Source organism: Vampirovibrionales bacterium, assembly GCA_016712355.1.
Lineage (GTDB): Bacteria > Cyanobacteriota > Vampirovibrionia > Vampirovibrionales > Vampirovibrionaceae > JADJRF01.
This window is the reverse complement of the sequence record JADJRF010000007.1, coordinates 1-55,046: the sequence shown is the minus strand read 5'-3', so window position 1 is coordinate 55,046 and position 55,046 is coordinate 1. Positions and strand designations below refer to the sequence as shown.

73 protein-coding genes (1 of these 73 running past the window's edge) are annotated in these 55,046 nt (G+C 51.3%); 56 read left to right on the top strand and 17 right to left on the bottom strand.

Going from position 1 to position 55,046, the window contains the following annotated elements; all coding sequences use genetic code 11:
* The 12 genes from IPK79_13990 to IPK79_13935 all read left to right on the top strand — a co-directional run.
* A protein-coding gene (locus IPK79_13990) for a hypothetical protein (GenBank protein MBK8191545.1) crosses the window boundary here: on the top strand, positions 1–244 show its 3' end. It extends 287 nt beyond the left edge of the window; only the last 244 of its 531 coding nucleotides appear in the window; the start codon falls outside the window, past its left edge; the stop codon is at positions 242–244.
* Positions 245–247: 3 nt separating this feature from the next.
* Complete coding sequence (locus IPK79_13985) at positions 248–718, top strand: hypothetical protein (GenBank protein MBK8191544.1); 471 nt, start codon at positions 248–250, stop codon at positions 716–718.
* A 139-nt stretch (positions 719–857) separates the two neighbouring features.
* Positions 858–3,308 (top strand): phage tail tape measure protein, encoded by a 2,451-nt coding sequence (locus tag IPK79_13980; GenBank protein ID MBK8191543.1) that lies wholly within the window; start codon positions 858–860, stop codon positions 3,306–3,308.
* A complete protein-coding gene (locus IPK79_13975; protein MBK8191542.1) occupies positions 3,259–3,648 on the top strand; it encodes a hypothetical protein in 390 nt (129 codons plus the stop codon). Before IPK79_13980 ends, IPK79_13975 begins: the two co-directional genes overlap by 50 nt.
* Positions 3,649–3,993: 345 nt before the next feature.
* The gene (locus IPK79_13970; GenBank protein ID MBK8191541.1) at positions 3,994–4,443 is read left to right on the top strand and encodes a hypothetical protein; all 450 of its coding nucleotides are present in this window, start codon (positions 3,994–3,996) and stop codon (positions 4,441–4,443) included.
* Positions 4,444–4,445: 2 nt separating this feature from the next.
* Positions 4,446–6,218: a hypothetical protein gene (locus IPK79_13965; GenBank protein ID MBK8191540.1), complete on the top strand. Its 1,773-nt coding sequence runs from the start codon at positions 4,446–4,448 to the stop codon at positions 6,216–6,218.
* Positions 6,215–6,418: a hypothetical protein gene (locus tag IPK79_13960; GenBank protein MBK8191539.1), complete on the top strand. Its 204-nt coding sequence runs from the start codon at positions 6,215–6,217 to the stop codon at positions 6,416–6,418. Before IPK79_13965 ends, IPK79_13960 begins: the two co-directional genes overlap by 4 nt.
* Positions 6,419–6,603: 185 nt before the next feature.
* Positions 6,604–7,272, top strand: coding sequence for an SBBP repeat-containing protein (locus IPK79_13955; GenBank protein MBK8191538.1), 669 nt, complete (start codon positions 6,604–6,606; stop codon positions 7,270–7,272).
* 188 nt (positions 7,273–7,460) lie between these two features.
* The gene (locus tag IPK79_13950; protein MBK8191537.1) at positions 7,461–7,805 is read left to right on the top strand and encodes a hypothetical protein; all 345 of its coding nucleotides are present in this window, start codon (positions 7,461–7,463) and stop codon (positions 7,803–7,805) included.
* Positions 7,806–7,807: 2 nt separating this feature from the next.
* A complete protein-coding gene (locus tag IPK79_13945) occupies positions 7,808–7,969 on the top strand; it encodes a hypothetical protein (protein ID MBK8191536.1) in 162 nt (53 codons plus the stop codon).
* A complete protein-coding gene (locus IPK79_13940; protein ID MBK8191535.1) occupies positions 7,963–8,238 on the top strand; it encodes a hypothetical protein in 276 nt (91 codons plus the stop codon). Before IPK79_13945 ends, IPK79_13940 begins: the two co-directional genes overlap by 7 nt.
* On the top strand, positions 8,180–9,409 hold the full coding sequence (locus IPK79_13935) for a hypothetical protein (protein MBK8191534.1): 1,230 nt from the start codon (positions 8,180–8,182) through the stop codon (positions 9,407–9,409). The genes IPK79_13940 and IPK79_13935 overlap by 59 nt, the downstream gene beginning before the upstream one ends.
* Before the next feature lie 199 nt (positions 9,410–9,608).
* Here the strand turns inward: IPK79_13935 and IPK79_13930 are convergent, their stop codons facing one another.
* The 16 genes from IPK79_13930 to IPK79_13855 all read right to left on the bottom strand — a co-directional run bounded on the left by IPK79_13930 (position 9,609) and on the right by IPK79_13855 (position 16,290).
* Positions 9,609–9,902 carry a hypothetical protein gene (locus tag IPK79_13930; GenBank protein ID MBK8191533.1) on the bottom strand — a complete coding sequence of 98 codons (294 nt, stop codon included), beginning with the start codon at positions 9,900–9,902 and terminating at the stop codon, positions 9,609–9,611.
* Positions 9,903–9,905: 3 nt separating this feature from the next.
* Entirely contained in the window at positions 9,906–10,388 is a 483-nt protein-coding gene (gene dut, locus IPK79_13925) for a dUTP diphosphatase (protein MBK8191532.1), read from the bottom strand.
* A gap of 82 nt (positions 10,389–10,470) precedes the next feature.
* On the bottom strand, positions 10,471–10,737 hold the full coding sequence (locus IPK79_13920) for a hypothetical protein (GenBank protein ID MBK8191531.1): 267 nt from the start codon (positions 10,735–10,737) through the stop codon (positions 10,471–10,473).
* A 19-nt stretch (positions 10,738–10,756) separates the two neighbouring features.
* Entirely contained in the window at positions 10,757–11,131 is a 375-nt protein-coding gene (locus IPK79_13915; GenBank protein MBK8191530.1) for a hypothetical protein, read from the bottom strand.
* A gap of 46 nt (positions 11,132–11,177) precedes the next feature.
* Complete coding sequence (locus IPK79_13910) at positions 11,178–11,567, bottom strand: hypothetical protein (GenBank protein MBK8191529.1); 390 nt, start codon at positions 11,565–11,567, stop codon at positions 11,178–11,180.
* Entirely contained in the window at positions 11,564–11,773 is a 210-nt protein-coding gene (locus tag IPK79_13905; protein ID MBK8191528.1) for a hypothetical protein, read from the bottom strand. Before IPK79_13905 ends, IPK79_13910 begins: the two co-directional genes overlap by 4 nt.
* Positions 11,770–11,991 carry a DUF1653 domain-containing protein gene (locus tag IPK79_13900; protein MBK8191527.1) on the bottom strand — a complete coding sequence of 74 codons (222 nt, stop codon included), beginning with the start codon at positions 11,989–11,991 and terminating at the stop codon, positions 11,770–11,772. Before IPK79_13900 ends, IPK79_13905 begins: the two co-directional genes overlap by 4 nt.
* A 159-nt stretch (positions 11,992–12,150) precedes the next feature.
* Entirely contained in the window at positions 12,151–12,330 is a 180-nt protein-coding gene (locus IPK79_13895) for a hypothetical protein (protein MBK8191526.1), read from the bottom strand.
* Complete coding sequence (locus IPK79_13890; protein MBK8191525.1) at positions 12,327–12,551, bottom strand: hypothetical protein; 225 nt, start codon at positions 12,549–12,551, stop codon at positions 12,327–12,329. The genes IPK79_13895 and IPK79_13890 overlap by 4 nt, the downstream gene beginning before the upstream one ends.
* 10 nt (positions 12,552–12,561) lie before the next feature.
* Positions 12,562–12,924, bottom strand: a complete 363-nt coding sequence (locus IPK79_13885; protein MBK8191524.1) for a hypothetical protein — start codon at positions 12,922–12,924, stop codon at positions 12,562–12,564.
* A 12-nt stretch (positions 12,925–12,936) separates the two neighbouring features.
* Positions 12,937–13,347 (bottom strand): hypothetical protein, encoded by a 411-nt coding sequence (locus tag IPK79_13880; GenBank protein MBK8191523.1) that lies wholly within the window; start codon positions 13,345–13,347, stop codon positions 12,937–12,939.
* Positions 13,348–13,577: 230 nt separating this feature from the next.
* Entirely contained in the window at positions 13,578–14,360 is a 783-nt protein-coding gene (locus tag IPK79_13875; GenBank protein ID MBK8191522.1) for an AAA family ATPase, read from the bottom strand.
* A 5-nt stretch (positions 14,361–14,365) separates the two neighbouring features.
* A complete protein-coding gene (locus tag IPK79_13870; protein MBK8191521.1) occupies positions 14,366–15,367 on the bottom strand; it encodes an AAA family ATPase in 1,002 nt (333 codons plus the stop codon).
* Positions 15,364–15,543 carry a hypothetical protein gene (locus IPK79_13865; protein ID MBK8191520.1) on the bottom strand — a complete coding sequence of 60 codons (180 nt, stop codon included), beginning with the start codon at positions 15,541–15,543 and terminating at the stop codon, positions 15,364–15,366. The genes IPK79_13870 and IPK79_13865 overlap by 4 nt, the downstream gene beginning before the upstream one ends.
* A gap of 58 nt (positions 15,544–15,601) precedes the next feature.
* A complete protein-coding gene (locus tag IPK79_13860; GenBank protein MBK8191519.1) occupies positions 15,602–15,952 on the bottom strand; it encodes a hypothetical protein in 351 nt (116 codons plus the stop codon).
* Complete coding sequence (locus IPK79_13855; GenBank protein MBK8191518.1) at positions 15,949–16,290, bottom strand: hypothetical protein; 342 nt, start codon at positions 16,288–16,290, stop codon at positions 15,949–15,951. Before IPK79_13855 ends, IPK79_13860 begins: the two co-directional genes overlap by 4 nt.
* 166 nt (positions 16,291–16,456) lie before the next feature.
* Here IPK79_13855 and IPK79_13850 point away from each other — a divergent pair, with 166 nt between their 5' ends.
* The 6 genes from IPK79_13850 (at position 16,457) to IPK79_13825 (ending at position 21,048) form a co-directional block, all read left to right on the top strand.
* Positions 16,457–16,579, top strand: a complete 123-nt coding sequence (locus tag IPK79_13850; protein ID MBK8191517.1) for a hypothetical protein — start codon at positions 16,457–16,459, stop codon at positions 16,577–16,579.
* A gap of 512 nt (positions 16,580–17,091) precedes the next feature.
* Positions 17,092–18,525, top strand: a complete 1,434-nt coding sequence (locus IPK79_13845; GenBank protein MBK8191516.1) for a helicase — start codon at positions 17,092–17,094, stop codon at positions 18,523–18,525.
* A complete protein-coding gene (locus IPK79_13840) occupies positions 18,516–19,493 on the top strand; it encodes a site-specific DNA-methyltransferase (protein MBK8191515.1) in 978 nt (325 codons plus the stop codon). The genes IPK79_13845 and IPK79_13840 overlap by 10 nt, the downstream gene beginning before the upstream one ends.
* A 231-nt stretch (positions 19,494–19,724) precedes the next feature.
* Positions 19,725–20,420 carry a hypothetical protein gene (locus IPK79_13835; GenBank protein ID MBK8191514.1) on the top strand — a complete coding sequence of 232 codons (696 nt, stop codon included), beginning with the start codon at positions 19,725–19,727 and terminating at the stop codon, positions 20,418–20,420.
* 1 nt (position 20,421) lies between these two features.
* Complete coding sequence (locus IPK79_13830) at positions 20,422–20,706, top strand: hypothetical protein (GenBank protein MBK8191513.1); 285 nt, start codon at positions 20,422–20,424, stop codon at positions 20,704–20,706.
* A 24-nt stretch (positions 20,707–20,730) separates the two neighbouring features.
* Positions 20,731–21,048, top strand: a complete 318-nt coding sequence (locus IPK79_13825) for a hypothetical protein (GenBank protein MBK8191512.1) — start codon at positions 20,731–20,733, stop codon at positions 21,046–21,048.
* Positions 21,049–21,431: 383 nt separating this feature from the next.
* Here IPK79_13825 and IPK79_13820 read toward each other — a convergent pair whose 3' ends face one another.
* Complete coding sequence (locus IPK79_13820) at positions 21,432–21,791, bottom strand: hypothetical protein (GenBank protein MBK8191511.1); 360 nt, start codon at positions 21,789–21,791, stop codon at positions 21,432–21,434.
* Between IPK79_13820 and IPK79_13815 the strand changes: the two genes are divergently transcribed.
* The 38 genes from IPK79_13815 to IPK79_13630 all read left to right on the top strand — a co-directional run bounded on the left by IPK79_13815 (position 21,790) and on the right by IPK79_13630 (position 54,809).
* The gene (locus IPK79_13815) at positions 21,790–22,257 is read left to right on the top strand and encodes a hypothetical protein (GenBank protein MBK8191510.1); all 468 of its coding nucleotides are present in this window, start codon (positions 21,790–21,792) and stop codon (positions 22,255–22,257) included. The two genes, IPK79_13820 and IPK79_13815, sit on opposite strands and share 2 nt — an antisense overlap.
* Before the next feature lie 231 nt (positions 22,258–22,488).
* Entirely contained in the window at positions 22,489–23,172 is a 684-nt protein-coding gene (locus IPK79_13810) for a hypothetical protein (GenBank protein MBK8191509.1), read from the top strand.
* On the top strand, positions 23,172–24,386 hold the full coding sequence (locus IPK79_13805) for a replicative DNA helicase (GenBank protein MBK8191508.1): 1,215 nt from the start codon (positions 23,172–23,174) through the stop codon (positions 24,384–24,386). Before IPK79_13810 ends, IPK79_13805 begins: the two co-directional genes overlap by 1 nt.
* A 1,037-nt stretch (positions 24,387–25,423) precedes the next feature.
* The gene (locus IPK79_13800) at positions 25,424–25,621 is read left to right on the top strand and encodes a hypothetical protein (protein MBK8191507.1); all 198 of its coding nucleotides are present in this window, start codon (positions 25,424–25,426) and stop codon (positions 25,619–25,621) included.
* Positions 25,618–26,040 (top strand): hypothetical protein, encoded by a 423-nt coding sequence (locus IPK79_13795; protein ID MBK8191506.1) that lies wholly within the window; start codon positions 25,618–25,620, stop codon positions 26,038–26,040. The genes IPK79_13800 and IPK79_13795 overlap by 4 nt, the downstream gene beginning before the upstream one ends.
* Positions 26,024–26,272 carry a hypothetical protein gene (locus IPK79_13790; protein ID MBK8191505.1) on the top strand — a complete coding sequence of 83 codons (249 nt, stop codon included), beginning with the start codon at positions 26,024–26,026 and terminating at the stop codon, positions 26,270–26,272. Before IPK79_13795 ends, IPK79_13790 begins: the two co-directional genes overlap by 17 nt.
* Complete coding sequence (locus IPK79_13785) at positions 26,269–26,640, top strand: hypothetical protein (protein ID MBK8191504.1); 372 nt, start codon at positions 26,269–26,271, stop codon at positions 26,638–26,640. The genes IPK79_13790 and IPK79_13785 overlap by 4 nt, the downstream gene beginning before the upstream one ends.
* The gene (locus IPK79_13780; GenBank protein ID MBK8191503.1) at positions 26,627–27,004 is read left to right on the top strand and encodes a hypothetical protein; all 378 of its coding nucleotides are present in this window, start codon (positions 26,627–26,629) and stop codon (positions 27,002–27,004) included. The genes IPK79_13785 and IPK79_13780 overlap by 14 nt, the downstream gene beginning before the upstream one ends.
* Before the next feature lie 120 nt (positions 27,005–27,124).
* Positions 27,125–27,439: a DUF1064 domain-containing protein gene (locus IPK79_13775; GenBank protein MBK8191502.1), complete on the top strand. Its 315-nt coding sequence runs from the start codon at positions 27,125–27,127 to the stop codon at positions 27,437–27,439.
* 220 nt (positions 27,440–27,659) lie between these two features.
* Entirely contained in the window at positions 27,660–28,139 is a 480-nt protein-coding gene (locus IPK79_13770; protein ID MBK8191501.1) for a lysozyme, read from the top strand.
* Between the two features lie 123 nt (positions 28,140–28,262).
* Positions 28,263–28,493: a hypothetical protein gene (locus IPK79_13765; protein ID MBK8191500.1), complete on the top strand. Its 231-nt coding sequence runs from the start codon at positions 28,263–28,265 to the stop codon at positions 28,491–28,493.
* A gap of 92 nt (positions 28,494–28,585) precedes the next feature.
* On the top strand, positions 28,586–29,083 hold the full coding sequence (locus IPK79_13760; protein ID MBK8191499.1) for a hypothetical protein: 498 nt from the start codon (positions 28,586–28,588) through the stop codon (positions 29,081–29,083).
* Positions 29,080–29,499 (top strand): DUF1353 domain-containing protein, encoded by a 420-nt coding sequence (locus IPK79_13755; GenBank protein ID MBK8191498.1) that lies wholly within the window; start codon positions 29,080–29,082, stop codon positions 29,497–29,499. Before IPK79_13760 ends, IPK79_13755 begins: the two co-directional genes overlap by 4 nt.
* 151 nt (positions 29,500–29,650) lie before the next feature.
* Positions 29,651–30,124, top strand: coding sequence for a hypothetical protein (locus IPK79_13750; protein ID MBK8191497.1), 474 nt, complete (start codon positions 29,651–29,653; stop codon positions 30,122–30,124).
* 530 nt (positions 30,125–30,654) lie between these two features.
* A complete protein-coding gene (locus tag IPK79_13745; protein ID MBK8191496.1) occupies positions 30,655–32,964 on the top strand; it encodes a hypothetical protein in 2,310 nt (769 codons plus the stop codon).
* 10 nt (positions 32,965–32,974) lie between these two features.
* Positions 32,975–33,493, top strand: coding sequence for a hypothetical protein (locus IPK79_13740; GenBank protein MBK8191495.1), 519 nt, complete (start codon positions 32,975–32,977; stop codon positions 33,491–33,493).
* Between the two features lies 1 nt (position 33,494).
* Entirely contained in the window at positions 33,495–33,932 is a 438-nt protein-coding gene (locus IPK79_13735; GenBank protein ID MBK8191494.1) for a hypothetical protein, read from the top strand.
* An 11-nt stretch (positions 33,933–33,943) separates the two neighbouring features.
* Positions 33,944–34,303, top strand: coding sequence for a hypothetical protein (locus IPK79_13730; protein ID MBK8191493.1), 360 nt, complete (start codon positions 33,944–33,946; stop codon positions 34,301–34,303).
* Between the two features lie 530 nt (positions 34,304–34,833).
* On the top strand, positions 34,834–36,684 hold the full coding sequence (locus IPK79_13725; GenBank protein ID MBK8191492.1) for a phage terminase large subunit family protein: 1,851 nt from the start codon (positions 34,834–34,836) through the stop codon (positions 36,682–36,684).
* The gene (locus IPK79_13720) at positions 36,672–38,003 is read left to right on the top strand and encodes a hypothetical protein (GenBank protein MBK8191491.1); all 1,332 of its coding nucleotides are present in this window, start codon (positions 36,672–36,674) and stop codon (positions 38,001–38,003) included. The genes IPK79_13725 and IPK79_13720 overlap by 13 nt, the downstream gene beginning before the upstream one ends.
* 231 nt (positions 38,004–38,234) lie before the next feature.
* Complete coding sequence (locus tag IPK79_13715; protein ID MBK8191490.1) at positions 38,235–38,537, top strand: H-NS histone family protein; 303 nt, start codon at positions 38,235–38,237, stop codon at positions 38,535–38,537.
* A 3-nt stretch (positions 38,538–38,540) separates the two neighbouring features.
* Positions 38,541–39,002: an H-NS histone family protein gene (locus tag IPK79_13710; GenBank protein MBK8191489.1), complete on the top strand. Its 462-nt coding sequence runs from the start codon at positions 38,541–38,543 to the stop codon at positions 39,000–39,002.
* A 235-nt stretch (positions 39,003–39,237) separates the two neighbouring features.
* Complete coding sequence (locus IPK79_13705; GenBank protein ID MBK8191488.1) at positions 39,238–39,486, top strand: hypothetical protein; 249 nt, start codon at positions 39,238–39,240, stop codon at positions 39,484–39,486.
* The gene (locus tag IPK79_13700) at positions 39,474–40,970 is read left to right on the top strand and encodes a phage portal protein (protein MBK8191487.1); all 1,497 of its coding nucleotides are present in this window, start codon (positions 39,474–39,476) and stop codon (positions 40,968–40,970) included. The genes IPK79_13705 and IPK79_13700 overlap by 13 nt, the downstream gene beginning before the upstream one ends.
* On the top strand, positions 40,967–42,244 hold the full coding sequence (locus IPK79_13695) for an HK97 family phage prohead protease (protein MBK8191486.1): 1,278 nt from the start codon (positions 40,967–40,969) through the stop codon (positions 42,242–42,244). The genes IPK79_13700 and IPK79_13695 overlap by 4 nt, the downstream gene beginning before the upstream one ends.
* Entirely contained in the window at positions 42,216–43,001 is a 786-nt protein-coding gene (locus tag IPK79_13690; protein MBK8191485.1) for a hypothetical protein, read from the top strand. Before IPK79_13695 ends, IPK79_13690 begins: the two co-directional genes overlap by 29 nt.
* Positions 43,002–43,060: 59 nt before the next feature.
* A complete protein-coding gene (locus IPK79_13685) occupies positions 43,061–43,426 on the top strand; it encodes a DUF2190 family protein (protein ID MBK8191484.1) in 366 nt (121 codons plus the stop codon).
* A gap of 92 nt (positions 43,427–43,518) precedes the next feature.
* A complete protein-coding gene (locus tag IPK79_13680; GenBank protein MBK8191483.1) occupies positions 43,519–43,848 on the top strand; it encodes a hypothetical protein in 330 nt (109 codons plus the stop codon).
* Positions 43,841–44,488: a hypothetical protein gene (locus IPK79_13675; GenBank protein ID MBK8191482.1), complete on the top strand. Its 648-nt coding sequence runs from the start codon at positions 43,841–43,843 to the stop codon at positions 44,486–44,488. Before IPK79_13680 ends, IPK79_13675 begins: the two co-directional genes overlap by 8 nt.
* Positions 44,488–44,895, top strand: a complete 408-nt coding sequence (locus tag IPK79_13670) for a hypothetical protein (protein MBK8191481.1) — start codon at positions 44,488–44,490, stop codon at positions 44,893–44,895. Before IPK79_13675 ends, IPK79_13670 begins: the two co-directional genes overlap by 1 nt.
* Positions 44,896–44,907: 12 nt before the next feature.
* Complete coding sequence (locus IPK79_13665; protein ID MBK8191480.1) at positions 44,908–45,918, top strand: hypothetical protein; 1,011 nt, start codon at positions 44,908–44,910, stop codon at positions 45,916–45,918.
* 3 nt (positions 45,919–45,921) lie between these two features.
* Complete coding sequence (locus tag IPK79_13660; GenBank protein MBK8191479.1) at positions 45,922–46,392, top strand: hypothetical protein; 471 nt, start codon at positions 45,922–45,924, stop codon at positions 46,390–46,392.
* 139 nt (positions 46,393–46,531) lie between these two features.
* Positions 46,532–49,264 (top strand): phage tail tape measure protein, encoded by a 2,733-nt coding sequence (locus tag IPK79_13655; GenBank protein ID MBK8191478.1) that lies wholly within the window; start codon positions 46,532–46,534, stop codon positions 49,262–49,264.
* Positions 49,261–49,614: a hypothetical protein gene (locus IPK79_13650; protein MBK8191477.1), complete on the top strand. Its 354-nt coding sequence runs from the start codon at positions 49,261–49,263 to the stop codon at positions 49,612–49,614. Before IPK79_13655 ends, IPK79_13650 begins: the two co-directional genes overlap by 4 nt.
* Positions 49,611–50,060, top strand: coding sequence for a hypothetical protein (locus IPK79_13645; GenBank protein MBK8191476.1), 450 nt, complete (start codon positions 49,611–49,613; stop codon positions 50,058–50,060). Before IPK79_13650 ends, IPK79_13645 begins: the two co-directional genes overlap by 4 nt.
* A 239-nt stretch (positions 50,061–50,299) precedes the next feature.
* On the top strand, positions 50,300–51,415 hold the full coding sequence (locus IPK79_13640) for a hypothetical protein (protein MBK8191475.1): 1,116 nt from the start codon (positions 50,300–50,302) through the stop codon (positions 51,413–51,415).
* A 416-nt stretch (positions 51,416–51,831) separates the two neighbouring features.
* Positions 51,832–53,424 (top strand): SBBP repeat-containing protein, encoded by a 1,593-nt coding sequence (locus IPK79_13635; GenBank protein MBK8191474.1) that lies wholly within the window; start codon positions 51,832–51,834, stop codon positions 53,422–53,424.
* Positions 53,425–53,426: 2 nt separating this feature from the next.
* Positions 53,427–54,809 (top strand): CAP domain-containing protein, encoded by a 1,383-nt coding sequence (locus IPK79_13630; GenBank protein ID MBK8191473.1) that lies wholly within the window; start codon positions 53,427–53,429, stop codon positions 54,807–54,809.
* The last annotated feature ends 237 nt before the right edge of the window (positions 54,810–55,046 follow it).

The window sequence follows — 55,046 nt, the reverse complement described above, 5'->3', positions numbered from 1 at the left end:
GGTATCGTCCAGTTTGGGACAAGCCAGCTTTACCGCCGCGCTGACTGATGGGGTCACTGATGGGTTGTTGAGCAAAGTCGGGCAAAAGCTGATCTTCCGGTTTAAGCCGTCGCGTGCCGGTTCCGCGTATCAACTGACTCAAGGCGTTCTGGGCGTGGCGCGCACATTCGGCGTGAAAAGCTCCCCGCAGGGGTCTTTCACGGTATCGCCGGAACAGGCCAGCGTGGACTTCACGGGACTCTAAGATATGAGCTTCGACCTTGAGCGGTTCCGGTCTTGTGCATCGCAATTGTCGCCACGGACGGCGGCGGTTCCGGTGGATGATCTGGCGCATTGGTTCCCGGAAGACGCCAAGCCGGTCTGGACGGTGCGCGGATTGACGGGCGTGGAGATTGCCACCGCCAACGATGCACAGGGCCGTGCAAGGCTCTATGCGGCGACCGTTGAAGCCCTGGCCAGTGCGGCACACTCCGACCAAGCCGACGCGCTCAAGAAGCTCTTCGGGGCCGATGGGGAACCGCCTGAAGACCTGGCTAAACGGTTCGATCATCTGGTCTTCGGGAGCGTTGACCCGAAAATTGCCCGCGAGGATGCGATTCGGTTGTTTGCCCTGTATCCAGTTGTAGGTTATCAGCTCACTAATAAAATCCTTGAGCTTACCGGCCTTGGGCCAGACTTGGGAAAAGTGCCGCGCTCTACGGACTCCCCGATGTCGTAATGGCTTTGCAGCTTTGCGATATGAAGGGGCGATTTCTCTTTGAGTGTCGCCCTGATTTATTTTCGCAAGGGCAATTGACAACGGTAGAGTGCGAACTATGGGGTATGTATTATGAAGACAAGGCAAGAGCGACAAAATAATGGCTGACCTGCAAAGCGTTGTCGAGCTTATTTTTCGTGGAACTGATGAAGTTACTCAGACCGCTAATAAGGTCGGGAAGAGCTTACAAGACCTAAATAACTCTGTTGGAGATATTACAGAGCCATTCGCAAAGCTATCCGATAAGCTGGCTATTGTTCAGGCGGCGTTTATTGCGGTTGCCGGCGTTATTGGCGGACTCGCTTATAACGAATCCGTTAAGTTTCAGTCATCACTGCTTGATCTTCAAAAACAACTAGATGATAGCGAGGGAAAAGCAAGACAGTTCGCGGACGCAATTAACGAAGTTGCGCTCAAATATGGGCAGAACGCCAATCAAGTCGCAACGGCCACCGCTGATTTTAAAGCGGCTGGATTTTCAATCAGCGATAGCTTAACTCTTGTCCAATCAGCACTTGATTTGTCTATTGCTGGCGGAGTGAATTTCGATCAAGCCGTTAAAATCATCAATGGCTCTCTCGCTGGATTCCAGGTTGCCAACGAAGATGCAATTAGCGTATCAAAACGATTCTCAGATGTTATCAATAAAACGGCTGACCTTACCAAGTCTTCCTTTACTGAATTAGCACAAGGCTTCTCTGATCTGTCGCCGGTTGCTAAATTGGCCGGATTATCGTTTGAAGATACCGCCGCGCTACTTTCAAAAGTTATCGACGTTTTTGGTAGTGGGTCAGAAGCGGCAAACGCGCTAGGCTCGTCATTCGTTAATTTGCGCAATCCTACTGAAGCCATGGCGGCGCAAATGATTGATCTTGGCGTTAAGTTTGATTCCGCCGGGAAACCCATAGGAACTATTAAAGAGCTTCTCGATACGATTGTTCCAAACTTTATTAAACTCACTAACGAGCAACAATCATCGGCAGCGGCAACGCTCTTTGGTAAAGAGCAATACGATAAGATGATTCCAGTCTTAACTGCCTGGAATGACACCATGAAATTATCCGCCCAAATCACGAAAGAGGCGGGAGGGAGTATCGATAAGGAGGTAAATCTACGATTACAGTCTGCACAACAAATCATTGCGTCAACCAATGAGTCTTTCCGCCAATTACTGACCAGTCTTGGCGATAAGTTTGAAGTTAATACGACCGGCGTTATTTCATCGCTTGGCGCTCTTGCGATTGAATTCAAAAAGACCATCGAAGCGGGTTCTCTTGATCCGTTGTTTGAGTTATTGAATCCGCAACTGGCTGAGCTTGAAAATATCTTTCGGACTGTTGCAAGAAATCTTCCTGATGCTCTATCACAAGTTGATTTTCAGCCGCTTGTTAATTCTTTAAAAGCACTTGGCGAGCAAGGCAAGGCTGCGTTTGAAGCCTTGTTTGGCGATATTGACATTAGCACACCAGACAAACTAGCCGAGTCTATCCAGCGGGTTGTTGACGCAATATCAGGAATTGTTAGAATAACCGCTGGAGAACTAGGCGGGTTAAAACCATTTCTGGAAGGAATTAATAAACTAGCCACGGCATTTAAGGATGCAACGCCGGAAGCGCAAGGATTTATCGGGACCATTATCGGTTTTGGGTCTGGACTGAATACCGCAACTGGATTTTTAGATACCGCGCTTTTGTCGTTTATCGCATTCGGAAGCAAGGTCACACCAGAACTAGCGGCGCTCAAAGCGGAGGCGTTGCTAGCAGCGGCGGCTATCACAGGTCCAGCCGGTATAGCGGTTGCGCTTGGCGTTGCGGCGGGCGCTATTGCGCAATTCCTGATTCCTGCCGATAAGCTGGCGGATTGGTCATGGCCGGATTGGCTAGCCGGGTATGAGGGCGCGTCAGCCGGAACCGCCGCTGCCGACATTGCCGATGGGTTTGTTGCGCTAAAAAATCGGGTAGACGAATGGATTGGAACATCTAAAGAGCTTGAGAATAATGCCCCATCAACCATAAAAGTAACCAGTTTTGACGGCGCTATATCGGAAATCGCGCGATATGAACAAAGCATAAGAGACGCCGATAAAGAATATACCGATCTTGTTAACTTCCTCGCAAAGCCGGTCCCGGTTAGTTCATGGGATGGCATACTAGCGCAACTCAACAAGATTGACGAAAAGACAAAAGACGCCAATGATTCGACAAAAAAATATATCGGCACACTGGAAGGATTGCCGGAATTAAAACTTCCTGATAATGTCAACGTCTCTTTAGCATTTCAGGAAGCCGGCAAAGCGGCGGAAATCGCACGGCAATTGGCGGAGCAAGTTGGAAGCGGTACGGTAAAAGCCACTGGCGCTTTTGCTGCTGTCTCAACCTCCGCCGAAGATAACGCGAAGAAAGTAGAAAAGGCAACGAAAGAGGCCGATAGCTTCCGCATTAAAATGGAGGAAATAGCTAGTAACGAACGAATCAAGAATATTGATGCGTTTGTTAGTATTAATGTTGCTGAACTTAGAAGCGCAAACAAAACAAGTCGAGGCCGCATTTGATTCAATAAAAACCGCGATTAACAGGACTGGCGATTTAATAGGTTCTCTTTTCGGAAACCTGAATAACGCCGACACTTACACAAAGCTGCAAATCACAGAACAAATCGATCTTGAGAACAAGCGACGCGAAGCTGCACTGGAGCTGCAAAAGCAACTCACCCAAGCAACGATTGAAAAAATACAGGCTGAAACGCGAAGAATAGAGCGAGGCGACGCGCTGATTACTGTAGAGGCCGCTGGTTTAGAGCCTCACCTGGAAGCAATCTGGTTTCAAATTATGAAATACATTCGCGTGCGAGTTAATTCAGACGCCGAGCAATTCCTATTGGGGTCAATATGATTTCAATTACCGCGATAACGTATGATCCAGACGGCGTTATACTCATTCATAACGCGAGGGTCAATAATCCCTATTCAGCGAATCGCCGGGGAGCGTTGTTGATACTTTGGACGGCGCGGTATCTGTGTACGATACCGGTTTTCGGAATCTGATCAGACGCTCACGATTGATATCGTCAATCCGTCGCTGGATATTCTGCAAAAACTCAAATACCTCGTTAGCCATTACAGCCAGGTGACTCTCTCTTGCGAAGCTGGTATCTTCAAAGGTCATCCTTGCGACCGCCGTCAATAAGAATAAGCTCAATATCAGCGCTAGAGTCATCGCCAAAATGGACGGAACATCATGACTGCTGCAATGTACTGGTATGATCACGCTTGGAAACTGATTAGCACGGGCGGGCTTGATCTGGACACCTCGGAACTCCGTATTCGGCTAGTCACATCGGGCTATACATTCAATTCCGCGCACACGCAATGGGACAACGGCGCGAATGACAGCACTGACCCAAGCTATAATGAGTTGACTACTACGGGAGGTTATACGGTGGGCGGAAAGCAACTTACGACGCCCGTGGTCACGAATTCCAATATCAATTACGATAATTTAACCTGGACATCGCTCACCGCCACATTCAGACAAGTAATTTGCGTTGCAGTCGGAACATTCGGCGGCGTGACGAATCCGGTAGTTTGGAGAATGCTCCCAAACTCCGATGATACGGACGTGATCTCAGTCAGTACGGATTGGTCGATCAACTGGAACGCCACCAATAAGCTCTTCTATAAGCCCTAATCATGGCCAAGCCGCTATTAGCGATTGGCTGTGAGGGGGCCTTTAGTCTTGATTTTCCTCTCGGCCAGAAAATAGACTCATCCGGCAATCCCTACTTGAAAGGTAATCGAATCTATTTCGGGCGCAATACCTCAAACGTCTGGGGAATTGTGCTGGGCGATGATGGCAGTCAGTATTGCGCATCGGACCTCAAATATTATACCGATACCGAGAGCCTATCCGCGTATTCTGAATATGCGATGACTACGCGCAAGTTTAATCAAGACGGCGATTTGTTATGGTATGCGAATCACGGCGCGGCGTGTTTCGGTATTGCGATTGATGATTCCGAGAATATTTATGTCTATGGCGATGCTGTGAATTCGAGCGGCACTGTCAGAACGACGCCCGGCGCAACTGGCTATTACAATCTCAGAAAATACAATTCATCCGGTGCGTTGCAATGGTCAACCGATACCGGGTATTCATCGCCTCACCTCGATAATCCGTATCCTCGCCCGATAGTCTATCGTGGCGGTTATATTTATGTTGGCGGAACGGCATTCCCCTATACTGAAAACATCCTTGTTAAAATAGACGCATCGGACGGTAGTATCGTTTGGAGTGCCTGCAATGAGTTTAATTCGGCGATTCGCGGCATTGCTGTGGATTCATCCGGGAATGTGTTCATCGCTGGATTTTTCTGGAATACCGGAGTAGTACAGGCAGTTCGTAAATACAACGCCAGTGGTAGTTTTGTCGCTGGCGCAATAGGACCGGTCAACGATAGTAGCTATAACAGCCAAGGCACGGGGATTGTCGAACTATCGAGCGGACACTTTGCGGTCTCTATGACGCCCGTGAGCTTAAGCGGAACGTATTATGTCTTCTACGAATACGATTCCAGTCTAAACTTCATTACCAAGGATTCAGGATTCGGGAATTACACGCTTTCGGCAATTTCCATTGACTCGGATGATACGATTTATGGCGTTCGCGTGGTCCCATCTGGCGGAAGTTCCGGGCCGGCGACTCGCACGGTGTTTGGTATTGTGGGCTATGCGATTGATTGGCAAGCAACCACGTTTGGCACGAATACTTCAGACGTTGCGGGTAATGCGCTTGGCGCGTTGTGTCTATCGGTTCGAGAAGTCCAGACTCCGGCATTAAGACTGCCTATTCATCTAGGCACTCCGACCATATCAGGAATGGTCTATGTGAGTCCTCCAGGACTAGCGTTAGGATTGTCGCTAGGGATTCCGACGATTACTCGCTATTATGTTGGATTGCCGGTCCCTGTCATTCATCGTCTAGTCTTTGACGATGATGCGTCAATTTCCATTAAGCTGAAGTCCATACGGCTGCGTATCTCTGAAACAACCACATCGGCGACTTACGTTTGCGAGATACCGGATGCAGAGTCGCTCACCGCGATTCTGGATCAAATCGGTCATTCCATCACGATCTGGCGCGGCGTCCGATTTAATGACGGAATTGAACAGATCGATCCATGGATTGCAGTTGATTTGAGCGGCGCTTCGGTGGATCGTGGGGGCAAAAACGCCAGTATCACGCTCTACGGAGAATCAGCGACCGTTTATAATTACAATACCATCGCTATTAAGAACGCCGCTTATAGGAATGACAGAAACGGAGAACGGCGTATTCGTTGCGACGTGGATATTTATTTGCGTCCAAATGACATTGCTGATTTAGGAAACGGAGAAACGTTTACGGTCAACGAGATTACCATATTTATCGACAAATCATCGTCGATCATGGAGGTATCCGAATGACGAGTTACGTCTATACCGCCGGCATTGCCACCGCAACCAACATCAATATCCGGCGCTATAGCTTTGCTGGATCGTCGATTGATTCTATTTCACGTAGCGCCGCTATATACGGACTCTCCACAGACTCCATAAACAGCTTTTATACAGTGCTGGCGTCGGCACGGCATCTGGTGGTGATGGAGGACTTAGACAATACTTAAACGGCACATTGCAGTGGAACAAGGACCACGGAACCACTATTTATGCGGTCGCCGCGAATTCGACGGATGTTTGTATCGGTGGCGGGCGCGCAACTGGAATTGACAGCAAGACCACTCGGAAATATAACTCATCGGGTACGTTGTCTTGGTCTGCTGATCACGGCGATTATGTGTTTGCCGTGGCCATGGATTCGGCTGGAAATGTGTACACGGGCGGCAGCGTGTCCAGCAGCATTACGACACGAAAATATAATAGCTCAGGCACTCAACAGTGGACCGCGAATCACGGGGCCACCGTCAACGGCATTGCTGTTGATGATTCAGGAAATGTTTATACGTGCGGCGCATCGAATGGAAGCTATACGATGCGCAAATACAATAGCTCAGGCACTTTGCAATGGTCGGTTGACAATTTTGAAACAGACCGCGCTATTACGGTTGGCGCTGATGGATATATCTACGTTTGCGGGTTTGGGTATGTCAAGAAATACAATTCTAGCGGAACAGAAATAACAACGGGCGGATTCCCGATTACGTCTATTCTCGATGTTCGCGCCCTGCAACTCGATCAAGATGGTAATATTTACGTCGCTGGACCCGTCAATAGCAGCAAAACGTTATGGGTGTTTGATTCATCGGGTAGTCTGTCGTGGTCCGCGAATCATACGGAAAATTGCTATGCGCTGGCGCTACTGGAGCCGCCGCCAGCGGTCATTGTCGAGCCTCCAGGGCTGGCGCTGGAATACGGACTTGGCGTCCCAACAATTAAGGTCACGGTGCAAGCGCCAAGCCTCGCTCTAGGGCTTGCTCTAGGGATTCCTAGCACCACATCAAAGCCACTCGCTCCTATTTAAGTGCAACACCAGATTCCAATACCATCTATCGTCTCTATATAACCGGCGGCACACTGATCGAATATCCCTTTTCCATCATTCAATGCCAGCGCCGATTGGGGCAATCCACATGGATTGATGTTGTAATTCCGAATTCATCAACGGCAATGCTGGATGATCTATACGAGAGAAAAGCGAATGATGGGCGATTGGCGATTTACGTCGGTTTGCGCGATTCAAGCGGCGTCGAAACCATGGGCGAATTCCTTCAAGCGCTCATGTGGGATATTGATTCCGATAGGATGCCGAGAACGGGACAAATCAAAGTGCGCGGGAGGCTGATTCCAGTTTCATTCTATCCGCAATCCGTAACACTGACTGGCGTCTATCGAACTGGATTCGACAAAGAACTCAAGCATTTTGCGGAGTGTGATATTAATCCTAACCTGCATCCGAACGACACGGTATTTGATGGAACGCTATCATGGACCGTGGGTGCTATTGATTATGAGATTACGACAAGACGCGCATGGATGAAGGTAGAAGAGGCGTAGTCATGGGAAAAGCGATTATCTTGTCTGAAACCGGCGGCGGACTCTATAAGATTCGCCCACTCTATGACACCGCAAAATATGATCAAGAGCTTTCAAAACTACAAGAGCAAGAATCCGCTTATGCCGCGCTTCTCTTAAAACCATCAACACGCTTAACTTGCTGAAAGATGATTCGGCGATTGCGGAAGCGGCTTATAACGCCGTGATCGAGCAGTGGCAAAACGACCTTATTTCGAAAGAAAACAGCACCGCGCCATCGTTGACGCCAGACCCGGAAAATGACCCGGAAACCGGGCTTCCATGGGTTGACCCGGATCGTGCGCAAGAAGCGCCGCTTCTTGACCTGATCAATGCCTACCGCGCAGATCATTCTCTTGACCCGCTCACCCGGCGATTCCGACCTGGGCGGCGTGTGCCGGGTCCACCTCAATAACCAAGCCGCGACGGGCGAGACCGGGCACATCGGCTACAACGACTCGACACCCGCCGAGCGGGTGCTGTACGTGGGCTACAGCGCCCTTAGCGTCGAAGAGCTACTCAAGTACGGGACCACTAGCCCTAGTGCCACACTGGCCGGCTGGAAGCGCACAACGGCCTATGTGAACGCCCTGCTGTCATCCACCGCCACGGCGGCGGGCGTCGCCTACAAGTACGCGCCGAAAAATCCCGCAACCCATCTCTGGTGCGTACTGATCGTCCAGCCTGACCCGGACCCGCCGCCGGTGACGACCTATACGTTTCCGCCCGATCCGGCCAAGAAAGCCGGGGAGGAGGAACAAGCCAAGCTGGACAAGATCGAAGCGCCGCATACCGACCCGGACGTGCCGAACGGGTTGCAAGACGTGGTTAAAAAGTACGCGGAAGCGAAGTTGAAGGAACAGGCCGCGCAGAAAGACTATGAGAAGCTGATGGCGGAAAAGATTGCCGGGGTCGCCAGGATCACGGAAATCACGGCGCGTAAGGCGGCCTTGGCGGCGCTTAGCATCGATTGCTGGTGCGCGACCTACACCCTGGGGTTGGCGGTCGGTAAAGAAGTCGCCACGATGGAGGTGCCAGGCTTCTACATCGATGCGTACCAGCAGACATCCGCCACGATTGACGCCGGAACCACATCAGAGCGAGTGGTCATTTACGATGAGCGCTCGCTCAACATCGCGCCCGCTGGAAGCAATTTCGCGCCACACGGCAAGCTGCGGCTGACGGACTCGATCAGCCCGCCCGCCGTGTTCTACCATCTCGCGCTGGAGCCGGGTAAATATAAGTGGAAGCCCTATTGTCGCTACGGAGTGATTACGGCGCTGAATACCAACGCCGGCACATGCTCAGTGACGCTTAATGCTGCTGAATGCCGCAAGCTGCAATCCGAGAAAGATGCTTTTGACTTGAATTCTGCGAACACGCTGACCAACGTCTTGATCGTCTACCCGCCTTGCAACATTGCGGCGTTTGAAATCGGCGATGAGGTGCTTGTCAAGTTCACCGGATTCGACCGGACTAAGCCGACTGTAGTCGGGTTTCGCAGGCTTCCGAGAGATTGCAAAAGCGTTTTTCTTGGGCGCAGTTCGTGTAGACGCGCTCGCCACGGTCAAGGGCGGGCGCGGTAAGGCGATTGAGGAATTGTTGCGCTAAAGATCAGGATCGTTATCCCACGCCCACTTATCGGCGTCTTCCATCGTATCAAACGGGCCTGCCCATTCGCAGATGGGTAGGCTGTTACTCCATTTTCACCATCCCAAAATGCCGCGCCAGGAAATAATCCTTCTTCCCAGCGGTGCAACTCCGCGTACCATCCAGCGTTTTTGCTCATCGCTTGTCATTCTCGATATGCGATTGTTTGTGTTGATCGCACCCCTTGTATTGGTAAGAATCCAAGCTCATCGCTAGCCGGATCGACATCGCAGCGGTTTGAATCGCTTCCATGCGAACATCCTCCGCAGTTGTCTTATGCGGCTCGTATACAAGTTGAAGCATGGCCTTGTTGAGTTCTCCGTATTCTTCGCCAAGAACGGCTAGAGCATGGAGCGGATCGGTAGGCCATGTTGGAAATTTATTTATTGCTCTTTCAAGCTCTGCTTTTACTTCTTCTATCAATTGCATGTCTTATTCTCCACTCGACCCAAACCCCAACTCACCGCGCTCGCTGACCACGAACTGATCGACGATTTTGAATTGTGCCCGCACCACCGGTGCGATAATCAGTTGGGCGATACGATCTCCGACATTGATCTTGAATTGATCGTCGCTTCTATTCCAGCACGAGACCAGCAGTTCGCCCTGATAATCGCTATCGATCAGTCCGACCAAGTTTCCAGGCACGATGCCGTTCTTATGGCCGAGTCCGGAACGCGGCAGAATGTACGCAGCTAGCCCTGGATTGCTGATGTAGATTGACAGGCCGGTTTTGATAAGCCTTGTTTCATTTGGCCAAATAGTTATCGGCTCATCAATCATCGCCCGCAAATCAAGTCCAGCCGATCCGGGCGTTGCATAGGTCGGCAGCGGGAATTCAGTGCCAAGTCGCGAGTCTAGAATTCGAGTTTGGATTTCGTGGTAGTAAAGTGAATTGACATCCTCCCCGGCCATATGATTTGTCCACTTATGAAATCCAATCCTTCTCCCCTTTATTTCTCTTCCAGAATAATCAATATGTTTACCAAAATGCCAATTATGCCTTGTGCAAAGCATATCCTTTGATCCTTTTTCGACCTCGCAAATCACTGCAGTTGGGAAGATAAGGCTGTGTTTCATGATTTAGAATTAGTAGCCATTCCCTGAAATACCGTTTAAACACATCGGCAATCACTTTAGCCATTTCTTTAGCGCGCTCTTCGCTGAGTCCAGTACGTTCCTGTATTTCATACCATGTCAGTTCCGCTTCGCAAAGATCAACGATGATGGATTCAAGCATGTGTTCGCGTGTCGTGTCTGCCATTGTCAAATGGTCCTAATCTTCAATAAAGGTTAATCCTGTACGATTTATCCTTAATCATTCCCATCACAGCAAATATGCACTGAATATCACTTTTTCTAATTAGGCGATCAGCGCAAACTCCAACGGCGCGATAACCATGAAAGCTAAGAATTAACATTTCATTCTTTGTAAACCAACGTTTTAATTGAGGAACAGACAAACATCCGCATCCCAAACTTTCCCCATGAAGCCTTTCCTTTACCGGATCAAAGTCAGGAAATTCCTGAAAATAAGGAATCAAATTAGAATGATCCGGTCTATCTATGACCCATTGGTGAGAGAATCCAGGCTTCCACGGCCCGCGCCCTGAACTGTCTTGAACTCTGTATATAATCATGTTTTCATCCCATCCCAATATCTCGCCATCTTGGCAAGAATCATAGATATAGAAGGCATATCAGCTAGTTCCTCACTGAGTGCTTTGCAGACGAAAGCAGCATCAGCCGTTGAAAAGTCAGGCGTATATCGAATTTTCCGCGCAATGCTTTAATTTCGTCTTCTAGACTTGGAGTTGATTCTTTATCTGAATCGACGACCGTTGGCTGATTAGCTTCCCGATCTTCGATTTCCAGGCTTAGCAATATCGATTTTCCAGCATCGGTAATCGTCCATTGATATTCGTCATCATTTTCACAAAATCCATACGCTTCAAGCCGGCTTAGCGCATGAGCGGCCTGAGTACCATCGATTCCTCCAGATTGCGCAATCTCAAGTCGTTTAGCTGGACGGCCTAGTTTTGCAAGACCTTCCAGAGTTTTGCGTTGTTTTGGTGTTAGGCTTTTGATGTTCATTTAAAATTAGGCAAGAAATCAGGCAATATTATCTCCAACTGATTTTCATTGAAAATATGCAGCAACCCAGGAGGATTGTCGAATCGAAATACATACCGAGCCGACCCATCATCAGCGAGAAATGCGGCCTTTATTTCTCCGTCCGCTTGATAGCTTCCGCCGATCTTGCGAACGCGGTCTCCTGTCACGAATTTAAACCAGCTCATTTCTTAGCCTCGTAGCATGGGCATTTGTATATGGTCATACTGCCATGCCATCTAGAAAGCGGCCTTGACCATACCTCTTTTGTCTTCATGTTGAAGTAAATTACCATAATTGGATAATCATCTTCTCGTGTTGCTGACTCATTAGCAATGGCGAGTACAACATAATGATTTCCATTTTTATGAATCCATTCGCTTCCAATTTCAGGAATATCAATCATTTTTTCACCAATTCATCAAAATAATCGCTACAGACAACACCGCAGCACCAGCTACTAGCAGTATCGCTTTTATCCAATCAACGCTGATTCGTGGCCGCGTCGCTTTAATAGCAACAGGACTCATGCGCGCCCTAACTACCGGCCATATTGTTGTCATGATTATTCCCTCATCTCCGCATCGTTGATTTCCCACTCTTCATCGTCTTGCAGCAATAGTCCTTCTTGCGCATCGATGACGAAATAATCATCACATTCCGAGAAATGATCAGCGACTTGACGACTATTGGTTCCAAGAACAGTTCCTTCCGTCAAGTCGGTAATATAGTAACGAAATTTCATGGCATTGCTCCAACCGATGCATCGTCGAAATTGTTAATGTGCCCATAACGAGGCGCTTGTCGATATTCGATCAGTTCGCCGTCATGCTTGAGTTCAAGCGATTCATGCTTTTTCAATAGCGCTGCGGATTTATTTAATCGCATCCGCGCCATGGATTCACATGTGGTTTCCAGCAATATCGCTGGTTGCTTGTTTGGAAAGTGCTTGATGAGTTCGTACATGATTGTTCTCCTATGCGCTGCGCTCAATATGCCTCAGCAAGTGCTTGTCAATGACATCATAAAGATGCAGATTGTCAGGCCAATCATTGTCGCCGTGATCTTGGCATATCTCCCTGAGCAATGCGACTACTGCCGTTCTTTCTTCTGGCCATTTCTCTTGCTGTTGTGGCTGATCAACAAACCGGATATTGCCCGGAAACACCATGTCAACTTTCCCGTCGATAATCCGCTCGACAATCGCAACAGTCACCGAGTTGTTCTCGTCGCATCCATCGTTTCCAAACTGATGAAACCACGCCTCGTATAGATCGATTCGTTCGAGTCGCTTGTGCTCATTGCACCATTTTTCTTCTGAAACCATGACTTTTCGCATTTTAGTCTCCACTCAAGCCATTTCCGCTGACAATTCTGAGTCAGAACATTCGGCCGTCAAAATAACAACACGCGCCGCTTTCGCCTGTTTCGCAATCGCGTCCCGATTCTGCGGGTCCAGTCCCTCCCAAGCTTCTTGGGGGATGACCAGCAGGCCACCGGTGCCCACCGCTTGAATGGCGATGTCCAAGGCGATCCGCCACCGTTCGCCGGCTGACAGGTCTGAATAGAAGGTGGCACCACGCTTCGTATCTGTGACCAGCCGCCCATCCACCACCCGCAGCGGGCAAGCCGGAATCTCGGCGACGATCTCCGACAAGACTTCATCGGTCTGCTTGGCCTTCTCCCGCAACTCCTTTGCCTCTTCGGCGTACTCTTGGGCGCTGAGCTTCAAGGCGTCCGCGCGGTCCCGCTGTTGCATCATGACTTGCTGTCGAGCCGCCTTTGCTTGCGATGCCTTGGCGGCCTCAAGTTCAGCGGCGGCGGCGGCGAGTGCATCGGCGGAGGGCGGATCAACATGAGATTCCTGAATCTGCCGTTCCAGTTCGGAGCGGAGTTTGGCTTGCTCAGACTTGGAGTCGTAATGAGCGCCAGCAATGCGTAAGTCTTCCGCGCTTTGCTTATATTGCGCGAGGGCTTCTTCATATTCAGTCTTCAGTTGCAGCGCGCGCCTTTCTTTTGTGCGGTCTCGACTTCAAGTCGCGCCGCTTCTTGCAGCGCCTTATCAACATTGACATCCGGCAACTCAGCCAGCCGCTCCCGCGCCGCCTCGATCCGAGCCTTGGCCGCTTCCGACAACTCGGACTGCTTTTGCAGTGCGTCAACCGCCCGAATTGCCGCCGTGACCCGTTCTTGTGCAGCCGCCGGATCGATGGGCGTATCCAAGTCACCAGTCAGCGATTCGAGGATAGCCGTCGCAGCCGCTTCATCCTTCGCCGATAACTTCTCGTACTCATTCGCGCCGATGTTGAGCCGCTTGCGCAGTTCCGCCATGGCGGCAACTGGATCGTCCAGGCTCAAATCTTTGGTGAGATTCTCTGGAAACCCGTGCAGGTCGCCCTCGCTGATGTCAGCTTTCGAGAGTCCCACCAGCGCTTTGATGCGCTTGGCGTCGGCGCGCTCTGGGTCTACGAATCCTGGGTCTACGAGGTCCGCGATAGAGAGACGCCCCTCCAGGGTCTCGACCTGGAGTTCCCCTTGCCGCCGCACCGACCGTCCTACGGTCATCATGACGCCGGGGACGCTGACCATGCCGCTCTTCGCCATATCTTTAAGCGGTGGCTTCCCCTTGCCCGTGGTCGCGGCGCTGACGGCCTCCAGGGCGTGACTCTTGCCGCTGCCATTGCGCCCGGTGAGCACCACCACGCCGCCCGCTTCCGGGACCTGGATCGTGACCGATGCAATGGGGCCGATATTCTTGATTTCGATGTTTTTCATGGCATCTACTCCACGTCCTGCACCGGGCCGAGAGCGGCCTCGAATTCATCGGAATTTTGAGATTCCGTCTGTTGCTTTACTGCCCTATTCTTGGCGATGACGATAGCGCGTTCGGAACATGCGGCTTTGACGGAGATGTAAACCGGGGTTTCTTTTGTCCACCCGTAGTCTTGCGCAGTATCCACAAGCCATTTCTTCATCTTTCCTTCGTCATCGAACGAATCGATATCGGCCTGGAAGTCTTTCGCTTGCACGGGCGGTGGCGGTTCGATGGGAACCTGCTCTGGTACTGGACGTGCTGGTGGCGCAACCTTGCCGGATTCAAGCCATGCCTTTAATTCCGCGCCATGCTTGACGCCGATGACATCATGCCGTCCGTCCCAAATCCTCGTGCGATCCTTGCTAGTTGTGGCGATATGCTTTTCCACCGACAAGTCCCACACCAGGGTAAACTCGTACTCCATCCCTTCCCGCTGAATCGGTGCTAGGCCGATCTTGACCGGGGTCTTTTTACCCTTTTCGTTTTCCTGAAGTTCGTATGCGGTCTTGCTTCGCATGGTCAGAATGACATGGCAGGGCGCGGCTAGAATGGCATCCACGAGCGCGTTGTGCTCTGGGGTCACGTCTCGCCACGCGGTATAGCTGTTGCCGCCACGTCCTGCTTGGGTTGCCTTGTCGTGCATTTCCAGCACACCACCCTCGCCAGCCCAGGCATGGCTCAGGCTATCAATCACAAGCACGTCATAACTGCGCGAGGCTTCGGCGATCAGTTCACGATAGCGGCGCGGATTGAACGGGGGTGCTAGTTCAGCGACATCGAAATCGGTCACATCGCTATACAGGCTGGCGCTCCCGCGCTCGGTATCGATGACCGCGATTTTCCCGCTATCTCCGGCGAGGCCACGCGCAAGCAACAGCGCCGAGTAGGTCTTGCCGCTCCCACTGGTTCCACAGAGTGCCGCCCGCAGCTTCGCGGTCTTGCGTTCAGCCTTGGAAAACTTGCTCATGACTTCACCTCCCAAGGCTGGCTTGGCGGAATCGCGCCACGTTCTTCCATCACATCCACCACGAGTTCCGCCAGCGCCTTAAGCGTCAAGGCGTCCAGTGCTGGCTGGCTGTAACCACGCACCGGATGGCGCGGGTTGCGCCGTGGCGCGTGGATGCGTATAATCTTCGTCTGCATATCGTCTTTCCTCATTGTTGGTTTCAGCCGCTAGGAGCTACAACTCCTAGCGGTTTTTTCATGCGCCGAATTCTTTGTGGATGTCCGACGACACGATGTCCCTCATAATCGGCGCAATGGTGTTAGCCAGAACTTGTGCTGCCCGCGCCATTTTCTTCTTTTCTTCTTCGTCTTGTGCGTTGCGCGTCTGCCACAACTTGAATAAATAGCAGTGGAATTTCTCGCTCAAGATTCCGGAATCATCGATGGCTGATAGCACGTCGCCCATAAATTCTTGGGCGTCTTCGCTGTGCCCGCTGGATTGCTCAAGTTCGCGAATCCGTTCAGCGATAGCCTGCTTAATCTCCGCATCGCGCGCGCTCTCGCGCTCGAACTCCCAATCGTGCATATTCGCCGGCGACGTGCTCATAGTCCGAACCACCAAATCAGGGCGAAGATCGATACGGCGGCGGCGATGAATATAACGCCGTTTCTGATCATGGCTCGGGCAAATCGGCGACGATCCGCGAGTTGAATGGCTTGATCCTGCAAACGGCGCAATGCGAGATTTCTCTCTATCTTGGCGACAATCATTTCCGCCGCGATCCGCTGGCGTGCCGTGCGATCCTCAAAAATTGTGTTCATGTCGTTCTCCTTAAAAATCCCGCCGGTGGGAGTCGAATCCAGCACCGGCGGGAACCACCAAAGGAAGAATGGCCAGACGACCTGTCGTTGCTGATGTCCAGGGCGGCGGGTTGGATGAATCATATAGCTATTGCTGCACACATGCAAGAGCAATTGCTGTAATTTTTTGGTTGACCTTTTTTGCAGCTATTGCTAGCATAGCGACATGAACCTCGAACAATTTTTCGATAAGCACGGGACCGCACGAGTCGAGGATGTCGCTCGCGCGGCTGGGACGAACCTCGCGTACTTGCGTCAATGTAAGTACGGCACTCGTCGCATGAGCGCCGATCTGGCGGTCAAGATGGAAGCAGCCAGCGGGCGAGAGATGACCGCGCCGGAGCTTCGTCCAGACCTTCCGTGGAGTAAGTGACGGAAAGTTCTAATTCCCCCGAATTCGGGGGAATTAGAATGCCCACACCAAACAGCCGCGTCCAAGCACGGGGTCAATTTTCCCCGTCGCCCACGCTCACCGGCTGGGGCCGCTGGACTGATGCCGATGTCCAGGCTGTCGCATAAGCAGCGAAGAATCGGATAGGGGATTCATGGTCCCTCCCGTACCCGGCGGGTAATCCGGGCACTCATACACAACTGGACGCTCAAATGAACCTTGCAAAATTGAAGAAAATGACACTACAAGACGCTGAGAACGAGTTAAGCAAGCGCGTGTATGCCGCTACTCAGCTTATCGAAGAGCTTGAATACACGAAATCATCAAAAGATTGAAAAGAATTACAGGGAACGGGCACCACCTCCGCCAAGTCATTGCAGAATTCGCGGTCAAGCTGCTGCGTGAAAGATGGGAAGAGTGATGCAAGAAAAAAAGCCCGCGCCGGTGTGTAGACCGGGCGGGCCAGTTAAGCCAATCTATCAGGAGATTAGCCAATGAGTGATTATAGCGAAAGGCCAAGCATACAACATCCTATTTTTATGGATGTGCCTGGTCTCGGCGAGGACATGACCTACAATGAATTTCTTAGCAGGAAATCGCAAATCGGCTATGAGTTCGGGTTCGATCCTGTCTGGATGCCGGATTTCTTGTATGACTTCCAATCAACGCTAGTTGAGTGGGCACTACGGAAAGGTCGGGGCGGAATATTCGCTGATTGCGGCCTTGGGAAAACCCCAATGGAATTTGTTTGGGCTGAAAACGTGGCCCGCAAGACGGGTAAAAAGGTCTTGATATTGACCGCGCTGGCGGTGTCTTTCCAAATGCTTCAAGAGGCCGAGAAGTTCGGTATCGAACTGAAAGCGTCCAGTGACGGGACCGCGCATCGGCTGACCGTGACGAACTATGAAAAGCTCAGCAAGTTCGATCCATCCGACTTCTCCGGATGTATCTGTGATGAATCCAGCATCCTCAAATCATTTGATGGCACACGGCGCGGGGAGATTACCGCATTCATGCGCAAAATCCCCTACCGCCTGCTAGCAACCGCCACCGCCGCGCCGAATGATTTTACAGAACTAGGAACATCATCCGAAGCCTTGGGATTTTTGGGTTACATGGATATGTTGAATCGGTTTTTCAAGAATGACTTGAATAACTCGGCAACCGGAAGAATGCACGGAGAGGTTATTAAATGGCGGCTGAAAGGCCATGCGGAGAACTCTTTTTGGCGATGGGTTTGTAGCTGGTCTAGGTCAATTCGGAAACCATCAGACCTTGGATTTGATGACCGCGCTTTTATCTTGCCTGAATTGATCGAACGGCAACATCTTGTGAAAGCAAGTAAGCCTAGACAAGACATGCTGTTTGAGCTTCCGGCAATCGGGTTGAAAGAGCAACGGGAAGAGCGGAATAGGACAGTCAATGAGCGTTGCCATCAAGTCGCTGATCTTGTGAAAAATACCGGAGAACCCGCAATTATCTGGTGCAACTTGAACGAAGAGGGAAACTACCTGGAAAAGATTATTCCAGATGCGATTCAAGTTTCAGGCAAGGATAACGACGACAAAAAAGAGAATAAGCTAATATCCTTTGCGAAAGGCAATGAAAGAGTTCTCATTACTAAGCCAAAGATTGGCGCATGGGGATTAAACTTCCAGCATTGCTCTCATGTAGTGACTTTTCCGACACATTCCTACGAACAGCATTATCAACTCATTCGTCGTTGCTATCGATTCGGGCAAAAAAAGTCGGTGAAGGTTGATATTGTATTGACAGAAGGAGATAAGGAGGTTATAAAAAACTTGTCGGCGAAGTCAAGCAAGGCAGATCGGATGTTTCAATCGCTTGTCGCTGAAATGAATAACGCCCTGACTATAGAAAAGCAGGGAGACTACACCCTATCGTTAAAGGCTCCGCAATGGCTATAAAAGACCAAACCATTAACGACAAGTACGCCATTTACAACGGCGATTGCATCGATGTGATGGCGGATATTCCTGATAATCGCATTCACTTGTCGGTATATTCTCCACCGTTCGGCGGGCTCTATCACTACAGCAGCAACGACAAAGACCTGTCTAATAATGATGATTACGCGGAATTCTTCAAGCACTATGAATTCGTTGTGAAAGGTCTCCATCGAATCACAATGCCTGGAAGAATTACCGCAGTGCATTGCATGGATGTTCCGACCGGAAATAGCGGGACCGATGCCTTGATTGATTTTACCGGAGATATTATCCGACTGCATATCAAAAACGGATGGGAATATATCGCTCGCTATTCGATCTGGAAAGAGCCACTCGCGGTTCGCAATCGAACCATGCAAAAGAACTTGGCGCACAAGACTATCGTCGATGATTCATCTAGGTGCAGCGTGGCCAGCGCAGATTACCTAATCTGTTTCAGAAAGAAAGGAAATAATCCGGTCCCCATAGAACACCCTCAAGGGTTATTCGATTATGCGGGAGATCGTAAAATTCCACATGAACTGATGCAGTATCGCGGCTGGAGTGGCAAGCAAACCGAAAACCGCTATAGCCATTGGATATGGCGGCAATATGCCAGCGCGTTTTGGGATGATATTCGAACTGACCGCGTGTTGCCATATCGAGAAGCGCGCGATAGTGAAGACGAAAAGCATGTTCACCCTTTGCAACTGGATGTCATTGACCGGGTATTGACGCTATGGAGTAATCCAGGCGAGCGGGTCTTTACCCCGTTTATGGGCGTCGGGTCTGAAGTCTATTGCGCCGTAATGGCCAATCGGCTTGGCATGGGCGCTGAACTAAAGCCCAGCTATTACCGGCAAGCGGTCAAGAATCTAAGGACAGCCGAACAAGGGCGATGGATCGAAGAGACGAACGAAGAACTATTATTCGCTGATGCCGAATAATCATCAAGACGACCTGGAAGCGGTATACCTCCGAACGATACCGCGCTATAACCTGCTCAGCACTGCCATCATGTGTATTGCTGAGCATGATGTTTTCACGCACTTAAAGTCTGAAGGCTTGTTGTTAAAGTACAAGCAACAGCCTTATTACCAGAGTGGATACTGGTACTCTGTGCATTACCGTGATTACCAGTTGATGCTTGATTTAACCGGAAACTTGGACGCGCCGTTATGACTACTTCTGAAATCATCATAGACTATCTACGCGACAATCCTAATTGCAACAGAGGAAATATAGAGAAATCATGCGGGATAAGCACATATCCAGTTAGATATGCGCTTTATGAGTTAATAAAGATTGGAGTTATAGGAAAATATCAATACGCTAATAACGATTGGCGTTATTTTATTATAGATGAATCGCTGTATAAAAAGAAAAATCCAATTACTGTTAATGAACAAATAGCGATTCTTTCTGCTGAAAAATTTGATCAATTTATTCATGAAGTGACTCCAATTATTTCTAATAATCCTGGTAAATCGTCGCTATTTTATGCGGAAGCTCTTGGAAAGAATTTGCAATCCACGGTTAGGCGGCTAAGATGCATGGAAAACAAGGATATGTTATTTTCAGATACGAGATGGAGACCAGCACCAATCAGTAATAAAGCGACTTTATGGTGGATAAAAGGCCAAGAGCCTACAGACCTTGATAACATTGATGTTAGTGGAGAACCTCTTAGGAATATTAAAGTAGAAAAATGTACTAAAACTCTATATAGAAAAGTACAAAAAAACGAGCAATTTATACGAGAGATTCTCTCATTAAGAGAGAAAAAACTAATGGAAAGATTGCAATCCGAGAATCGTCCAATGCCCATTCCGTCTTACGCGGAATTCTTTAAACGACAAGAAGGTAGGAAATAAAATGGCTGAGTATTACACGAATGAAAGCGCCGCTCACCTCCTTCTCTCCATGACAAGGATTGTCGAGAAGCCGGAAGACTGTGAAGGATTGCGGAAATGTTTGAATAAAGCGGTTGAAAATGTGGCGCTAGAAAGAGACAAAGAAATTGAGAAGCTGAAAAGATACCAATCAAAGCTAATAAAAAGAGTTCTATATTTAAGCCAATTGTGCTTACATATAATTGAAGAAGATTTGTCTAAAAAAGACGTTCTTTATAGCGTATTTTGCCCAACTCCAGATGAGTGAAAACAATGCTTGAACATTACACCCATGAATCATCCGCCGCGCTACTTCTTGAAGTCACTGGAATTCAAGAGACGCCAGAAAAATTGTAGCGGATTAGCGGCCTGTTTGAATGCAGCTATCGCAAAGATACAGGAAAGCTATACGCCTGGAGATAAGAGAATCGAGGCAGGGGATTACGTTGAAATTGAATTGGGTGGAGGTTATTGCGTCGATGGAATTATCGATCATGTCCCAAATAAGAGTAGCGATTATTGGATTATCATAGAAGATGATGGATGCTATCGCTATTTTTATAATCCTCCATCTATTAAGTTGGTTAGGAAAGGAGAAAATAAACAATGAAGCCTAGAGCGGAATATTGGGATTAATACGGCAATGCTGCTAGCATGTGCGCACCGGGGAGGCTGTTGACGCAGCCAGCCCGGCACGTCTTGCCAATATCCCTAACCAGATAGGAATTTGACCAATGTTATATTATAACATATCTGATTTTCCTGCTTCCAGTTTTTTAACGTGGGAGCGCCATCAATGAAAATTCTTGTTGCTTGTGAATTCACCGCGACCGTGCGTGATGCCTTCCTTTCTGCGTAGGTCATGACGCATGGTCATGTGACTATTCTCGATGCGAAGGGGACCAAAGTGGCATATTCAGGGCGACGTTCTAGCCATCCTAGAAGACGGCTGGGACATGATGATTGCTCACCCTCCTTGCACTCACCTTGCATCTAGCGGCGCGCGATGGTTTGAGAGCAAGGTGAAAGAACAGGGCGAGGCCCTGGAATTCGTTCGACTGCTACTTTCCGCACCAATCCCTCGAATTGCTCTTGAAAACCCGGTCGGCATAATATCCAGCCGTATCCGGAAGCCTGACCAGATAATCCAGCCATGGCAATATGGGCACGGAGAAACAAAGGCAACATGCCTTTGGCTAAAAGGACTTCCGAAGCTGAAGCCATCGAAAGTGGTAGCTGGTCGAGAAAATAAAATATGGAAAATGCCGCAATCGTCCGAACGATGGAAGAATAGAAGCCGGACATACAAAGGAATTGCAGATGCCATGGCGGCGCAATGGGGAGGCCAATCATGAATCCGCCTATCAATGCTCGCGTTGTGGTGCTGGTTCAGAAACAATCCTCAAGCCTCATTCTCAGAATTTCAAGACGCCTTCAATCGCGCAATGCGAATTGGTGGGCAGTCATGAATGCTAAGACTAGCAATGTCGTGAAACTCGAAGATCGGCGATTCTGGAAAGAGGTCAACGAGCGGCTGGCGCTCAATGCGCTCATCATGGAATCAGCCGCGCATGATAAGCGGCTTACAAAGATTGATCTCGTCGCCTTGATAACCCTCCTAAACAACCGTCAATTCTCAAACATGATCCGCTCTCTTCCGGGGAGATGGCCTGAAAAATCCATTCAGCGGCTCGTCAATTGCGGTTATCTCGTGGATTGTGGAATCGTCCCTAATCATGCAATCCCTGAGCTTGCGCCGTATTTACACGCATTTGAACTCTCGGAAAGAGAAGCTAACCGCGAGTGGTGGATGGAATGAATTCTGATATTAGGCTTTCAGTAAGTTTTTGGGATCATTGGAAAACAGTAGTTCTTAAAGAAGATTTAGGGTATCAGGGAGTTGAATCATTACAGCGATTATGGTGTTTTTCAGCAATCAACAAGCCAACCGGGAAGCTCGTCGGCATGAACTCCAGGGCTATAGAAATCGCTGCAAGATGGACCGGGGCACCGGGGGCGCTGACCACAAAGCTCGGTCGAGCTGGCATTTTTGGACTCTCAGAACGGCGTCTACGAACTTCATGACTGGGAAGAGCACAACGGATACGTGGTTCATGCTCCAGACCGATCAGACAAGGCAAGAAAAGCCGCAAGTGCAAGATGGGAAAGGAAAAACGACATAGAGCCTCCGCCAAGAAATGCTACGAGCAATGCTACGAGCAATGCTACGAGCATTCCTAAGAGCAATGCTAAAAGCAATGCCCCTTCTCCTGCTCCTGCTCCTGCTCCTGCTCCTGCTCCTGCTCCTGCTCCTGCTCCTGCTCCTGATCTTGGAAGATTGGAGGAGGAGGTGGTAACTGTCGCGCGCGACGGTTCCGCCACCGCCACCGCCGTTCTCATGGTTGACGAACCGCTGACGTTCTCGCCATCAGACATTCAAGCCGTCGAACGAATGCGGGAAATCTGGAACCGTAAATGCCCTAGCCATGGATTGCATCGGCTTGCTGAATTGCGACATTGGCCAGACAATCGGATCGAAGCGGCCAAGAATTTTCTATTCAAAAAAATCGACGGTGATTTGGATCGATGGGAAAGGCTAATCGATCATGTTTTGAAAGATTCGCTCATGACCGGTGGCGTACCGGCAAAAAAAGGCTATGCTCATCCATGGGCAGCATCATTTGACTGGCTACTCGAACAAGCCAATATCCTGAAAGTCATGGAGGGGCGCTGATGGAAAATCAACCGCTGGCCAGTATTGAAGCAGAAATCTCAGTTATTGGCGGAATCTTGGTTTCCCCGATTGCGTTCTCCGAAGTCTCGGCAATCGTTTCCGCTGTCGATTTCTCGAATGAACTGCATCGGCGGATTTTCTCGGCAATGACCGCCATGGATTCGGCGGGACAGCCGATTGACGTTCTCACGATTGCGGAATGGCTGGAAGCGCGCAGGGCATTGCAAGATGGCGATTGGGCCTATATCGGGACTGCCGCAAGAGATACCCCAAGCGCCGCGAACGTGCTGGCCTATGCGAGAATCGTTCGAGATAGGGCGCGTCGGCGTGAATTGATTCAGCTTGGAACTGATTTGCAGCAATGGTCCATGCGGGATGACGCCGAAACCGCGCTTGCAAAACTAAAATCCGCCACTGAATCCATTGCGGATGGGGCAGGAACGGAATCTGGATTAGTGCCGCTCAAGACTTTGCTTCCGGATGTTGTCAATGACATCGATCAACGATTCGAGGGCATCGCGCCGAAAGGCTCCCCGACCGGCCTTGCTGACCTTGATTCAAAAACAGGCGGATTGAAACCTGGAAAGCTATATCTGGTCGCTGGCCGTCCGGCAATGGGTAAAAGCGTACTCGGATTGCAGATTGCAGCGCGCGTTGTTGATGATGGCGGCAAAGCGGCTTATTTTACCGCCGAGATGCCGAACGCTGAACAAGTTGAACGGCTGGTGGCTAATACCGGAAATATCGATCTTGGCGCGTTGCAAACCGGGAAACTGGACGATGAGCACTGGGCGCGATTAACATCTGCGGTTTCGCAATTGTCATCCGCTAAACTTTGGTTCGACGAAACCGGCTCCCCGCTGCTTCCCGATATTCTCTCGAAAGCGCGGCGGCTGAAACGGCGTGAGGGGAATATCGATCTGGTGGTGGTCGATCATGCTGGACTGGTGGAGGCCGGCGGCGAGAATCGCCAGAACGCGCAATCGACCGTCGCCCGGGCGCTGAAAGGTCTGGCGAAGGAATTATCATGTCCAGTTATCGCGCTGGTGCAACTCTCTCGGAAACTCGAAGAACGAACAGACAAGCGCCCGATGCTTTCCGATTTGCGGGACTCTGGAGAGTGGGAACAATCCGCTGATGTGGTCGCCATGCTATACCGGGATGAGATTTACAGCCCCGATTCAGCCCGGACAAGGGTTTCGCTGAATTGCTGATTCGTAAACATCGCGGCGGCGTTTTGGGAATTATCCCATTTCGATTCCTTGGACAATACTCCCGCTTTGAATCCATGGCTGGCGGGTTGCCGTCATGGGATTTGCCGGCACCAACGAAAAGAAACAATCGAGGAATTGATCTTTAGCCATGAACTACGCATTCCAGAATTACCAACCACTACAGCCAGACAAGCGATTCAAGTACGGCGACAAGGTTCTTTTCATGCCACCGCCCGCCGCTTACTCGAAACAATGCAAGCAAGCGCGCTGTGTCGGAAAGAAAGGCTTTGTTGCGAGAATGCAATCTGAGGAATACGGGTTAGTGGTTTTCCAGGATTGCCCGTGTCTTTTAAATCTGAGATACTGCGAGAAGCAATGATGGTCAAACTCAATTCGGTAAGCCATCGGCATGGATTAGGAACTGCGTTTACCCAGCGCCGTGATCCAATCTTGGTTTGTCCGAATTGCAAGCGAGCCGTCATGTCTTTTATAGATATAATTGATGGAAAGCCATTTAGCATTTACCGATGCAAAGAACACGGCGATGTAGTGGAGATTTGGAGTGAGGTGGTTAATGAATACTAAAGAATGCTCTAAATCGGTATTATCAACTGATTATTATTTGTGCGATGTTTGCGGAAATACTACTTTTAAGACTTTGAGTTGAGCTATGGGATGAGCGATTCAGTTAATATCAACCCAGATCTATAGCACCCATGGCCAGACGGCGACGTTGGAGGCATGGCGGTTATCTGCAAGGATTGCGCGAAAACGCATCGAATCGAAATCGTGACCATCGAGCCGGAGAGGTGATCCATGCCCGGCCACCGCAAGCGCCCGCCGCGCCGCTCCAACCGGCTCCCGAAGAACCTGTACGCCGTCTTGGACGGAGACCTATCCAGCCTACGGGCCACGGTTGGCGATTTAAGCCGCCAAATCGGCTCAGGAAGCCACGCTACGAAGGAGGCCGCTAGGGGTGCCAAGGGTACGTCAGGAAAACGCCTAGAATCGCAAAATTTACCGTTTGAGGGGAAGCCATGAAGCCAGCAACTTTTTCGGTCGGTGACCGGGCGCGCAAAGTCGGGGGCAGCTATCAGGCAACCGGAACCATCCTCGCCGTGTTTATCACTCGAAACGGCGAACAGCGGTTCGTGTTCGACTTCGATGAGCCGCCTGGCTTGTTGCATATCTTCGGGCCGGCACAGATTGAGCCGATTGAGGAAACGTCGAAATGAGCGCCCGCTTTAAACTAACCGAACAGGATATTCAGGGCCAGATCATCGACTACCTGAGAATTGAACAAGCGCGGGGGCGAGTCGTATGGTTTGAGCGATCCAACGGCGGCGGCATGAAAAACCCGTCGGGGCGGGTGCTGCGGTTCTACTTTCTCTATTTGCGGGGCAAGATTCCGCGCAGCAAAGGCAAAGCGGATTTAAGCGGGATGCTAATGGGTGGCCAGTTCTTTGCTTTGGAGGTGAAACGGCACAATGAAAAACCCACCAAAGAGCAGCTTGAATATCTCGCAGCGGTTCGGGATGGCGGCGGTATCGCGGCGGTCGTGCGCAGTTTTAGCGACGCGAAGAATGTTTTATTCGCGGATGGGATTAAAGCCGTTCTGGCTGAAGAGGAAATGAATCATGAGCGGGAAATATAGTTTGCACACGAACTCGTTGATCGTTAAACCGGTGGGCCAACCGATTTATTGCGAAGAAGCTACCACTGTTTCAATCGAGGACGAGGGCGGCGGGTTATTTGTCGATCTTTCCCAACATCACGACGATGGCCGGAGTCGGATAAGCGTGGGTTATGAAGAATGGCCGCTGATCGTTGCCGCCGTCAATGCCATGTTTGATGAGATTGCGAAAATGGAGGATGAGGATAAATGAAACCTGAAATGCTGGCGGCTGCACACTGGGGTTATGTCGAAAGCGTCCTGCAACTGCACGGCGAACAACTGGACGTGATCGAAAAATGCGGTGAGCACTACAAAGCCGCATTCGTCCACGGATTCAAGCATGGCATCGAGTCTCTATCCGAGAACAGCGCCGATAAAGGGTCAAAAATCGCGGTGACGCGCATCTACGGCGCCAGGGGTGCGGATGTCTTCGCGGAAGGGATGCTCAGTCTCCACGGCGATCTGATTCGGATCGAGGGGAGCCGAGACTTGGAAATGACGGCACCCGAAGCGGCGCGGATCGGGCAAGAGTTGATCAGGCTGGCGAGGATTGGTGGATGGATCGATGACGAATACTGAATACATGCGGGCACGTTTGACGGCTGGAATTCACGCTGATCATCATGGAACCAAGCGGGAATCGCTAGAATCCTTGCGTTGTTCGGAATGGTCGATAGAATTTGAGCGACTCATGCGTAATCGGCTGCTGGTTGGGCGATTCAGGTATGCCAGCATGGCCGATCCGAATAGGCCGCAATACAATCGCATTGAATCAGCAAGCAAGCGATTGCGCGAATATCAAGATATTGGCAACCTTGAATTACTGGTTGATGTAGCCAATCTTTGCTTACTGGAATTCGTTCATGGCGATCATCCATCCAAGCATTTCAACGCAAAGGATGATGGGGAACACGTTGCATCTGTGGATTGGAGCGCGGCTTGATGTACACATGGCCTAAAGTGAGGAGGATTAGAATCAATGCCGGCTAAATCCCCCTTTCGCCTCACTCCGGCCAATCCGCCAGCGCAACCCAAGAAACCCGATACTCTCGCCCTGGGACGCATGAAAGCCGGGGTCCGCAACGCCACGGAAGCGGAATATGAAAAGCTCCTAGAAACCCGCCGTTGCTTGGGCGAGGTGCTTTGGTATCGCTTCGAGGGAATCACGCTCAGAATCGCCAAGGGCGTGAGCTACACGCCGGATTTCGTGGTGATGCTGGCCAGCGGAGAAATCGAACTGCATGAAGTCAAAGGCTACTGGCGAGACGATGCCCGCGCCAAGACCCGCGTCGCCGCTGAACAGTTCCCATTTCGGATTATTGCCATCACTAGACCCTCTCGAAAGAAAGGAGCGGGATGGGTGTTCGAGGACATATGAGCGCGCCGCCCAACCGGCTGCTGACCTGTGTAATACACATAAAATGATCGAAATAGGTGTATGATGACAACAATAAGTGAGATTCTGATGATCAAGCGGTGCTGTTTTTGCGGTATATTCGTTCCTCGTGAGCGGTGGACAGTTAAGGGCGATCCTGGAAACCCACAACCGCTTTGTGAGAAATGCTATAAGGAGGCCGCTCTTGATAGAGACTGACACGATGACCCCATCCCAAGCCGCCCTGGACCTGCTCCACGAATTCGAGCAGGGACCGCAAGGCGGCATGGCCTCGGTGCCGTACTGTGACTTTGCCGGGCATCCCACGATTGGTTGGGGCCATCGAATCCTGCCTAGAGAGCGATTCTCGAAGCCGCTGACGGTGGCTCAATCCGATGATCTGCTACGTAGCGACCTGGAACGGTTCGCCGCCGCCGTCAACTCATTGGTGACAGCGCCTATCACTCAATCGATGTTCGATGCCCTGGTGTGCTTTGCTTTCAATGTCGGGCTAGGCGCGCTCAAAGGCTCCACTCTCCTACGCCTGCTGAACCAACATTGGTACGCCGCCGCCGCACAGCAGTTCGAGCGATGGGACAAGGCCACGGACCAAAAGACCGGAAAAAAAGTATCACTAGCCGGCCTGAAGCGCCGCCGGCTGGCGGAACGTCGCTTGTTCGAGCGCGATGGATTCCAGCCATGAGGTACTATCTCTACATGCTCTTAGCCATGGCCGACGCGCGATACCAATCCGCCTATTGGGAACAAGTGGCGGTTTCCGAGTGGTGGCTTTCGGTTGTTGATCAAATTATCAAGAGGTAACAACATGTCTGATTTTGTCGATAGCAAAAGTGATGATCGTACCGTCAACAACGTCATGCGCCATGCCTACCGGGTGCTGAGTGATGACGAAAAGAACCTGATGCAGGCAATCAAAGATAAGGGGCTTGAATTGCATGAGCTGATTGAGAGCATCGGTCAATCCCGTGAACTCTCTCTTGCCAAGACGAAAACGGAAGAGGCGGTCATGTGGGCCGTTAAGCACCTGACAAAATGAAAGACGCTATTCTCTTTGCAATCACGATGACACTGATTTTCTCGCCATGGACTGTCCCTGTTTGCGATCATTGGCCGATTGTTGGGGGCGCCATGAAAGCATTAATTCTAGCTGCTTGCGCCGTTTCGGCTCCTTGCCTTGCCGATGACGGCGTTCCGTGGGTGACTCCGCATGTCGTGGATACCGGGGTTTCAATGGCGGTATTGCAGTCCGTACCTGGAGCGGTTGAACTGAACCCGCTGGGCTTCCCAGGCGTTTTGGTCGCTAAGGTCGCACTGGAAGGCATCGCGTTGGGCTATCGAGACGCTGGCGATGTCGAGACGTGCAAAGCCGTCGCTGGCGGTGCCCGTTGGGGCGGATGGATCGGCACCGGTGCGACTCTGGGAGGGCTAGCTGCTGGCCCTGTCGGGCTTGCTATTGGCGGTCTTGGCGCTGGGTTGCTGTCTTGGCAGTGGTCGCAAGAGTCCGCGCAGTGGACGTGCTCACAGCCGCCTCCGCTTGTGGATAGCGCGCCATATAGTTATTCTGGAGCGGAGTGCATTGGATGGAATAACGCTCGCCCTGATTTCTGCAACGAGATGCCGAAATGATCGACAAAAATCGGTTTCCAGATGAATTAATGACGGTTTATGTTTCTCCGAGATACCGAAGGCTGACTGCGGATTTCCGGTTTATTGACCCAGTGGAAGGAATCATCCGCTGCAAAAAATGGCTGGAAATCGACGGCGCTAGCTTCGGTCGAGCATTCTCGGTTCTGTTCGGCGATCAGCACGACTACGATGTGCCGGCAACTCCACATGATCAGCTCTATGAGGATAACCGCGTTGCTGGGAAATATCTGACTCGCCAGCAGTGTGACAAGGTTTTCTATCGGGCGATGCAGTACGCGGGATTCTCTAAAGCGCTTGCCTGGACTTTTTATTCCGGAGTCCGCCTTGGCGGCTGGTGGCCCTGGTGGCGGAATCGCCGACGCGATGCGAAAAAGCGGAAGGAGCGCGCAAAATGAGAACCCTATTGCTGGCCACATGCGGTTTATTCGCCGGGTGTATGGGCTTCCAACCGCTCGTAGATCAAGTTACGGATCAAACCGTGGCGGTTGAGCACGCGAAGTATCAAACCGCTGAGCTGATCATGTGCCGGGCGATCAGCATTGGTGAATGGATGCGATCCGTTGGGCCGTATCTAGAAAAAGTGCAAGGCTGGCGGGCGTTGTGTGTCGGGTCGAGTTTGCCAGACGTGCCGGGAATCCCGTGATGGAAGGCGATGACCGCGCAATCCATGAGCTGATCATTTCAAATCGTGAAATGACGAATCTCATACGTATTCATGACGCTGATATAGCGGCACTCAAGGCAAGAGTCGAGTACAACGCAAAACAAAGCGAAAAGCTGGAATCCATGGTACATCAAATTGGTGATGACGTTTCAGCGGTAAGAAACGACGTAACAAGCAAAGTCAATGAAATGCAGATTGCCGTTTTGAATCACATTCAAAACGATGAAATTGCACAAAACAGGATATTGAAAACAATTATTGTTGCCGCGTTTGTTAATGGAATGGCGGTTATATTATGGCTAATGAATTCTTGGGTTGCATCTGGGATGCCATGGCCCATATTCCCATGGCTTTAGATGGGTGATGAAATGAAAAGCATTGTTGCTATTGTTTTGATGTTGGCGGCTTCTGCTGCTTTTGCTGATACCTACCAACTCACGGTAGGATGGACTACGCCAACTTGGAATCCCAGTGACACGCCCAGCTACTCGGCAAAATATCGAGTCAACGGCGGTGCGGAGACCGTTTCCCCAAGCCTTACTTCGCCAAGCTGGACAACGACTGTAACCGCTACTCCAGGTAATCCAGTAGAGGTTGCAGCTCAGAATGTGAATGGCGCGCTAGTGTCGGCCTGGTCTGGATGGGTCACAGCGACCGCTGGTTACGCGCCGACTACTCCCACGACGCCGGCAGGCATGACGATCAACCTGATCCGCACCGGCCCGTAAGATGCCTTTTCCAAGATGGTCTCCCGATCAAGAGCGCCAACTCATGAGGCTTTGGAAAACAAGGTTGAATATCGAGGTTGCCGCCTTGGTCGGGAAATCCTTAGATGCTTGCGAGAAAAAGGCAAAAAGGCTGTATAAGTCTAATAAAGGATTTCGTGATGCTGCGAATCAAAGACAAGGCTCGTATTTGGACTTGCTTGCTGACCGCCGTTCTGACTTTATGCGCGAGTGTCGCGGACGCCCGGAATATCACGTTCGCGTGGGATTCAAGCCAGAACTGGACAGCCGGAACGACGGTTGAGCTTGAAGCAAATGGAGTCAGCGCAAATGGCATCACAGGCACTCAATATGTTCTCGATGTTCCCGTTCAGCCGGGCGAGGTCATTAGCGCACGGGCAAGGGCTATTCCGCCAACCGGTTATCAATGCGGAGACCCGCTTGAAATATGTCCACCATCGCCGTGGTCTGAATCGCTTGTACAGACAGTTCCACCAGACCCTACTGGATTATGGTCCACAAAAGAACCTATCGGTGGAGGTGGGGTAATGGCTGCGCCAACGTTTGTCTCTCAATATGCTACGGCATTCAATAGCACTACTACACCGAAAACCGCAATGAGTGCTGTAGCGATCAATTCTAATGATGTGCTAGTCTCGGTAGCGTCATCCGCAAACTCCTATAAAACGCTATCGATCACAGAAAACGGTGCCGCTTCCGCGACGCTACAAAGATCTAGCGTAGTAGTCGACTACTCTCCCGCTTATGGGTGGACATATGTTGCTCCGTCCGCTGAGACCATTACAATTTCATTCTCTTCTTCAGGCGGATCAGGCGAATATTTCGGCGGAAACATTGTGCGGTTTTCTGGATCAGATGGAGTTGGCGCGAGCAACGTTGCGACTGGAGCGAGCGGAAATCCGTCTGTTTCTCTCACGACAACGCAGGCCAATTCGGCGATTGTCGTGATCGTCTCAGACTGGAATGCGGTTTCAGGAACTCAGACGTTCACGAATAATTTTAGCGGCACCCCAACCGCGCTTACAGACTATCCCGGAGACGGTGCGCAATACGGCGTCGCTATCGCATATTTTCCAGACGCCGGCGCGGTGGGATCAAAAACGGTTGGCATGTCCGCGCCAACTGGGCAAAAGTGGACAATCATCGCGATTGAGGTGAAAGGAAGTACCTCAACAACCGTAACAGCGACAACCGGAATCGATGCGCTTGTTCAAAAAACTGGAATAACCGCAACATCTAGCTTGGGTGCATTGCTGCAAAAGTCGTTTAGCGGGACCGTGAGCATTGACTCAATTATTTCCGCAATTAAAACAGGCAGCATCTCAATAGACGCGCTGCTTAATGCAACTAATAAATCCGCCACTGTTTCAGTGGATGGATTGTTGCAGGCCGTAAGAACCGGCGCGGTTTCTATTGACGCGGCGATTGCCATTATCGTTGCGGCCACTTCTGGCGTTGATGCTCTGTTGCAAAGTTCGTTTAGCGCAACGTCTGGACTAGACGCAATTGTCAGTGGGAGTTCAACGGTTACTGCATCGCTTGATGGATTGCTGCAATCTGGAAAATCGACAACGGCGCTAATCGACGCGCTGTTACAAACCGGTTATCTATCACAGACCGGCATTGACGCGATTATCTCCAAGACGTTTAGTGCGACTGCATCACTCGATGCGCTCTTGCAGTCCGGCGCTATTACGTCCACTAGCCTAGACGCGATCATCAGCGGTGGCAGTTCGGCGTCGGTAGTGCTGGACGCGCTCTTGCAGTCCGGCGTGGTGAGTACAGCTTCTATCGATGCCTTGATACAAAAGCCGGCGTCCGTCACTGCCTCGATGGACGCTTTCATCCAGGGTAGTGCGTCCGCCGTTGCAGCGCTGGATGGGCTGTTACAGGGCGCTAAAACCGGCACACTGTCACTAGACGCGATCATCGTGAGTGCCGGGGAAGCGCTGGCCACAACGGCGCTGGACGGGCTGTTGCAGGCGCTCAAGACCGGCACGCTATCGCTGGATGCCCTGGTAGCGGTACCGGTCGCTGGGGCAACGGCTAGCTTGGACGCACTGCTGTCTGTGACCGGCGTGAGCACTGTCAATCTTGGCGCTTTGTTGCAATCCGCGAAAACGGGTATCATTTCCATCGATGGATTAGTGCAGTCCGCGAAAACCGCACCAGTGTCGATTGATGGATTGGTTCAATCGGCGAAAACTGGCACGGTTTCACTAGATTCGATAGTTGGAATTATTGGAAGCGCGGCTATTTCACTGGATGGGATTTTACAGAAAAGCAGGGCTAGCGGCGTATTTCTCGATGCGATCATCGGATTGATTTCGTCGATTATCATGCCTACCGGGCGCGTCATTAGCATTACACCAACTGATCGATATATTGTGATTAGCGAAACAGACAGATTCATTGTCATACCGAATTCAGATCGATCCGTTTTAAATTGAGGATATACCGATGGCCGCAACGATTCAGATTCACGAATTGACTACCGACGCTGACACGGGCGTTAACAAAACTTCAGGCACGGTGCGATTCAAGGCCGTTGCTTCTACGAGTTCGACGGCGGTGGATGCGAATGATCCGCTGGTGGTGCCCGGCGCTGGAACGAATTACAGCTATGTAAAAAAGCTACGCGCTTATATGGACGCGCCGCCGAATACGAATATCAGCAATATGCGTTGGTATTCGGACGGTAGCAGCGGGTTCGGGACCGGCGTCGCGTGTACGGCTAAGAACTTGGGAACCACCTTTGGAACGCACTACAATACGGCGATGAGCGGTGGCTCCAGTCTATTCGGCTATACATCCGGCTCTCCGCTGGATGGAGACGGAACGGATACGGGGCCATTCGTCCCGGCGGACGATAACACGTATGTAGGGGACATCATCGAGTTGCAGATTAGCGTGGCGTCTACCGCTACCAACGGCGCGCTGACTGCTGAGACGCTCACTCTGGCGTTTGATGAAGTGTAGGATGATCCTCCTACAAGACCGCTATGGTTTCGAGGCAGAAATGCCGGACGGAACCCTCATGACATCCGGCGGCGACATAGCCGGTGCGGTGAGAGTTTCCTTGATTCCGCAAATTCCACTATTGCCAAGGCATGATATTCTCGGACAAGTCTTTATCCGGCGATTCATGCGGGCGTTCAAGCGGTCGGTGGTTGGAGGATTCGACAAGCAGGCTTACTTCGCTGAGATCGAGCGACAAATCAGCGATAGCAGAATCGCGGCAAGATCGGCACGGGATGAAAAAGGTATTGTGCTGGCCACTGAAAAGGCCGAACCTGAAAAGCCGGTGAAAGGTGATGAATACATGCAAGTGGTCTGCATGGAATCTTGCCGGCTCTATGTCCGTCACTCGGACGGCGCAAGCCTGATTACTCCACCAGATTTTGAGCTGTATCTCTAGGAAATCACGCCATGGCTTATACGCACGATGGGAAAAAGCCGGTCAATTCTAAGAACGATCCTATTGACCCAGACGGTACAGACTGGCAATTCTTTCACTATGACGATTGGTTGCGTACCGGGGAAACCATTATTGCGCATACCGCGTCTATTGTGGGTGGAACCATCGTGACCGATTCAACCTACCTTGGAACGATGGTTGACGATACGGGAACTAGCTATGATCAGACCTATGGCGTGGAATATAGTGTTGCGGAAGGGGCAACATCCGTGATCTTGACGCATCGCGTATCCACTTCCACCACGGGCGCGGTTGATCTGGGACGGACTGATATTGATCGATCCGTGATTATTCCCGTTAGAACGCTTTGAGCGATGATGAAAGGTACTCCGCAGATATAGAAATGGCAGGTATCGCGGAGCCCGAAATTTCTGTAGCGACAGCACAACAAAACGGACCTTTTAGATGATAGTCAACAAGCGACAGCTTGCGGATATTCTCGGAACCACTGAAGAAACGCTGACTCAGTGGGCAAAACAGGGTATGCCGATCCTGCTTAAAAGACTGGGCAGGGAGGGCAATCAATACGAGACGGCGGCTGTTATTTCTTGGCTGGATGCTCGCCAAAAATCAGATGAACCCCCTACCGACTACGATACGGAGCGGACGCGAAAGGTAAAGCTGGAGGCCGATATTCTTGCCTTGGAGAAAGCACAACTCGAAGGCCACTTAATCCCCTCCGAGAAGGTAGAAGCATCTTGGATTGGAATGATTTCGGCTTTCCGGGCTAAGATGATTGCGATCCCCTACAAATACGCGCCACTGGTGGCCGGAAAGTCGTTTATTGAGGTCGAAACGCTACTCACAGACGCAATCCATACCGCGCTAGAAGAACTCTACCATGACAATGACATGGGAAATTGCCTTAAATCGGACCTCGAAATCGGCGCTCAAAGCGATCAAACCGCCACCGAAACTGACGGTCAGCGAGTGGGCGAATCAATATCTCCAACTGAGTGCTGAGGATAGCGCCGAACCGGGACAGTTCTCCACGGATCGCGCCCCATACCAAAAAGGCATTATGGACGCGGTATCCGAGAGAGGAATCCATACCGTCGTCGTCAAAAGCAGCGCGCAAATCGGGAAAACTGCGATTCTGAAAGCGATTATCGGCTTTCATGTCGATCAAGACCCCGCGCCTATTCTCATGCTCCAACCTACGGAGCACATGGCAGAGGCGTTCTCGAAAGACCGCCTTGCGCCGATGATTCGGGACACGCCGGCACTCAAGGACAAGATAGCCGATCCACGCTCTCGCGATTCTGGTAACTCAATCCTGCACAAACGCTTTGCCGGCGGGCACCTAACCCTTGCCGGGTCTAATTCTCCCGCTGGCCTTGCCAGCCGCCCGATCCGCATTGTGTTGTGCGACGAAGTAGACCGCTATCCAGCGTCCGCCGGCAGTGAAGGTGACCCGGTGAATCTGTCGATCAAGAGAACGGCAACGTTCTGGAATCGTCGCATTGTCTTGACTTCAACCCCGACCATTAAAGGCGCGTCTCGTATTGACATGGCGTATGAGAATAGCGACCAACGCCATTTTTACGTGCCTTGCCCGCATTGCGGAACCTTCCATATCTTTAAATGGGAGAACTGCCGCTGGCCTCCCGGTGAGCCTGATCGAGCGATCATGGTGTGCCCGGAATGCGCTGTCGAAATCGAGGAAAGTCACAAGCCGCGAATGCTGGCAATGGGAGAATGGCGAGCTGAAATGCCTTTTAACGGCGTCGCCGGGTTCCATATCAACGAACTCTATAGCCCATGGCGAAAATGGGCCGATATTGCTAGAGAGTTTCTATTTGCAAAGCAAGACCCGCAATTGCTCAAGACTTGGGTCAATACCAGCTTGGGAGAATCGTGGGAGGAAGACGCTGAAAAGGCCGACCCTGACTCACTGATGGGGCGTCGCGAGCATTACGGCAAGGATCAAATACCAGAAAGAATCCTGTATTTGACTGCTGGCGTGGACGTGCAAGGGGACCGACTGGAGGCTGAGATTGTCGGGTGGCGAGCATCATCACGTGATGAAGCGCCAGAATCGTGGGGCATTGAATATCGGGTATTCCATGGCGATCCAGCCAAAAATGAAGTATGGAATGACCTCGATGAATTCTTGCTAGGCATCTACCAGACCGAAACGGGCCGAAGACTGCGCGTCATGGCTGGTTGTGTGGATTCTGGCGGGCATCATACCGCACAGGTCTACGCATTTTGCGGCGCACGGATTGGTCGGCATATCTACCCAACAAAGGGAATGCCTGGAGCGAAGCCAATCTGGACGCCAAAAGCCGCAAAGAGTAAAAAATACAATGCGAATGTTTGGCATGTTGGCGCTGATTCAGGAAAAGACGCATGGTATGCACGGCTCAAGATTAAGGAGACCGGTCCAGGCTATTGCCATTTTCCGCTAGATTATGATAAACATTACTTTGAAATGCTAACCTCAGAACAGGTTAGAACGAAATACATTAAGGGCAGGCCAGTTCGAGAGTGGTTTCTGCCCGCAAACCGCAGAAATGAGGCGCTGGATATTCGCGTCTTGGCGCTGGCGGCTTTACTCGCAAGGCCGATTGACTGGGCCGCAATCAATCATTCACGGCCTATTCATTCCGCGCCCGCTCCAAAAGCCACAATCCGCACTGGCAACAGTTCATTCATCCGACGACAAACAGGAACTCCATGGATAAGATAAAATGGCAACATCCGACCGGAAACACTCCTAAAACCGTTGCGCTGGTTGCGCTAGGGCAGTCCCGCGACGTTTATGCGGGCGCATGGCTTCAGAACGATCTATCGGAAGCCGTCACAACCTGTGATGAGATTTGGACGCTGAATCGTGGCGTCAATGTTTTTAACCACGATCTTTTGTTCGTGATGGACCATATTCAAGGAGAAGCGGATAAGTTTCCCCGTTATGGCGCTTCGCTGTGGAAGCACAACAAGCCGATTATTACGAGCGACAACTCAGACGGCTGGCCCAATCACGTATATCGGTATCCGTTGAATGAGATTTGGGATTGGTTGAGAAAGAATATCCAGCCGCAACACTCGAACTGGTGGCACAACTCGCTAGCGTATATCGTGGTCTACGCGGCTTTCATCGGCGTAAAAGAGTTGCGAGTCTTCGGCGCAGATTATGCCGACCACAAAAACGGCGCGGTCGAAGATGGCCACGTCAACGTGGCCTACTGGGTAGGCGTGATGGAGCGCGCTGGCCTTGTGTGCATGGCTCCAGAACAATCCGGTTTTCTGGGCATCAATCAGCGCGGGTTCGTCTACGGGTACAAAGACAATCCGCTGGTGATTCCAGCCAATCGCGCCCGCTTCCGGGCGATGACTGGCCAAGGCGGGACCGAAGAAACCACGGCGCTCATATCCGGAGAGCGGCAAGTGGCCGAGACGCTGGAAGAGATACAGCCGGATCATCGATACCGCTATGCTTTTGCAGCCAGCAAGGTGCACGGCGTGGTCATTGATTGCGGGTCTGGTATCGGCTACGGCAGCCTTATCATGGCGCAACAGCCTGCTGTTGATACTATCATCGCTCTTGAACATAGCCGAGAGAGTATTGACTACGCTGAATCACATTATGACCACAAGAAAATATACTACTCTCAGGAAGAGCTGGATGGGCGGTGTCTTCATGAAAGATATAGGACCGGATACGCAGCCAACTGGGCGGTTGCTTTCGAGCTGATCGAGCACCTTCACGACCCGAAGCCGCTCCTTCAGTCGCTACCCGCTGACCGGCTGCTGATCAGCGTCCCCAACGAAAATGTGGTGCCCTATTCGCCGGAAACCGCACCGTTTCATCAACGGCATTACACCCCTTTCCAGTTGCAAGAACTTTTGACGGAAACCGGGTGGAAGGCGGTCAAGACATGGGGCCAGCACGGGCCAATGTCTGACGTTGTGGAATTTGACGAAAACTGCCGGACGATCATTGTCGAGGCCGAACGATGGCGCGATTCATCGAATACCAACAGCACCGTTGGCGATTCACAGACCTAGCTCGATCCCATCACATTAGCCCTGGTGCGCTCTACCATCGGTTAGAGCGTTTCGGGGAGACTGCAACGGGTATCGCCCGCGCGCTGGCTACCGGGATTATGACGCGGGAACAAGCCGGAAAGCGCGGAAAAGAGAATAATCGCTTTTATTGCAATCGCGGGTATTGCAAAGATTAATCCGATTGCATATATTGTAATTGCGCTATATTCGGCGCTTACAAAGGGTAATGCAATGTATTTGACGATTGCAACGACCGATGAACTGCTGGTTCAGGCAAAAGAAATCGAGGCCGAACTACTGAAGCGTCTCGATGAAGAGCTTACAAAACTCGATGCGCGCCGCGACGAACTGCTGGCGATGAAGCCGCCCGCGAAGCAGGAAGAGCCGGCGAAGAAAAAGCGCGGCCAATCTACTCTTCCGCCAAAGTATCGCAATCCAAGCGACCCTACGCAGACATGGACCGGTCGCGGCAAAGCGCCGGCATGGATGGCTGGGCTCGATCGTGAAAGCTGCTTGATTCCGATGGAGGGCTAAGACATGTTTCTTGGACAGCATTCCATTGCTACTGAAAATACGATCATGGGCGACGCGCCGATTCCCATCGAGCGCCGGCTGATCCTGCCGACGCTGGACGGCATGAGTTTCGGCGATCTTCGGTATATCGCCGATTCCATTGCCGAATATGCCGGTGAGGTCCAAGTGGCGTTGGAGCAGAGGCGCGAAGAGCGCATCGAGGAACTGAAGGCCCAAGTTGAAGCCGACAAGGCCAGAGCGGCGGCAACGGAAGCCGAACTCGCCGCGTTACAACCGCAACCGGCCAAGGTTGCCAACCCTTCGACGCCGAAGTACCGGGACCCGGCGAAGCCGGAGAACACCTGGGCCGGGCGCGGGAAGATGCCTGGATGGCTGAAGAAGAAACAGGAAGAAGGCGCAAGCCTTGAGGATTTTCTGGTGGACAAGCCGACTGTGCCGAGTTCGACTGACGATCCGGGGTTTTGAGCATGGAGCGCAAAAAGAACGAATCTAAAGAGTCGTACCATGCCAGGCTGAAAGCCGATCAAGTGTCAGCTAAGCATCGCGCAAAAGGCCGTGTGGTTTGGGATTCCAGAAATCAAGGAACCTACGTTAGAGCCAAACATGGCCCGCTTCGCTGAATCCAACTGCATATCCAGACCCGCCCCATGGCGGGTTTTTTGATGCTTGACATTCCATTTTTTTGTGTTGTAAGCATGGAATGTCAATATTTACCGGTATCCCCGTAGCAACCTTGCAAACGTGGCTGAGCGATGCTCAGACCGCGATGCAGGAACTTGCCATCGGCAAGCGCGCGGTCACAATTGCGACCGGCGACAAGCGCCTATCGTTCTCCCCAGCAGAACTCCCCCGACTCAAAGCCTATATCGGGCAACTCCAAGCGGCCATCGCTGAGGCCACGGGATCGGCAACTGGGAAGCCCTACGCGGTGGCGACATGGACGCGCTAACCCGTCTGATTGCCTACGTTGCGCCGTCCTGGGCGGCTTCCCGGATGCTGGCACTCGGACGGCTGGCCAGCGCAAAACGCTACTACGACGCCGCCACCGCTACCTCTCAGCATCCAAGGCGCGGCAACTCGGCAAGCGCGGATGCTGTCATGGACCGCGCCAAGGGCAACTTGCGCGAGTATGGCCGGTGGCTGGACGAAAACCACGATCTAGCGATTGGCATCCTTGACGATCTGGTAACGAACATCATCGGCGCGGGCGCAGGTATCGAGCCGATGGCCAGAAATGCGCGCACTCGCGATCCGGCGACGGACCTCAATAAGCAGCTTGCCGAGTTGTGGGAAGAGTTTTGGCAATACCCAGAAGTGACCGGCGAACTTCCAGGCAGCGAAATGGAGCGGATTGTCTGTCGCTCTTTTCTTCGGGATGGAGAGGTATTTGCTCAACACGTCAATAAGCCCGTTGCGCCGTACACCAGCCGAATCCCTTATGCGCTGGAATGGCTCGAATCTGATTTTGTGCCCTTCGATCTAACCGACGCATCTCGGCTGATCGTTCACGGCGTGCAAAAAGACGGCTGGGGTCGCGCGATTGGCTATTACGTTCTCAAGCAGCATCCCGGCTCACTGATTCTTCCCGGCTCAAGATTCGATACGGTTTTTCTTCGCGCCGAAAACGTGGTGCACCTTAAATTGGTGAAACGGCTACACCAAACGCGCGGTGTATCTATTTTCCATGGCGTGCTGACCCGGCTGGATGATCTGAAAGATTACGAAGAGAGCGAGCGAATTGCCGCGCGAGTTGCCGCCGCACTCACTGCTTTCATCAAGCGCGATTCGGCGCTATCGGATACCGTCACTACGACTGGCGAAGAGAGCCAAACCGGGAGCCGTTCATTTTCAATGGAACCTGGTTTAATCTTCGACGGATTACAGCCGGGTGAGGATGTCGGCGTTATCGACTCGAAACGCCCGAATCCGAATCTTGAGCTATTCCGCAATTCACAACTGCGGGCCATTGCGTCCGGGACCGGCACGAGATTTTCCAGTATCGCCAAGAACTACAACGGCACGTATTCCGCGCAACGGCAAGAACTGGTTGAGACGGTTGCGCATTATCGCCGTATCTTTGACTACCTTCGCGAGAAATTCTATTTGCCGGTCTGGCGTCGATTTATTGATGCGTCTCGGCTTTCCGGTCTGTTGCGCGTACCGGCCGGCGTTGATGAGATGAGTCTCTATCGTCCTGAAATCCGCCCGCCGCAAATCCCGTGGATCGATCCAAAGAAAGAAATCGAAGCATTTCAAGCCATGGTCGAGGCCGGCTTTAGAAGCAGACAGCAGGTTATTAGAGACTTGGGCGGAGACCCAGCAACGGTTGACGCGCAGCTTATGGCCGACCCGCTGGACGTGCGCCCGCCGCTGGATTCGCAGCCGAAACAGCAAACGCCACAAGAGGCTCCAGTACAGGATCAAGCGGCATGAGTACAAGAGACCTAAGCGCGTTGCAAGATGGCCGCTTTGAGCGGTTTGCAACGCTAGATTTGCGGGAAGCCAATCTCGAAAGCCGAACCGTTCCCGCGTCGCTATCCAGCGAATCGCCAGTTGATCGATTCTTTGGCCGAGAGATTCTTGTTCACGATTCAGACGCCGTTGATTTGAGTCGGGCCGGCGATGGATTGCCGCTGCTATGGAATCACAATACCGATGAGCCAATCGGCGTGGTGGAGCGAATTAAAATCAAGGATGGAAAATTGCGTGGCGTCTTGCGGTTTTCAAATAACAAGAAAGCCATTGAAGTATTTAATGATGTGCGTGACGGGTTTTTAAAGAATATCTCTATTGGCTATCAAGTCAACAAATTTGAAGAACAAGCAAATAGTAACGACATCCGCGTGACTGGATGGACGCTACTTGAATCAAGTGTCGTAACGGTGCCGGCGGACGCATCCGTTGGAATTAATCGGTCTTTAAGTGGAGTTAATGCAATGGCTGATGAAACTCAAACGCCGGCTGTCGAAGTCGGGACTACTGATAATCATGGCGCTGGCACTGATCCGGTTGTGCCGATTCGTCAAATCGATGCCATACGCGCTAAAGCAGTTCTGGATGAGCGCAATCGACTGAAAGAAATCGATGGCATCTTTGCTAATCCAATTGTCCCCCGTGATTCGGTGTATGACGGCATTCGAGCGCAAGCGCTGAATGAAGGATGGAGCGCCGATCAAACTCGCAAGATTGTGATGGAGACGCTGGGCGGCGAAGCGGAACCGGCTTCCAACCAAGGAACCGTGCCTGATGGCGTGCAAGTTTTTGGCGTTGCCAGTCGCGCTCAACCCGCCGCCTCCCCTGCTTATCAGCCGCGACCGTTGGGTGCTGGTGTCCGCATGGGCGAAGATCAGACTGAGAAATTCCGCAACGGATTTACCGAAGCGATGCTTGTGAAAGCCGGCGTCCTGACCGACCGCAAGTCGATTGACGGCGCGCGGGCTGGTGGATTCGTGGGCAAGCGGTTGATCGTGCTCGCTGGCGATTATTGCCGGATGCACGGCATCAACACACAAGCGATGGACGATGACGCCGTAGCCTTTCGCGCGTTGACGTATCGCGCTGCTGGGCAAACCACGTCCGACTTCACCAATATCCTTGCTAATGTCGCTAACAAGTCGCTGCTGAAAGGGTGGCAAGAGGCTCCCGGAAACGTGGCAGACCTGGACGCGGCGCGGCACCTTGCCGGATTTCAAGACCGCAGAGATTAGCGGCCTTTCCGGCTTCACCGGCTTGGATGAAGTCCCGGAAGATGGAGACATCACTTACGGCAAGTTCACGGATCGTAAGGAAACGATCAAGCTGGTGAGCTATGCGAAGAAATACCGCATCACTCGCAAGCTGATCATCAACGACGATCTGCGTGCCCTGTCGGCTATTCCCCGCGCAATGGGCCTGGCCGGCAATCGGAAGGTTGGCGACATCACTTATGCGCTGCTGAATGGCACCGGTCCGACTCTGAATCAGGACTCTACGGCGCTTTTCGACACGTCAAGCCATAAGAACTATGTGGCTGCATCCACCGCTCCCACTGTCGCGACGCTGAATACCGCTGCCGTGGCCATGGCTAAGCAGACCGACCCGAACACTAGCGCGGTGCTGAATATCCAGCCACGGTTCCTGATGGTCCCGAAGGCGCTTGAGCACACCGCGCGCGTGCTCATGGCCGCGACTTACGACCCGGCTGGCACTGGGGCAACCTTGCCGCCAAATCCGTTCAGCGGTCGCTACGAGGTCATCACGGATGCCCGGCTCGATGGACAGACTTACGGCACCGCAGCGTGGTATCTGCTGGCTGATCCGAACATCTTCGACACGTTTGAGGTCGCTTTCCTGAATGGCATGGCCGAACCGTACATGCGGGAAAACGAAGAGTGGGATGGTCAAGGCACTAGCTATTTGGTGGGCGTTGACTTCGGCGTGTCCGCGCTCGATTTCCGCGCTGTTCACAAGTATCGCGGCAACTAATCCATTCCATCATGCCGCCCATGATTGGGCGGCTGGTTACTCAGTTTGAGGATACAGTCATGGCTCAAAGTCTTTCTGAAGGCGAAGTTTTCAACTACACGACGAGCGGCGCTGTCGCTAATGGCCAGTTGCTAGTTATCAATCGCATGGTCGGCGTAGCGCTGAATTCCGCGACGGGTGCAGGGCAGAAAATCGCTATTGCGCTGGAAGGCGTCTTTTCCGTTGCCGCTGTTGCCACCGGTGCCAAGACGGATGGAAATCGCGTGTTCTATCGCACCACCGGCTCGCAGCTTAAAGCCGCGTTCGCTTCTGGTGTTGCCACTGGCGGAAAGCATACCATTGGAAGTGTTTGGGAAACCGCTACCGCCGCATCCACGACTTGCAAAGTCAGGCTGATCGGCGGTCCTATGGGAGTGCTGGCGTGATGCGCGGCAATATCACGGCATGGGCGTATCTCAACAATGGGTCTGAAGCTCTGGCGACTGAGCTTTATTCGATCTTCGGTTGGGAGTAACCCATGTCGGATTTTAGCGACTTGATGAACGGGACTGCTGTTCCACTGATCAAGTCGTTCTTTGGAGATGCGGCGACTTATACGGTTGATTCCACGGATGATGAATTAACCGTGGTCGCTATCGTCGATAAAGACGTAGTGAATCCACTAACCGAAGCCACGTCAGCTATTGAGAAGCAGACGATCATTACGATTGCAATCGCTGATCTTGCTGGAAACATACCGCGTCGAAATGACGTGATTACCATAGGATCGGATCGATATATCGTGCTGAAACGTGACTCCGATGATGGCTATTTTTCTCGGATTATCGTAAGGGCTGGCGATGATTGAAGTTGAAGTCAACGAACAGCAACTGAATGAAGTACGTGAGCGCCTTGCTTATATCAAGAACGGCGCAACCAAGGCGCTCTATCGCGGGTTGAATAAAACGGCTTCACGCGCAAGAACGAGATTTTCTCAGGAAATAGCAAAGCAAGTTAATTTGTCGTCTAGCAAGATCAAGAGCAAATTGGATGGGCCGGCACAACTATTTAACAATCGCGCTAACTCGAATCAGCTTAGGGCTATTTTATCGAGCAAGAAAACTGGAACACGAATGGAGAATTTTTTAACGTCTCTATTTCCATTTCGTGCTGGTAGGCCGTCTGATCCGATTGTCGTTAAAGTCAAAAAGACACCCGTCAAAATATTAAGCGGATTCTGGGTTCCCGCAAAGAATAGCGGCGGATACCTCATTGCAGTTAGGAATGAGGTATTGCGCTCTCAAGGTATGAAGAACGCCATTAATCCGAATAGCCGGTTACCTTATACCGTGCTATATGGCCCAGGTCCAGGGCAGATGTTTGAATCGGTCACTACCGACTTAGGGACAGAGTTGAGCGAATATTTGCAGAAAGCGATCGACGCAGAGACAAGTTGGCTGATTCAAAAAAATCCGCCTCCCGCTGGTGATGGCACGGGTGAAGACTAATGGCAACCGCCAAACGTGAACTCGCAATAGCCGCGCTAGCAACTCGATTGAAAGCAACCCGTAATCCCTATCCACAGGATTACGACGAAACGCCTTTTTATGCGCTGATCGAGGGAGAGGAAACGGTTTTAAGTCGCGACTATGATGATGTTTTAGTGGTCGCCAGCTTAACTGTCGAGGCGATTAATCGTTACGACGAAGACGCCAGCCGAACCACGGCTGCTAATTCACTTCTTGCTTATTTGATTTCAACGGCACTTGGCACCGATCCGACGCTGGGCGGGTTGGCTGAAGATTTGACGTATACCGGCGGAGCAACTCTTTTTTCTGAAACTGGCAGTGTACTAATAGGCGCTGTTGCTCGGTTTGATTTGACTTATCGGCATATCGCCGGTAGCCCTTATTGATGGAGAAACATCATGGCCATTTTGACCACTCAAACGATTGAATACGAGAGCGCCGCTAGTCAGCAGGCATTCGCCGCGCTAACAGATTCTGGCGACCATGCTATTTTCACCGCAACGTCTACGCCGTGGAGTCAAGCGAGCGGCTATGAGCCGGTGATTGGTCCGTACGGCGTCATTAATGGCGGCGCGGTTATTCCAGCAGTCAGTACTACTAATGACATGGTTGATGCCGCTGCTGTCGTTTTGATGGCTCCCGGCATGACGGGCGCGAGTGCGACCACTGGGCAGATTACCGTTGCCGCTGATACTGATTTGACTTGCACACGCGGGTCTTCGACGAACACGCATATCATCAACAGCATCACGGTGAACTCCAGCGGCGCTTATGCTGTTGTCGCCGGAACGGCAACGACTGCGCATTCCGAGACGCGCGGCGCTTCCGGTGGTCCTCCATTTATTCCGGTCGGCTCAATCGAGGTGGCTCAAGTGCGCTTAACCTCGATTACCGCAGCGCCGATTACCGCTGATGAAATCTATCAAGTCGTCGGCACTCATCAAGAGCGTTATGACTATCCCGTGTATTCTGTGGATTACTTGCGCGGTAGACTCACATTCGCCGCCGCGCTCCCGCTGATTCATACCGGGTCCGTGGCGAAGTCGGTACGCGTTCGAGTGGCGACCCCTGTTTTTGCGGAAATCGCTAACTCTCGCGATTGGGTGCCGGCGGAGACTTCCAATACCACAAATTCCGAATCTTATTATGATGGGAACGTGGGTTCTGTATCGTCCAGTTTGGGCCAAGCCAGCTTTACCGCCGCGCTGCAATCCGGCGTCACGGACGGCATTCTGAGCAAGGTCGGGCAAAAGCTGATCTTCCGGTTTAAGCCGTCGCGCTCTGGTTCCGCGTATCAGTTGACCCAAGGCGTACTTGGCGTGGCGCGCACGTTCGGCGTGAAGAGTTCCCCGCAAGGGTCTTTCACGGTATCTCCGGAACAGGCCAGCGTAGACTTTACTGGACTCTAAGATATGAGCTTCGATCTTGAGCGATTCCGGTCTTGTGCATCGCAACTATCGCCACGGACGGCGGAAGTTTCGGTCGATGATCTGGCCCACTGGTTCCCTGAAGACGCCAAGCCGATATGGACGGTGCGCGGATTGACGGGCGTGGAGATTGCCACGGCAAACGACGCACAGGGCCGTGCAAGGCTCTATGCGGCGACTGTCGAGGCGCTGGCTAGTGCGGCACACTCAGACAAAGCCGACGCGCTGAAAAAGCTCTTCGGGGCCGATGGGGAACCTCCCGAAGACCTTTCCAAGCGGTTCGATCATTTGGTCTTCGGGAGCGTCGATCCGAAGATTGCGCGCGAAGACGCTATTCGGCTATTTGCTCTATACCCGGTTGTAGGTTATCAGCTCACTAATAAAATCCTTGAGCTTACCGGGCTTGGGCCAGATTTGGGAAAAGTGCCGCGCTCTACGGAATCCCCGATGTCGTGATGGCTTTGCAGCTTTGCGATATGAAAGGGCGATTTCTCTTTGAGTGTCGCCCTGATTTATTTCCGCAAGGACAATTGACAACGGTAGAGTGCGAGCTATGGGGAATGTATTATGAAGATAAGGCAAGAGCGATAAAATAATGGCTGACCTGCAAAGCGTTGTCGAGCTTATTTTTCGTGGCGTCGATCAAGTATCGGATACTACGCAAAGCGTATCTAACAAACTGGCCGCACTTGGAGAGGCGGGGTCAACGATTACCGCGCCGCTTGCCGATGCGACAAAAAGCGTTTTGGCTTTTGAGGCTTCGGTTATTACTGCCGGCGCTACTGTATTGGGCTTTGCAATTAATGAAGCAGATAAGTTCGATGAGGCATTTAGGGAAATTACAACTCTAGTCAAAGAGCCAATAGGAAATCTACAAGAATTTAGAACTCAAATTTTAGCTTATGCTGCTGATAGCACGCAAAGTCTCGATCAAGTAACAAAAGCAACGTATAACGCGATTTCTCAAGGTATATCCTATCAAGATTCATTAAAAGCCGTTGCGCTTGCTGAAAAGCTAGCGGTTGGCGGTAAGGCTGAATTAAACGATTCACTGCAATTTCTTGTCGGTACGCTAAATGCGTATGGGCAAGGCATCGATCAAGCTGAAAAATATAGCGATATATTCTTTACTACCGTTCGGCTTGGAAAGACAACTATTCCAGAACTTAGCGCAAGCATTGGCGGCGTCACCGGCGTTGCTGCTAATGGCGGCGTTGCTGTTGAACAGCTAGGCGCGGCGATTGCTACGCTAACCAGCGCCGGAATTAACACAGCGGAAGGATTTACCGCACTCAAGGCAACAATTAGCGCAATCCTAGCGCCTGGAGAACAGGCAAAGAAACTTGCCGACGATTTGGGGATTAATTTCAACGAGGCCGGATTAAAATCGCTTGGATTCGCTGGCGTATTGGATCAAGTTAAGGAAAAAACTGGACTCTCAGCGGATAAGTTAAAAACTTTATTCGGAAGTACAGAAGCTGTAAACGCTGTCATGATTCTTGCCGGAAGCAATGCCGACAAGTTCAAGGCTAATTTGTTGGAAATGTCGAATGTGAGCGGCGCAACCCAAGCCGCGTTCGACAAGATGAAAGATGCGACATCCAATCTTGCTCAGGCATTTACTGTTGCGCTTATTAAGATTGGCGATCCTCTTTTAGATGAATTTGGCGCTATTGAGGAGGCACTTGGCGAGCTAGCGAAATCGTTTATAACCTCAGTTGATAACGATACTTTTGCGCCGCTAGTAAATGTTGTAAAGAATAACTTAGGCAATATAGCCGAGTTATTTTCTTCTGTTGCCAAAAATCTCCCAGAGGCTTTATCTGGCGTAGACTTTGGAGAGTTTGCCGATTCGCTACAAATTCTATTTAATTCAATTAGCGATTTATTTAATCTAAAAGGTCTTGAAACAACACAAGGGTTACAAGGCGCAATACAGACCATTGTTGATTTATTGACTCGCACTACCGCTTACTCTAGTGATGCTGTTAAATCTTTAGGCCCGTTTGTTGAAAGCCTTGGATCGTTAATTAAGTTTATTTCAGAAATTGATATTGGCAAGATAGCGCTAATTGGCGAAATTGGCGGGTATGCGCTCGCTGCTAATATCGGGTTTTCTGCATTATCTGGCGGGCTTGCCGTATTTAATGGGTTATGGCCTACGGTTACGGCTGGCATGGCCGCAATTAAAGCAGAGGCATTGCTGGCCGCTGCCGCTTTGGCTGGCCCTGCTGGCCTGGCCGCTGCGGTCGGTACGTTATCGTTTGTAGCAACAAAAGAATCCGGTCTTGGCGACAAACTAAATGATATTCTTGCGATTGATTTTTTTGCCGGATATGAAGGCGCAACGATTGGAACTCAAATCTCTGACCTTACCGACGCCATTGGTAATTACTTTTCTACGCTAGAAAAGAAACCGCCGACGATTGAGCCGGTCAAAGTTCCCGTCGATCAATTTGACGGCGCTATCTCTGAAATCGCGCGATACGAACAAAGCATTCGAGACGCCGATAAAGAATATACCGATCTTGTCAACTTCCTCGCAAAGCCGGTCCCGGTTAGTTCATGGGATGGCATCCTAGCGCAACTGAACAAGATTGACGATAAAACAAAAGACGCCAATGATTCGACAAAAAAATATATCGGCACACTGGAAGGATTGCCGGAATTAAAACTTCCTGATAATGTCAAGGTAGAACAATATAGAACCAGCGTTGAGGGCGTTGTCGCTGTTAATGGGGCGCTGGTTACTTCATACAGTAGTCTTGACGGTAAGACTGTAAAAGCCACTGGCGCTTTTGCTGCTGTCTCAACCTCCGCCGAAGATAACGCGAAGAAAGTAGAAAAGGCAACGAAAGAAGCCGATAGCTTCCGCATTAAAATGGAGGAAATAGCCAGTAACGAAAGAATCAAGAACATCGAGGCGTTTGTTACTCTGAATGTAGCTAACCTGGAAGCGCAAACTAAGCAAGTCGAAGCCGCGTTTTCGAGCATTAATGAAACGATTAGCGGGACCGGCGACTTGTTAGGTTCGCTATTCGGATCATTAGGCAGTGCCGATACATACACAAAGCTGCAAATAACAGAACAAATCGATCTTGAGAACAAGCGACGCGAAGCAGCGCTTGAACTGCAAAAGCAACTCACGAAAGCCACGATTGAAAAGATTCAAGCAGAGACTCGGAGAATAGAACGAGGCGACGCGCTGATTACTGTCGAAGCCGCCGGCTTGGAACCTCACCTAGAAGCAATCTGGTTCCAGATTATGAAATACATTCGTGTTCGCGTTAATTCTGATGCCGAACAATTCCTGTTGGGGTCAGTATGATTTCAATTGCCGCTATAACGTATGATCCAAACGGGATCATACTATTACATGATGTAAAGGTGAATAACCCATATTCAGCGAGTCGCCGGGGCAGCGTCGTTGACACCTTGGACGGCGCGGTCTCTGTGTACGATACCGGTTTTTCAGAATCCGATCAAACACTCACGATTGATGTCGTCAATCCATCGCTGGATATTCTTCAAAAACTCAAATACCTCATCAGCCACTACAGCCAGGTTTCTCTCTCTTGCGAAGCTGGTATCTTCAAAGTCATTCTTGCGACCGCCGTCAATAAAAATAAGCTCAATATCAGCGCTCGCGTCATCGCTAAACTGGACGGAACATCATGACTGCCGCAATGTACTGGTACGATCACTCATGGAAACTCATTAACACGGGCGGACTTGATCTGGACACCTCGGAACTCCGTATTCGTCTAGTCACTTCTGGCTATACATTCAATTCAGCGCACACGCAATGGGACAACGGCGCGAATGACAGCACAGACCCAAGCTATAATGAGTTGACTACTACTGGAGGTTATACGGTTGGCGGAAAGCAACTTACGACGCCCGTGGTCACGAATTCAAATATCGATTACGATGATTTAACCTGGACATCGCTAACCGCTACATTCCGACATGTTATTTGTGTCGCGGTTGGGACTTTCGGAGGCGTGACGAATCCGGTTGTTTTTAGAATGCTCCCCAACTCCGATGATACGGACGTGATCTCAGTCAGCACGGACTGGTCGATTAATTGGAACGCCATCAATAAGCTCATCTATAAGCCCTAATCATGGCGAAGCCGCTATTAGCAATTGGCTGCGAGGGAGCCTTTAGTCTTGATTATCCTCTCGGACAGAAAATAGACTCATCCGGCAATCCCTACTTGCACGGGAATCGAGTCTATTTCGGTCGCAATACCTCAAACGTATGGGGAATTGTGCTGGGCGATGATGGCAGTCAGTATTGCGCATCTGACCTCAAATATTATACCGATACCGAGAGCCTATCCGCATATTCTGAATATGCGATGACTACGCGCAAGTTCAATCAAGACGGCGATTTGTTATGGTATGCGAATCACGGCGCGGCGTGTTTCGGTATTGCGATTGATGATTCCGAGAATATTTATGTCTATGGCGATGCTGTGAATTCGAGCGGCGCTGTCAGAACGACGCCCGGCGCAACTGGCTATTACAATCTCAGAAAATACAATTCATCAGGTGCATTGCAATGGTCAACAGATACCGGGTATTCATCGCCTCACCTCGATAATCCGTATCCTCGCCCGATAGTCTATCGTGGCGGTTATATTTATGTTGGCGGAACGGCATTCCCCTATACTGAAAACATCCTTGTTAAAATAGACGCATCGGACGGTAGTATCGTTTGGAGTGCCTGCAATGAGTTTAATTCGGCGATTCGCGGCATTGCTGTGGATTCATCCGGGAATGTGTTCATCGCTGGATTTTTCTGGAATACCGGAGTAGTACAGGCAGTTCGTAAATACAACGCCAGTGGTAGTTTTGTCGCTGGCGCAATAGGACCGGTCAACGATAGTAGCTATAACAGCCAAGGCACGGGGATTGTCGAACTATCGAGCGGACACTTTGCGGTCTCTATGACGCCCGTGAGCTTAAGCGGAACGTATTATGTCTTCTACGAATACGATTCCAGTCTAAACTTCATTACCAAGGATTCAGGATTCGGGAATTACACGCTTTCGGCAATTTCCATTGACTCGGATGATACGATTTATGGCGTTCGCGTGGTCCCGTCTGGCGGAAGTTCCGGGCCGGCGACTCGCACGGTGTTTGGTATTGTGGGCTATGCGATTGATTGGCAAGCAACCACGTTTGGCACGAATACTTCAGACGTTGCGGGTAATGCGCTTGGCGCGTTGTGTCTATCGGTTCGAGAAGTCCAGACTCCGGCATTAAGACTGCCTATTCATCTAGGCACTCCGACTATATCAGGAATGGTCTATGTGAGTCCTCCAGGACTAGCGTTAGGATTGTCGCTAGGGATTCCGACGATTACTCGCTATTATGTTGGATTGCCGGTCCCTGTCATTCATCGTCTAGTCTTTGACGATGATGCGTCAATTTCCATTAAACTGAAGTCCATACAGCCTGCGTATCTCTGAAACAACCACATCGGCGACTTACGTTTGCGAGATACCGGATGCAGAGTCGCTCACCGCGATTCTGGATCAAATCGGTCATTCCATCACGATCTGGCGCGGCGTCCGATTTAATGACGGAATTGAACAGATCGATCCATGGATTGCAGTTGATTTAAGCGGCGCTTCGGTGGATCGTGGGGCAAAAACGCCAGTATCACGCTCTACGGAGAATCAGCGACCGTTTATAATTACAATACCATCGCTATTAAGAACGCCGCTTATAGGAATGACAGAAACGGAGAACGGCGTATTCGTTGCGACGTGGATATTTACTTGCGACCTAATGACATTGCCGACCTAGGGAACGGAGAAACGTTTACGGTCAACGAGATTACCATATTTATCGACAAATCATCGTCGATCATGGAGGTATCCGAATGACGAGTTACGTCTATACCGCCGGCATTGCCACCGCAACCAACATCAATATCCGGCGCTATAGCTTTGCTGGATCGTCGATTGATTCTATTTCACGTAGCGCCGCTATATACGGACTCTCCACAGACTCCATAAACAGCTTTTTATACAGTGCTGGCGTCGGCACGGCATCTGGTGGTGATGGAGGACTTAGACAATACTTAAACGGCACATTGCAGTGGAACAAGGACCACGGAACCACTATTTATGCGGTCGCCGCGAATTCCACGGATGTTTGTATCGGTGGCGGGCGCGCAACTGGAATTGACAGCAAGACCACTCGGAAATATAACTCATCGGGTACGTTGTCTTGGTCTGCTGATCACGGCGATTATGTGTTTGCCGTGGCCATGGATTCGGCTGGAAATGTGTACACGGGCGGCAGCGTGTCCAGCAGCATTACGACACGAAAATATAATAGCTCAGGCACTCAACAGTGGACCGCGAATCACGGGGCCACCGTCAACGGAATTGCTGTTGATGATTCAGGAAATGTCTATACTTGCGGCGCATCGAATGGAAGCTACACGATGCGCAAATATAATAGCTCAGGCACTTTGCAATGGTCGGTTGACAATTTTGAAACAGACCGCGCTATTAGGGTTGGCGCTGATGGATATATCTACGTTTGCGGGTTTGGTTATATCAAGAAATACGATTCTAGCGGAACAGAAATAACAACGGGCGGATTCCCGATTACGTCTATTCTCGATGTTCGCGCTTTGCAACTCGATCAAGATGGTAATATTTACGTCGCCGGCCCGGTCAATAGCAGTAAAACGCTATGGGTGTTTGATTCATCGGGTAGTCTGTCGTGGTCCGCGAATCATACGGAAAATTGCTATGCGCTGGCGCTACTGGAGCCGCCGCCAGCGGTAATTGTCGATCCTCCAGGGCTGGCGCTGGAATACGGACTTGGCATCCCAACAATTAAGGTCACGGTGCAAGCGCCAAGCCTCGCGCTAGGGCTGTCTCTAGGGATTCCGAGCACCACTGCAAAGCCACTCGCTCCATCTTTAAGTGCAACACCAGATTCCAATACCGTCTATCGTCTCTATATGACCGGAGGCACACTAATTGAATATCCCGTTTCCATTATTCAATGCCAGCGCCGATTGGGGCAATCCACATGGATTGATGTTGTAATTCCGAATTCATCAACAGCAATGCTGGATGATCTATACGATAGAAAAGCGAATGATGGGAGGCTGGCGATTTACGTTGGATTGCGCGATTCGAGCGGCGTCGAAACCATGGGGGAATTCCTTCAAGCTCTTATGTGGGATATTGACTCCGATAGGATGCTGAGAACGGGTCAAATAAAAGTACGCGGGCGGCTGATTCCAGTCTCTTTCTATCCGCAATCCGTAACGCTGTCGGGCGTCTATCGAACCGGATTTGATAAAGAACTCAAGCATTTTGCGGAGTGTGATGTTAATCCAAACCTGCATCCGAATGACACTGTATTTGATGGAACGCAATCATGGACCGTGGGCGCTATTGATTATGAGATTACGACAAGACGCTCCTGGATGAAAGTAGAAGAGGCGTAGTCGTGGGAAAAGCGATTATCTTGTCTGAAACGGGCGGCGGTCTTTATAAGATTCGTCCACTCTATGACACCGCAAAATACGATCAAGAGCTATCAAAACTACAAGAGCAAGAATCCGCTTATGCCGCGCTATTATTGAAAACCATCAACACGCTTAATCTGCTGAAAGATGATTCAGCGATTGCGGAAGCGGCTTATAACGCGGTGATCGAACAATGGCAAAACGACCTCATCTCGAAAGCCAACGATACCGCGCCCACGTTGACACCAGACCCGGCAAATGACCCGGAAACCGGTCTGCCCTGGGTTGACCCGGATCGCGCGCAGGAAGCGCCGCTTCTCGACCTGATCAACACCTACCGCGCTGAACATTCTCTTGACCCGCTCGCCCGTGACGATGACCTAGACGGCGTGTGCCTTGTCCACCTCAATAATCAATCGGCCACGGGCGAGACCGGGCACATCGGCTATAACGATTCGACACCCGCCGAGCGGGTTCTGTACGTGGGCTACAGCGCCCTTAGCGTCGATGAGCTACTCCGGTACGGAGAAACCAGCCCAGCGGCCACGCTGGCCGGCTGGAAGCGTACCACGGCCTATGTGAATGCCTTGCTGTCATCCACCGCCACGGCGGCTGGCGTAGCCTACAAGTACGCGCCGAAAAATCCAGCAACACATTTGTGGTGCGTGCTGATCGTCCAGCCTGACCCATCCCCGCCGCCGGTGACGACCTACACGTTTCCGCCCGATCCGGCCAAAAAAGCCGGCGAAGAGGAACAGGACAAGCTGGATCGGATCGAAGCGCCACACACCGACCCGGACGTGCCGAACGGGCTGCAAGACGTGGTGAAAAAGTACGCGGAAGCGAAGTTGAAGGAACAAGCCGCGCAGAAAGACTATGAGAAGCTGATGGCGGAAAAGATTGCCAGGGTCGCCAGGATCACGGAAATCACGGCGCGTAAGGCGGCCTTGGCGGCGCTTAGCATCGATTGCTGGTGCGCGACCTACACCCTGGGGTTGGCGGTCGGTAAAGAAGTCGCCACGATGGAAGTTCCGGGCTTCTACATCGATGCGTACCAGCAGACATCCGCCACGATTGACGCCGGAACCACATCAGAGCGAGTGGTCATTTACGATGAGCGCTCGCTCAACATCGCGCCCGCTGGAAGCAATTTCGCGCCACACGGCAAGCTGCGGCTGACGGACTCGATCAGCCCGCCCGCCGTGTTCTACCATCTCGCGCTGGAGCCGGGTAAATATAAGTGGAAGCCCTATTGTCGCTACGGAGTGATTACGGCGCTGAATACCAACGCCGGCACATGCTCAGTGACGCTTAATGCTGCTGAATGCCGCAAGCTGCAATCCGAGAAAGATCTTTTGACTTGAATTCTGCGAACACGCTGACCAACGTCTTGATCGTCTACCCGCCTTGCAACATTGCGGCGTTTGAAATCGGCGATGAGGTGCTTGTCAAGTTCACCGGATTCGACCGGACTAAGCCGACTGTAGTCGGGTTTCGCAGGCTTCCGAGAGATTGCAAAAAGCGTTTTTCTTGGGCGCAGTTCGTGTAGACGCGCTCGCCACGGTCAAGGGCGGGCGCGGTAAGGCGATTGAGGAATTGTT

Excerpts from the sequence above, each read along its gene's own strand:
- IPK79_13985 (MBK8191544.1), top strand. The coding sequence starts at position 248 with ATGAGCTTCGACCTTGAGCGGTTCCGGTCTTGTGCATCGCAATTGTCG.
- IPK79_13980 (MBK8191543.1), top strand. The coding sequence starts at position 858 with ATGGCTGACCTGCAAAGCGTTGTCGAGCTTATTTTTCGTGGAACTGAT.
- IPK79_13975 (MBK8191542.1), top strand. The coding sequence starts at position 3,259 with ATGTTGCTGAACTTAGAAGCGCAAACAAAACAAGTCGAGGCCGCATTT.
- IPK79_13970 (MBK8191541.1), top strand. The coding sequence starts at position 3,994 with ATGACTGCTGCAATGTACTGGTATGATCACGCTTGGAAACTGATTAGC.
- IPK79_13965 (MBK8191540.1), top strand. The coding sequence starts at position 4,446 with ATGGCCAAGCCGCTATTAGCGATTGGCTGTGAGGGGGCCTTTAGTCTT.
- IPK79_13960 (MBK8191539.1), top strand. The coding sequence starts at position 6,215 with ATGACGAGTTACGTCTATACCGCCGGCATTGCCACCGCAACCAACATC.
- IPK79_13955 (MBK8191538.1), top strand. The coding sequence starts at position 6,604 with ATGGATTCGGCTGGAAATGTGTACACGGGCGGCAGCGTGTCCAGCAGC.
- IPK79_13945 (MBK8191536.1), top strand. The coding sequence starts at position 7,808 with ATGGGAAAAGCGATTATCTTGTCTGAAACCGGCGGCGGACTCTATAAG.
- IPK79_13930 (MBK8191533.1), bottom strand. The coding sequence starts at position 9,902 with ATGCAATTGATAGAAGAAGTAAAAGCAGAGCTTGAAAGAGCAATAAAT.
- dut (MBK8191532.1), bottom strand. The coding sequence starts at position 10,388 with ATGGCCGGGGAGGATGTCAATTCACTTTACTACCACGAAATCCAAACT.
- IPK79_13920 (MBK8191531.1), bottom strand. The coding sequence starts at position 10,737 with ATGGCAGACACGACACGCGAACACATGCTTGAATCCATCATCGTTGAT.
- IPK79_13910 (MBK8191529.1), bottom strand. The coding sequence starts at position 11,567 with ATGAACATCAAAAGCCTAACACCAAAACAACGCAAAACTCTGGAAGGT.
- IPK79_13905 (MBK8191528.1), bottom strand. The coding sequence starts at position 11,773 with ATGAGCTGGTTTAAATTCGTGACAGGAGACCGCGTTCGCAAGATCGGC.
- IPK79_13900 (MBK8191527.1), bottom strand. The coding sequence starts at position 11,991 with ATGATTGATATTCCTGAAATTGGAAGCGAATGGATTCATAAAAATGGA.
- IPK79_13895 (MBK8191526.1), bottom strand. The coding sequence starts at position 12,330 with ATGAAATTTCGTTACTATATTACCGACTTGACGGAAGGAACTGTTCTT.
- IPK79_13890 (MBK8191525.1), bottom strand. The coding sequence starts at position 12,551 with ATGTACGAACTCATCAAGCACTTTCCAAACAAGCAACCAGCGATATTG.
- IPK79_13885 (MBK8191524.1), bottom strand. The coding sequence starts at position 12,924 with ATGCGAAAAGTCATGGTTTCAGAAGAAAAATGGTGCAATGAGCACAAG.
- IPK79_13880 (MBK8191523.1), bottom strand. The coding sequence starts at position 13,347 with ATGATGCAACAGCGGGACCGCGCGGACGCCTTGAAGCTCAGCGCCCAA.
- IPK79_13875 (MBK8191522.1), bottom strand. The coding sequence starts at position 14,360 with ATGAAAAACATCGAAATCAAGAATATCGGCCCCATTGCATCGGTCACG.
- IPK79_13870 (MBK8191521.1), bottom strand. The coding sequence starts at position 15,367 with ATGAGCAAGTTTTCCAAGGCTGAACGCAAGACCGCGAAGCTGCGGGCG.
- IPK79_13865 (MBK8191520.1), bottom strand. The coding sequence starts at position 15,543 with ATGCAGACGAAGATTATACGCATCCACGCGCCACGGCGCAACCCGCGC.
- IPK79_13860 (MBK8191519.1), bottom strand. The coding sequence starts at position 15,952 with ATGAGCACGTCGCCGGCGAATATGCACGATTGGGAGTTCGAGCGCGAG.
- IPK79_13855 (MBK8191518.1), bottom strand. The coding sequence starts at position 16,290 with ATGATTCATCCAACCCGCCGCCCTGGACATCAGCAACGACAGGTCGTC.
- IPK79_13845 (MBK8191516.1), top strand. The coding sequence starts at position 17,092 with ATGAGTGATTATAGCGAAAGGCCAAGCATACAACATCCTATTTTTATG.
- IPK79_13840 (MBK8191515.1), top strand. The coding sequence starts at position 18,516 with ATGGCTATAAAAGACCAAACCATTAACGACAAGTACGCCATTTACAAC.
- IPK79_13835 (MBK8191514.1), top strand. The coding sequence starts at position 19,725 with ATGACTACTTCTGAAATCATCATAGACTATCTACGCGACAATCCTAAT.
- IPK79_13830 (MBK8191513.1), top strand. The coding sequence starts at position 20,422 with ATGGCTGAGTATTACACGAATGAAAGCGCCGCTCACCTCCTTCTCTCC.
- IPK79_13825 (MBK8191512.1), top strand. The coding sequence starts at position 20,731 with ATGAATCATCCGCCGCGCTACTTCTTGAAGTCACTGGAATTCAAGAGA.
- IPK79_13815 (MBK8191510.1), top strand. The coding sequence starts at position 21,790 with ATGAATCCGCCTATCAATGCTCGCGTTGTGGTGCTGGTTCAGAAACAA.
- IPK79_13820 (MBK8191511.1), bottom strand. The coding sequence starts at position 21,791 with ATGATTGGCCTCCCCATTGCGCCGCCATGGCATCTGCAATTCCTTTGT.
- IPK79_13805 (MBK8191508.1), top strand. The coding sequence starts at position 23,172 with ATGGAAAATCAACCGCTGGCCAGTATTGAAGCAGAAATCTCAGTTATT.
- IPK79_13800 (MBK8191507.1), top strand. The coding sequence starts at position 25,424 with ATGAAGCCAGCAACTTTTTCGGTCGGTGACCGGGCGCGCAAAGTCGGG.
- IPK79_13795 (MBK8191506.1), top strand. The coding sequence starts at position 25,618 with ATGAGCGCCCGCTTTAAACTAACCGAACAGGATATTCAGGGCCAGATC.
- IPK79_13790 (MBK8191505.1), top strand. The coding sequence starts at position 26,024 with ATGAGCGGGAAATATAGTTTGCACACGAACTCGTTGATCGTTAAACCG.
- IPK79_13785 (MBK8191504.1), top strand. The coding sequence starts at position 26,269 with ATGAAACCTGAAATGCTGGCGGCTGCACACTGGGGTTATGTCGAAAGC.
- IPK79_13780 (MBK8191503.1), top strand. The coding sequence starts at position 26,627 with ATGACGAATACTGAATACATGCGGGCACGTTTGACGGCTGGAATTCAC.
- IPK79_13775 (MBK8191502.1), top strand. The coding sequence starts at position 27,125 with ATGAAAGCCGGGGTCCGCAACGCCACGGAAGCGGAATATGAAAAGCTC.
- IPK79_13770 (MBK8191501.1), top strand. The coding sequence starts at position 27,660 with ATGACCCCATCCCAAGCCGCCCTGGACCTGCTCCACGAATTCGAGCAG.
- IPK79_13765 (MBK8191500.1), top strand. The coding sequence starts at position 28,263 with ATGTCTGATTTTGTCGATAGCAAAAGTGATGATCGTACCGTCAACAAC.
- IPK79_13760 (MBK8191499.1), top strand. The coding sequence starts at position 28,586 with ATGAAAGCATTAATTCTAGCTGCTTGCGCCGTTTCGGCTCCTTGCCTT.
- IPK79_13755 (MBK8191498.1), top strand. The coding sequence starts at position 29,080 with ATGATCGACAAAAATCGGTTTCCAGATGAATTAATGACGGTTTATGTT.
- IPK79_13750 (MBK8191497.1), top strand. The coding sequence starts at position 29,651 with ATGGATGCGATCCGTTGGGCCGTATCTAGAAAAAGTGCAAGGCTGGCG.
- IPK79_13745 (MBK8191496.1), top strand. The coding sequence starts at position 30,655 with ATGCTGCGAATCAAAGACAAGGCTCGTATTTGGACTTGCTTGCTGACC.
- IPK79_13740 (MBK8191495.1), top strand. The coding sequence starts at position 32,975 with ATGGCCGCAACGATTCAGATTCACGAATTGACTACCGACGCTGACACG.
- IPK79_13735 (MBK8191494.1), top strand. The coding sequence starts at position 33,495 with ATGATCCTCCTACAAGACCGCTATGGTTTCGAGGCAGAAATGCCGGAC.
- IPK79_13730 (MBK8191493.1), top strand. The coding sequence starts at position 33,944 with ATGGCTTATACGCACGATGGGAAAAAGCCGGTCAATTCTAAGAACGAT.
- IPK79_13725 (MBK8191492.1), top strand. The coding sequence starts at position 34,834 with ATGACAATGACATGGGAAATTGCCTTAAATCGGACCTCGAAATCGGCG.
- IPK79_13720 (MBK8191491.1), top strand. The coding sequence starts at position 36,672 with ATGGATAAGATAAAATGGCAACATCCGACCGGAAACACTCCTAAAACC.
- IPK79_13715 (MBK8191490.1), top strand. The coding sequence starts at position 38,235 with ATGTATTTGACGATTGCAACGACCGATGAACTGCTGGTTCAGGCAAAA.
- IPK79_13710 (MBK8191489.1), top strand. The coding sequence starts at position 38,541 with ATGTTTCTTGGACAGCATTCCATTGCTACTGAAAATACGATCATGGGC.
- IPK79_13705 (MBK8191488.1), top strand. The coding sequence starts at position 39,238 with ATGTCAATATTTACCGGTATCCCCGTAGCAACCTTGCAAACGTGGCTG.
- IPK79_13700 (MBK8191487.1), top strand. The coding sequence starts at position 39,474 with ATGGACGCGCTAACCCGTCTGATTGCCTACGTTGCGCCGTCCTGGGCG.
- IPK79_13695 (MBK8191486.1), top strand. The coding sequence starts at position 40,967 with ATGAGTACAAGAGACCTAAGCGCGTTGCAAGATGGCCGCTTTGAGCGG.
- IPK79_13685 (MBK8191484.1), top strand. The coding sequence starts at position 43,061 with ATGGCTCAAAGTCTTTCTGAAGGCGAAGTTTTCAACTACACGACGAGC.
- IPK79_13680 (MBK8191483.1), top strand. The coding sequence starts at position 43,519 with ATGTCGGATTTTAGCGACTTGATGAACGGGACTGCTGTTCCACTGATC.
- IPK79_13675 (MBK8191482.1), top strand. The coding sequence starts at position 43,841 with ATGATTGAAGTTGAAGTCAACGAACAGCAACTGAATGAAGTACGTGAG.
- IPK79_13670 (MBK8191481.1), top strand. The coding sequence starts at position 44,488 with ATGGCAACCGCCAAACGTGAACTCGCAATAGCCGCGCTAGCAACTCGA.
- IPK79_13665 (MBK8191480.1), top strand. The coding sequence starts at position 44,908 with ATGGCCATTTTGACCACTCAAACGATTGAATACGAGAGCGCCGCTAGT.
- IPK79_13660 (MBK8191479.1), top strand. The coding sequence starts at position 45,922 with ATGAGCTTCGATCTTGAGCGATTCCGGTCTTGTGCATCGCAACTATCG.
- IPK79_13655 (MBK8191478.1), top strand. The coding sequence starts at position 46,532 with ATGGCTGACCTGCAAAGCGTTGTCGAGCTTATTTTTCGTGGCGTCGAT.
- IPK79_13650 (MBK8191477.1), top strand. The coding sequence starts at position 49,261 with ATGATTTCAATTGCCGCTATAACGTATGATCCAAACGGGATCATACTA.
- IPK79_13645 (MBK8191476.1), top strand. The coding sequence starts at position 49,611 with ATGACTGCCGCAATGTACTGGTACGATCACTCATGGAAACTCATTAAC.
- IPK79_13640 (MBK8191475.1), top strand. The coding sequence starts at position 50,300 with ATGACTACGCGCAAGTTCAATCAAGACGGCGATTTGTTATGGTATGCG.
- IPK79_13635 (MBK8191474.1), top strand. The coding sequence starts at position 51,832 with ATGACGAGTTACGTCTATACCGCCGGCATTGCCACCGCAACCAACATC.